Source organism: Bradyrhizobium sp. i1.15.2 (genome assembly GCF_040548425.1).
Taxonomy (GTDB): Bacteria; Pseudomonadota; Alphaproteobacteria; order Rhizobiales; family Xanthobacteraceae; genus Bradyrhizobium; species Bradyrhizobium canariense.
This window is the reverse complement of the sequence record NZ_JBEPRQ010000004.1, coordinates 1-55,771: the sequence shown is the minus strand read 5'-3', so window position 1 is coordinate 55,771 and position 55,771 is coordinate 1. Positions and strand designations below refer to the sequence as shown.

General features: G+C 64.6%; 53 protein-coding genes, 1 tRNA gene and 1 riboswitch (1 of these 55 cut by a window edge). Of the genes, 24 read left to right on the top strand and 30 right to left on the bottom strand.

Annotated elements, in window-relative coordinates:
- Window positions 1-308 carry the 5' end (the start) of an SDR family NAD(P)-dependent oxidoreductase gene (locus tag ABIB80_RS10090; RefSeq protein ID WP_219678590.1) on the bottom strand. It extends 445 nt beyond the left edge of the window, so 308 of the gene's 753 nt are visible here — the first part of the coding sequence; the start codon lies at window positions 306-308; its stop codon lies beyond the left edge, outside the window.
- A 97-nt stretch (window positions 309-405) separates the two neighbouring features.
- On the bottom strand, window positions 406-1,047 hold the full coding sequence (gene pdxH, locus ABIB80_RS10085) for a pyridoxamine 5'-phosphate oxidase (protein ID WP_007594697.1): 642 nt from the start codon (window positions 1,045-1,047) through the stop codon (window positions 406-408).
- A 113-nt stretch (window positions 1,048-1,160) separates the two neighbouring features.
- Here pdxH and ABIB80_RS10080 point away from each other — a divergent pair, with 113 nt between their 5' ends.
- Together ABIB80_RS10080 and ABIB80_RS10075 are read left to right on the top strand one after the other, a co-directional pair.
- Complete coding sequence (locus ABIB80_RS10080) at window positions 1,161-1,568, top strand: RT0821/Lpp0805 family surface protein (protein WP_007594695.1); 408 nt, start codon at window positions 1,161-1,163, stop codon at window positions 1,566-1,568.
- 110 nt (window positions 1,569-1,678) lie between these two features.
- The gene (locus ABIB80_RS10075; protein WP_219678588.1) at window positions 1,679-2,641 is read left to right on the top strand and encodes a DnaJ C-terminal domain-containing protein; all 963 of its coding nucleotides are present in this window, start codon (window positions 1,679-1,681) and stop codon (window positions 2,639-2,641) included.
- A gap of 329 nt (window positions 2,642-2,970) precedes the next feature.
- Here the strand turns inward: ABIB80_RS10075 and ABIB80_RS10070 are convergent, their stop codons facing one another.
- Window positions 2,971-3,741 carry an anti-sigma factor family protein gene (locus ABIB80_RS10070; RefSeq protein WP_007594681.1) on the bottom strand — a complete coding sequence of 257 codons (771 nt, stop codon included), beginning with the start codon at window positions 3,739-3,741 and terminating at the stop codon, window positions 2,971-2,973.
- 106 nt (window positions 3,742-3,847) lie between these two features.
- Entirely contained in the window at window positions 3,848-4,336 is a 489-nt protein-coding gene (locus tag ABIB80_RS10065; protein WP_007594679.1) for a sigma-70 family RNA polymerase sigma factor, read from the bottom strand.
- Between the two features lie 173 nt (window positions 4,337-4,509).
- On the opposite strand from ABIB80_RS10065, the gene fabI reads away from it, so the two are divergent.
- From fabI to ABIB80_RS10045, 4 genes are all read left to right on the top strand, one after another.
- Window positions 4,510-5,325, top strand: a complete 816-nt coding sequence (fabI, locus tag ABIB80_RS10060) for an enoyl-ACP reductase FabI (RefSeq protein WP_007594677.1) — start codon at window positions 4,510-4,512, stop codon at window positions 5,323-5,325.
- Window positions 5,326-5,339: 14 nt separating this feature from the next.
- Window positions 5,340-5,939, top strand: a complete 600-nt coding sequence (locus ABIB80_RS10055; protein ID WP_219678586.1) for a histidine phosphatase family protein — start codon at window positions 5,340-5,342, stop codon at window positions 5,937-5,939.
- An 88-nt stretch (window positions 5,940-6,027) separates the two neighbouring features.
- Window positions 6,028-7,116 carry a chorismate synthase gene (gene aroC / locus ABIB80_RS10050; RefSeq protein ID WP_219678584.1) on the top strand — a complete coding sequence of 363 codons (1,089 nt, stop codon included), beginning with the start codon at window positions 6,028-6,030 and terminating at the stop codon, window positions 7,114-7,116.
- An 80-nt stretch (window positions 7,117-7,196) separates the two neighbouring features.
- On the top strand, window positions 7,197-8,426 hold the full coding sequence (locus ABIB80_RS10045; RefSeq protein WP_354127316.1) for an adenylate/guanylate cyclase domain-containing protein: 1,230 nt from the start codon (window positions 7,197-7,199) through the stop codon (window positions 8,424-8,426).
- On the opposite strand, the gene clpS is transcribed toward ABIB80_RS10045, so the two are convergent.
- The 5 genes from clpS to ABIB80_RS10020 are packed head-to-tail and all read right to left on the bottom strand — an operon-like array spanning window position 8,390 to window position 11,135.
- Entirely contained in the window at window positions 8,390-8,695 is a 306-nt protein-coding gene (clpS, locus tag ABIB80_RS10040; RefSeq protein WP_354127315.1) for an ATP-dependent Clp protease adapter ClpS, read from the bottom strand. The two genes, ABIB80_RS10045 and clpS, sit on opposite strands and share 37 nt — an antisense overlap.
- A gap of 43 nt (window positions 8,696-8,738) precedes the next feature.
- Window positions 8,739-9,080: a DUF190 domain-containing protein gene (locus ABIB80_RS10035; protein WP_007594670.1), complete on the bottom strand. Its 342-nt coding sequence runs from the start codon at window positions 9,078-9,080 to the stop codon at window positions 8,739-8,741.
- Between the two features lie 2 nt (window positions 9,081-9,082).
- Window positions 9,083-9,511: a fluoride efflux transporter CrcB gene (crcB, locus tag ABIB80_RS10030; protein ID WP_007594668.1), complete on the bottom strand. Its 429-nt coding sequence runs from the start codon at window positions 9,509-9,511 to the stop codon at window positions 9,083-9,085.
- 6 nt (window positions 9,512-9,517) lie between these two features.
- Window positions 9,518-9,916 (bottom strand): fluoride efflux transporter CrcB, encoded by a 399-nt coding sequence (crcB, locus tag ABIB80_RS10025; protein WP_198288302.1) that lies wholly within the window; start codon window positions 9,914-9,916, stop codon window positions 9,518-9,520.
- A 7-nt stretch (window positions 9,917-9,923) separates the two neighbouring features.
- Entirely contained in the window at window positions 9,924-11,135 is a 1,212-nt protein-coding gene (locus ABIB80_RS10020) for an MFS transporter (RefSeq protein ID WP_354127314.1), read from the bottom strand.
- Window positions 11,136-11,271: 136 nt separating this feature from the next.
- A riboswitch (Fluoride riboswitch) is annotated at window positions 11,272-11,349 on the bottom strand.
- Window positions 11,350-11,635: 286 nt separating this feature from the next.
- Here ABIB80_RS10020 and ABIB80_RS10015 point away from each other — a divergent pair.
- Window positions 11,636-12,505 carry a DUF1194 domain-containing protein gene (locus ABIB80_RS10015; RefSeq protein ID WP_007594662.1) on the top strand — a complete coding sequence of 290 codons (870 nt, stop codon included), beginning with the start codon at window positions 11,636-11,638 and terminating at the stop codon, window positions 12,503-12,505.
- Between the two features lie 175 nt (window positions 12,506-12,680).
- Window positions 12,681-13,313, top strand: coding sequence for a hypothetical protein (locus tag ABIB80_RS10010; RefSeq protein ID WP_007594660.1), 633 nt, complete (start codon window positions 12,681-12,683; stop codon window positions 13,311-13,313).
- Between the two features lie 215 nt (window positions 13,314-13,528).
- Here the strand turns inward: ABIB80_RS10010 and ABIB80_RS10005 are convergent, their stop codons facing one another.
- Window positions 13,529-14,587, bottom strand: coding sequence for a class I SAM-dependent methyltransferase (locus tag ABIB80_RS10005; RefSeq protein WP_027516562.1), 1,059 nt, complete (start codon window positions 14,585-14,587; stop codon window positions 13,529-13,531).
- A gap of 168 nt (window positions 14,588-14,755) precedes the next feature.
- Here ABIB80_RS10005 and ABIB80_RS10000 point away from each other — a divergent pair, with 168 nt between their 5' ends.
- Window positions 14,756-15,358 carry a hypothetical protein gene (locus ABIB80_RS10000; RefSeq protein ID WP_354127313.1) on the top strand — a complete coding sequence of 201 codons (603 nt, stop codon included), beginning with the start codon at window positions 14,756-14,758 and terminating at the stop codon, window positions 15,356-15,358.
- On the opposite strand, the gene ABIB80_RS09995 is transcribed toward ABIB80_RS10000, so the two are convergent.
- The 8 genes from ABIB80_RS09995 to ABIB80_RS09960 form a co-directional block, all read right to left on the bottom strand.
- Window positions 15,359-16,606, bottom strand: coding sequence for a class I SAM-dependent RNA methyltransferase (locus ABIB80_RS09995; RefSeq protein ID WP_354127312.1), 1,248 nt, complete (start codon window positions 16,604-16,606; stop codon window positions 15,359-15,361).
- Window positions 16,599-17,333, bottom strand: a complete 735-nt coding sequence (locus tag ABIB80_RS09990; protein ID WP_007594653.1) for a TlyA family RNA methyltransferase — start codon at window positions 17,331-17,333, stop codon at window positions 16,599-16,601. The genes ABIB80_RS09995 and ABIB80_RS09990 overlap by 8 nt, the downstream gene beginning before the upstream one ends.
- 26 nt (window positions 17,334-17,359) lie before the next feature.
- The gene (locus tag ABIB80_RS09985) at window positions 17,360-17,914 is read right to left on the bottom strand and encodes a nucleoside 2-deoxyribosyltransferase (protein WP_007594651.1); all 555 of its coding nucleotides are present in this window, start codon (window positions 17,912-17,914) and stop codon (window positions 17,360-17,362) included.
- Between the two features lie 33 nt (window positions 17,915-17,947).
- Window positions 17,948-19,876, bottom strand: coding sequence for a 1-deoxy-D-xylulose-5-phosphate synthase (dxs, locus tag ABIB80_RS09980; protein WP_354127311.1), 1,929 nt, complete (start codon window positions 19,874-19,876; stop codon window positions 17,948-17,950).
- A 599-nt stretch (window positions 19,877-20,475) separates the two neighbouring features.
- Window positions 20,476-20,727 carry an exodeoxyribonuclease VII small subunit gene (locus tag ABIB80_RS09975; protein WP_007594646.1) on the bottom strand — a complete coding sequence of 84 codons (252 nt, stop codon included), beginning with the start codon at window positions 20,725-20,727 and terminating at the stop codon, window positions 20,476-20,478.
- 73 nt (window positions 20,728-20,800) lie between these two features.
- The gene (locus ABIB80_RS09970; RefSeq protein ID WP_354127310.1) at window positions 20,801-21,730 is read right to left on the bottom strand and encodes a histone deacetylase family protein; all 930 of its coding nucleotides are present in this window, start codon (window positions 21,728-21,730) and stop codon (window positions 20,801-20,803) included.
- A 133-nt stretch (window positions 21,731-21,863) separates the two neighbouring features.
- Window positions 21,864-23,522, bottom strand: a complete 1,659-nt coding sequence (locus tag ABIB80_RS09965; RefSeq protein ID WP_354127309.1) for a bifunctional metallophosphatase/5'-nucleotidase — start codon at window positions 23,520-23,522, stop codon at window positions 21,864-21,866.
- 79 nt (window positions 23,523-23,601) lie between these two features.
- On the bottom strand, window positions 23,602-24,363 hold the full coding sequence (locus tag ABIB80_RS09960; protein ID WP_354127308.1) for an enoyl-CoA hydratase-related protein: 762 nt from the start codon (window positions 24,361-24,363) through the stop codon (window positions 23,602-23,604).
- Between the two features lie 245 nt (window positions 24,364-24,608).
- Between ABIB80_RS09960 and ABIB80_RS09955 the strand changes: the two genes are divergently transcribed.
- The gene (locus ABIB80_RS09955; protein WP_354127307.1) at window positions 24,609-25,850 is read left to right on the top strand and encodes an MFS transporter; all 1,242 of its coding nucleotides are present in this window, start codon (window positions 24,609-24,611) and stop codon (window positions 25,848-25,850) included.
- 92 nt (window positions 25,851-25,942) lie between these two features.
- On the opposite strand, the gene ABIB80_RS09950 is transcribed toward ABIB80_RS09955, so the two are convergent.
- Window positions 25,943-27,721 (bottom strand): acyl-CoA dehydrogenase family protein, encoded by a 1,779-nt coding sequence (locus tag ABIB80_RS09950; protein WP_219678544.1) that lies wholly within the window; start codon window positions 27,719-27,721, stop codon window positions 25,943-25,945.
- A 255-nt stretch (window positions 27,722-27,976) separates the two neighbouring features.
- Here ABIB80_RS09950 and ABIB80_RS09945 point away from each other — a divergent pair.
- A tRNA-Gln gene (locus ABIB80_RS09945) sits at window positions 27,977-28,051 on the top strand.
- Window positions 28,052-28,069: 18 nt separating this feature from the next.
- Here the strand turns inward: ABIB80_RS09945 and ABIB80_RS09940 are convergent.
- The gene (locus tag ABIB80_RS09940) at window positions 28,070-29,332 is read right to left on the bottom strand and encodes an ROK family protein (RefSeq protein WP_354127306.1); all 1,263 of its coding nucleotides are present in this window, start codon (window positions 29,330-29,332) and stop codon (window positions 28,070-28,072) included.
- A 254-nt stretch (window positions 29,333-29,586) separates the two neighbouring features.
- Here ABIB80_RS09940 and ABIB80_RS09935 point away from each other — a divergent pair, with 254 nt between their 5' ends.
- The 4 genes from ABIB80_RS09935 to ABIB80_RS09920 all read left to right on the top strand — a co-directional run bounded on the left by ABIB80_RS09935 (window position 29,587) and on the right by ABIB80_RS09920 (window position 34,672).
- Window positions 29,587-30,552, top strand: a complete 966-nt coding sequence (locus ABIB80_RS09935; RefSeq protein WP_354127305.1) for a sugar-binding protein — start codon at window positions 29,587-29,589, stop codon at window positions 30,550-30,552.
- Window positions 30,553-30,603: 51 nt separating this feature from the next.
- On the top strand, window positions 30,604-32,130 hold the full coding sequence (locus ABIB80_RS09930; RefSeq protein ID WP_354127304.1) for a sugar ABC transporter ATP-binding protein: 1,527 nt from the start codon (window positions 30,604-30,606) through the stop codon (window positions 32,128-32,130).
- Window positions 32,127-33,188: an ABC transporter permease gene (locus ABIB80_RS09925; protein WP_007594180.1), complete on the top strand. Its 1,062-nt coding sequence runs from the start codon at window positions 32,127-32,129 to the stop codon at window positions 33,186-33,188. Before ABIB80_RS09930 ends, ABIB80_RS09925 begins: the two co-directional genes overlap by 4 nt.
- 137 nt (window positions 33,189-33,325) lie before the next feature.
- A complete protein-coding gene (locus ABIB80_RS09920) occupies window positions 33,326-34,672 on the top strand; it encodes a carbohydrate porin (RefSeq protein ID WP_219685144.1) in 1,347 nt (448 codons plus the stop codon).
- Between the two features lie 151 nt (window positions 34,673-34,823).
- Here the strand turns inward: ABIB80_RS09920 and ABIB80_RS09915 are convergent, their stop codons facing one another.
- A complete protein-coding gene (locus ABIB80_RS09915) occupies window positions 34,824-35,711 on the bottom strand; it encodes a VOC family protein (RefSeq protein ID WP_219685143.1) in 888 nt (295 codons plus the stop codon).
- Between the two features lie 164 nt (window positions 35,712-35,875).
- Here ABIB80_RS09915 and ABIB80_RS09910 point away from each other — a divergent pair, with 164 nt between their 5' ends.
- Complete coding sequence (locus tag ABIB80_RS09910; protein WP_354127303.1) at window positions 35,876-37,063, top strand: CaiB/BaiF CoA transferase family protein; 1,188 nt, start codon at window positions 35,876-35,878, stop codon at window positions 37,061-37,063.
- Here the strand turns inward: ABIB80_RS09910 and ABIB80_RS09905 are convergent.
- Window positions 37,060-37,845: a DUF72 domain-containing protein gene (locus ABIB80_RS09905; protein ID WP_354127302.1), complete on the bottom strand. Its 786-nt coding sequence runs from the start codon at window positions 37,843-37,845 to the stop codon at window positions 37,060-37,062. The two genes, ABIB80_RS09910 and ABIB80_RS09905, sit on opposite strands and share 4 nt — an antisense overlap.
- Window positions 37,846-37,939: 94 nt before the next feature.
- Between ABIB80_RS09905 and ABIB80_RS09900 the strand changes: the two genes are divergently transcribed.
- Complete coding sequence (locus tag ABIB80_RS09900; RefSeq protein WP_007607539.1) at window positions 37,940-38,155, top strand: hypothetical protein; 216 nt, start codon at window positions 37,940-37,942, stop codon at window positions 38,153-38,155.
- A 321-nt stretch (window positions 38,156-38,476) separates the two neighbouring features.
- A complete protein-coding gene (locus tag ABIB80_RS09895) occupies window positions 38,477-39,061 on the top strand; it encodes a DUF1349 domain-containing protein (RefSeq protein ID WP_354127445.1) in 585 nt (194 codons plus the stop codon).
- A 184-nt stretch (window positions 39,062-39,245) separates the two neighbouring features.
- Here ABIB80_RS09895 and ABIB80_RS09890 read toward each other — a convergent pair whose 3' ends face one another.
- The 6 genes from ABIB80_RS09890 to ABIB80_RS09865 all read right to left on the bottom strand — a co-directional run bounded on the left by ABIB80_RS09890 (window position 39,246) and on the right by ABIB80_RS09865 (window position 45,757).
- Complete coding sequence (locus ABIB80_RS09890) at window positions 39,246-40,394, bottom strand: amidohydrolase (RefSeq protein WP_354127301.1); 1,149 nt, start codon at window positions 40,392-40,394, stop codon at window positions 39,246-39,248.
- Between the two features lie 250 nt (window positions 40,395-40,644).
- A complete protein-coding gene (locus ABIB80_RS09885; RefSeq protein WP_354127300.1) occupies window positions 40,645-41,733 on the bottom strand; it encodes a mandelate racemase/muconate lactonizing enzyme family protein in 1,089 nt (362 codons plus the stop codon).
- A gap of 115 nt (window positions 41,734-41,848) precedes the next feature.
- On the bottom strand, window positions 41,849-43,042 hold the full coding sequence (locus ABIB80_RS09880) for a M20/M25/M40 family metallo-hydrolase (RefSeq protein WP_354127299.1): 1,194 nt from the start codon (window positions 43,040-43,042) through the stop codon (window positions 41,849-41,851).
- A gap of 137 nt (window positions 43,043-43,179) precedes the next feature.
- Window positions 43,180-43,578 carry a Rid family hydrolase gene (locus ABIB80_RS09875; protein WP_354127298.1) on the bottom strand — a complete coding sequence of 133 codons (399 nt, stop codon included), beginning with the start codon at window positions 43,576-43,578 and terminating at the stop codon, window positions 43,180-43,182.
- Between the two features lie 69 nt (window positions 43,579-43,647).
- A complete protein-coding gene (locus tag ABIB80_RS09870; protein WP_354127297.1) occupies window positions 43,648-44,475 on the bottom strand; it encodes a PhzF family phenazine biosynthesis protein in 828 nt (275 codons plus the stop codon).
- A 31-nt stretch (window positions 44,476-44,506) separates the two neighbouring features.
- The gene (locus ABIB80_RS09865) at window positions 44,507-45,757 is read right to left on the bottom strand and encodes an MFS transporter (RefSeq protein ID WP_007594157.1); all 1,251 of its coding nucleotides are present in this window, start codon (window positions 45,755-45,757) and stop codon (window positions 44,507-44,509) included.
- A 111-nt stretch (window positions 45,758-45,868) separates the two neighbouring features.
- On the opposite strand from ABIB80_RS09865, the gene xylB reads away from it, so the two are divergent.
- The 5 genes from xylB to ABIB80_RS09840 all read left to right on the top strand — a co-directional run bounded on the left by xylB (window position 45,869) and on the right by ABIB80_RS09840 (window position 51,812).
- Window positions 45,869-47,314 (top strand): xylulokinase, encoded by a 1,446-nt coding sequence (gene xylB, locus ABIB80_RS09860; RefSeq protein ID WP_354127444.1) that lies wholly within the window; start codon window positions 45,869-45,871, stop codon window positions 47,312-47,314.
- A 210-nt stretch (window positions 47,315-47,524) separates the two neighbouring features.
- Window positions 47,525-49,054: a sugar ABC transporter ATP-binding protein gene (locus tag ABIB80_RS09855; protein WP_354127296.1), complete on the top strand. Its 1,530-nt coding sequence runs from the start codon at window positions 47,525-47,527 to the stop codon at window positions 49,052-49,054.
- On the top strand, window positions 49,047-50,102 hold the full coding sequence (locus ABIB80_RS09850) for an ABC transporter permease subunit (protein WP_354127295.1): 1,056 nt from the start codon (window positions 49,047-49,049) through the stop codon (window positions 50,100-50,102). Before ABIB80_RS09855 ends, ABIB80_RS09850 begins: the two co-directional genes overlap by 8 nt.
- A 98-nt stretch (window positions 50,103-50,200) precedes the next feature.
- Entirely contained in the window at window positions 50,201-51,148 is a 948-nt protein-coding gene (locus ABIB80_RS09845; protein WP_354127294.1) for an ABC transporter substrate-binding protein, read from the top strand.
- Window positions 51,149-51,395: 247 nt separating this feature from the next.
- A complete protein-coding gene (locus ABIB80_RS09840) occupies window positions 51,396-51,812 on the top strand; it encodes a DUF7674 family protein (protein WP_354127293.1) in 417 nt (138 codons plus the stop codon).
- A 182-nt stretch (window positions 51,813-51,994) separates the two neighbouring features.
- Here the strand turns inward: ABIB80_RS09840 and ABIB80_RS09835 are convergent, their stop codons facing one another.
- On the bottom strand, window positions 51,995-53,272 hold the full coding sequence (locus tag ABIB80_RS09835; RefSeq protein ID WP_245286082.1) for a L,D-transpeptidase: 1,278 nt from the start codon (window positions 53,270-53,272) through the stop codon (window positions 51,995-51,997).
- Window positions 53,273-53,523: 251 nt separating this feature from the next.
- Between ABIB80_RS09835 and ABIB80_RS09830 the strand changes: the two genes are divergently transcribed.
- Window positions 53,524-54,663 carry a lysozyme family protein gene (locus tag ABIB80_RS09830; protein ID WP_354127292.1) on the top strand — a complete coding sequence of 380 codons (1,140 nt, stop codon included), beginning with the start codon at window positions 53,524-53,526 and terminating at the stop codon, window positions 54,661-54,663.
- A gap of 83 nt (window positions 54,664-54,746) precedes the next feature.
- Here the strand turns inward: ABIB80_RS09830 and ABIB80_RS09825 are convergent, their stop codons facing one another.
- Window positions 54,747-55,157: a hypothetical protein gene (locus ABIB80_RS09825; RefSeq protein WP_007594128.1), complete on the bottom strand. Its 411-nt coding sequence runs from the start codon at window positions 55,155-55,157 to the stop codon at window positions 54,747-54,749.
- Window positions 55,158-55,771: the final 614 nt, after the last annotated feature.

Sequence of the window (55,771 nt, the reverse complement as noted above, 5' to 3'; positions counted from 1 at the left end):
AGCCTGGAGCCGTCGGCGCCCTTCGGTGAGATCGCGGCATTGTTGACCAGCGCATGCAGCATCCCGCCTTCGAGACGGTCGCGGATGTCGGAGATTGCGCGGGTGGTATCGGCGGGCGTGGCGAGGTCGACCTGGATATGGTCCTCAGGGCCTGCATCCCACGGACAATCCTCCGGGAACGGATGTCGCGAGCAGGTGATCACGCGCCAGCCGGCCGAGGAGAAACGGATCACGGTGGCATGGCCGATGCCGCGGCTCGCCCCGGTCAGGAGCAGCGTGCGGCGCGGCGCGTTGGAAGGCTGCGGCATGAAGGTCTTTCAGGTTGGAGCATGATCCGGACCCGGAGGGCCGCGTTAGCGCAAAGCGTGCAGCGGTTTTCCGAAGGGATCATGCTCGAACAAAATACTAAGGATACATCCGCGTCTTGGACCATTTCTGGCCGGCCGCGTCACGGCGAAATTCGATGCGGTCGTGCAGGCGGAATGGGCGGTCATGCCAGAATTCGATACGCGACGGCGTGATGCGCCAGCCGCTCCAGCCCGGCGGCCGCGGCACCTCGCCGATCATGTGCTTGGCGGCGACCTTGGCGATCGCCTGCTCGAAGGCGAAGCGGCTCTCCAGCTCCTGCGACTGCTTGCTCGCCCAGGCACCGATCTGCGCCTGTTTCGGGCGGGTGGCGAAATAGGCGTCGGCTTCGGCCTCGGTCACCGGCGTCACGTTGCCGCGGATGCGGACCTGCCGGCGCAGCGACTTCCAGTGAAAAAGTAACGCCGCCTTAGGATTTGCGGCGAGTTCGCGGCCCTTCTGGCTGGCGATGTGGCTGTAGAAGACGAAACCATCGGTATCGAAGCCCTTCATCAGCACCATGCGCACATCCGGCAGGCCATCGGGATCGACGGTTGCGAGCGCCATGGCGTTCGGATCGTTCGGCTCGCTCTTGATGGCTTCGTTCATCCAGGCCTCGAACAGCGCAAACGGCTCGTCGGCGGCGGTGAAATCACCGGATGTTAAGGGTGTCTGGTGTTTCATCGAGGTCGTGTCGGTCATGTCTGGGGTCCGAGTTGCGTCCTGCGGTCCAAAACGCGCTGTTGTCTGCTACCGCCCTATATAGGGTATGGGGACGCGTTGGCCTATCGGCGATCCGGCCGTCCGGCTTCGTCATGACGATCATTCTGATCGGGCTCGGCACCGGCGGTTGCAGCTTCTCCCGCAACGACAAGAGCGCCTACGCCAAGGCCGAGGACAGCGACCTCACCGGCTCGATCGCAATGCCGGCCAGGGCGGCGGCACCGACCGAGACCGATCTCGCCTTCGCCCGCAACGCCGCCTCCGACGTCCTCAGCAAGAACGACAAGGATTCCAGCCAGCATTGGGAGAATCCGGAAACCGGGGCGCGCGGTTCGGTCACTCCGATCGCGCAATCCTATGCCGCCGAGGACGGCCGCAAGTGCCGCGACTTCCTGGCGAGCTACGTCAACGGCAGCACCGAAAGCTGGCTCCAGGGCGCGGGCTGCCAAAGCAGCCGTGGCAGTTGGGAGATTCATACGCTAAAGCCGTGGCGGAGCTAGGAATCGCTTCACCAGGCTAGTTGCAAAAATACCACTCGCCCCCCACATGAGGCTCAGTTGGGGGCGGGGAGCCCTTTGAACAATTCGATTTCTTGAAGGAGACGTGACGGATGCGCGACCCCTATGAGGTCTTGGGGGTGCCGCGGAGCGCCAACGCTGCCGCGATCAAGAGCGCCTATCGCAAGCTTGCTAAGAAGCACCATCCTGACAGCAACAAGAACGACCCGAAGGCGGCCGAGCGCTTCGCTGAGCTCAATTCGGCCAACGAGATCCTCGGCGACGAGGACAAGCGCAAGCAATTCGACCGCGGCGAGATCGACGCCGACGGCAAGCCGCGCTTCCAGGGCTTTCCCGGCGGCGGCGGGCCGCGCGGTCGCGCGGGTCCCGGCGGGTTCGAGAGCTATACGTTCCGCGGTGGCGGCGCGGGCCCTGGTCCGGGCGGCGGCGCGTTCGAGGACATCCTCAACAGCATGTTCGGCGGTGGGCCGCGTCCGCGCCCCGGGGCCGGCGGCGGTGCCCAGTTCGAATTCGACACCGGCGGGATCGGGCTCGATCTCGACGTCAATGTCGCTATGACCGTCTCGCTGGAGGAGGCGGTGAAGGGTGGCGAGAAGCGCGTCCGGCTGCCGAACGGCAAGGAACTCAACGTCAAGGTTCCGGCCGGCGTGACCGAGGGCCAGCAGATCCGGTTGCGGGGACAGGGCGAGAGCGCCCAGGGCCATCCGCCGGGTGATCTCCTGATCACGATCGGCATCGCGCCGCATCCGTTCTTCAAGATCGAGGGCGCCGATCTCCGGATCGACCTGCCGGTCACGCTTTATGAGGCGGTGCTTGGCGGCAAGGTCCGCGTGCCCACCCTCGGCAATGCCGTGGAGCTTTCGGTCCCGCAAAACACCTCTAGCGGCCGGACCTTCCGGCTTAAGGGCAAGGGACTGCCAAAAGCTGGCGGAACCGGGGATCTCTTCGTCACTGTCAGGATTATGCTACCGGACGGGAACGACGCCGAGCTTGAAGCATTGATGGAGAAGTGGCGGGACCAACGCCCCTACAATCCACGTAGCGGGCTTGGCTAAGCGTGATCCAGAAAGTGTGAAGGGGTTCTCCTAACGACTGAGAGCGTCGTCCATCGAGATGATGCTCATCATATGCCCGAGGCGTGGTAGCTCTTCTTGGCTCACGTGCTCGACGTGTCGGCTGTCCGGCGGGGCAGCCGATAAAAAGGTGCGGCCTCGAGAGGGGGACCAGCGCGGTACCAAAAACCCCAATCGAGGCCGCCCGCGTCGATCGGCGGATCGAACGCTGCTCATTTTCGCGTGATCATCCGGTGCGATAATGAGACGCGCCGATGTCTTCATTCCAAATTTTCAATGTCGGAATCGAGGCACCGCGCTTGCGTAGTTGTCTAGGTGCCGCTTTTCTCTGCTTGGTCGTAGACCGCCTGCGCCACTTTGGTCAGCCGATCCCGGTCGCCGCCACCGCTGACGACGTAGCCGACGCCGCGCTCCGACCAGAACAGCGCCCCGTCCTTGTCCGTTCGGGCGTAGCGCATCTGCGTTGCACCATTCTCGGTCTTGGCGGTGTAAATCGTGTACCGCTCGCCCGAGGCACCCTCATACATCAGGAACGACGCCGGCCCGTTCGGCCCCGGCAAAAGCCGGCCACCGACGAGCTTTAGTCCACTCGCCTCCAGGTTCGGTGCAAACACGGTCCAGCCGCAGCGCCGGGTCAGCCAGGCCTGGAGGTGGTCGCGCTCGTTGCCGCCGACCTCGACGGGATGGCGAACCTCGACGACATAGAGGCGGTGGGCGTCGAGTGCGTCAGTCGTAAAACTCTGGAAGGTCGAGGGCGCGTTGGCGGCGCCATGCGCCAGCCAGCCGGCGGTGCCGCCGGCGACGAAGGCCACCAGCACGGCCGCGGCGGCGCCATAGAGCCAGTGCCGCGGGCGGCGCTCCAGCCGTTCGAGCTCCAGCCGCGCCGGCACCGGCTCCTGGGCGACGGAATCGTAGCGGGCGTGCAGCATCTCGGCCATGGCGCGCCAGGACTGCACGCGCTCGCCATCCTCAGGCTGCGCGGCAAGCCAGGCTTCGACGTCGGCGCGGCGCTCGGCCGGCAACTCGCCGTCGACATAGGCGTGCAGTTCGTCCTCGGTCACTGGGATCTTGCGGTCGTTCATATCGATCGTCTCTGGCTCTGCGGCCCAAAATGTTCTTCGTGGTTCAACTGCGCCGCTTCCCATGCCATGCAGGAGAAACGACCGGCGCGATGCATCAATCCTGCCATCATTTCACCCGCCTGAGCGCCGGGCGCTCACCCTCCAGCGAGGCTTTAACGTGGGCGCGGGCGCGTGCCAGGCGCGACATCACGGTGCCGATCGGCACGCCCTGGATGTCGGCGACCTCGCGGTAGCTCATGCCCTCCAGCATCACCAGGAGCAGCACCGAGCGTTGCTCCTCGACGAGCGTCGCCAGCGCCCTCTCGATATCGCGCCCTTCGGCTTCGGTCCCGCTGGCGTCCGGGTTGTTCTCCGTCAGCTGCATGAATTGCGGGCGCCGTGCCAGCGAGCGCCGCCGGTTCTTGTTGAGGTTGGTCAGGATCGTATAGAGCCAGCTCCTGACGTCGCCCCCGAGGAACAGGCGCTCCGAACGCAGCGCCCGCACCAGCGTATCCTGCACCAGATCGTCGGCCGCATCCGCCTCGCGCGTGAGCGCGCGGGCGTAGCGGCGCAACGCCGGGATCATGGCTTCAACGCTCTGGCGAAACGCACTCATTGCGATCTTGACGTCCTGATGTCCGGCGCGAGCGCCACAACGATCATAACACCCGAGCGGAACGGCTATTCCGGCGCGTGAAACAGCGTTAACGCCGCGTATTAGGACTGTACCGCCACGGAGGGCTGGTGTACCTCCAAACCTTACCGGGAGCTCGACGGGACGTTAGCAAAATGGCGCAGAATTCAGGTCTGATGCAGGGCAAGCGGGGCGTGGTCCTCGGCGTTGCCAACAACCGCTCGATCGCCTGGGGCATTGCCAAGGCATGTCACGCGGCCGGCGCCGAGCTCGCCTTCACCTATCAGGGCGATGCGCTGAAGAAGCGCGTCGAGCCGCTTGCCGCCGAGATCGGCGGGCTCGTACTCGGCCATTGCGACGTCACCGATGCCGCGACCATCGATGCGGCGTTCGCGGTGCTGAAGGAGAAGTGGGGCAAGATCGACTTCCTGGTGCATGCGATCGCCTATGGCGAGCAGCTCGACGGCCGCTACGTCGACACCACGCAGGAGAATTTTTCGAAGTCCATGCTGATCTCCTGCTACTCGTTCACAGCCGTGGCGCAGCGCGCCGAGAAGCTGATGACCGACGGCGGCTCGCTGATCACGCTCAGCTATTACGGCGCCGAGAAGTGGATGCCGCATTACAACGTCATGGGCGTCGCGAAAGCGGCGCTCGAAGCAAGCGTGCGTTATCTCGCCGCCGATCTCGGCGAGAAGAACATCCGCGTCAACGCGATCTCCGCGGGGCCGATCAAGACGCTCGCGGCGTCCGGCATCGGCGATTTCCGCTATATCCTGAAGTGGAACGAGGCCAACGCGCCGCTGCGGCGCAACGTCTCCACGGAAGACGTCGGCGGCAGCGCGCTGTATTTCCTCTCGGACCTCTCGCGCGGCGTCACCGGGGAGGTGCACCACGTCGATTCCGGCTATCACGTGCTCGGCATGAAGCGCCCGGACGCGCCGGACATTTCGTTCGGCGGGAAGGACTAACTTTTTACCCAGCAATGCCCGTGCCCACGATCTATTACCTTCGCCACGGCGAGACCGAGTGGAATGCCCTCGGGAGGCTTCAGGGTATCAAGGACATTCCGCTGAACACGCGCGGTCGCGGTCAGGCCGTGCAGGCCGGCGGCATTCTCGCCGACCTGTTCAGGCGCGAGGGCCGCGACAAGGCTGCATTACCCTACGTGTCGAGTCCGCTTGGCCGCGCGCGACAGACCATGGAACTGGCGCGGAGCAAGCTCGAACTGCCGATTGCGGACTATACGCTCGACGATCGCTTGCGCGAGATCGGCTACGGCACCTGGGAGGGACTGACGCTGGCCGAGAGCGAGGCCTCCGATCCCGAAATATATGCCCGGCGCCTCGCCGACAAATGGACGGTGGGCCCCGCGGGCGGGGAGACCTACGCCGATGTGCAGGTCCGCGTGCGCGCCTGGTACGAGCAGCTCCGGACCGACACCGTCGCGGTCGCCCATGGTGGGACCTGCCGGGCCCTGATGGTTTCACTCGGCCTGGAGACGCCGGCGAGAGCCGCCGAACTCTACATCGAGCAGGGCGCCGTCTACGTGTTCCGGGACGGGCGGCTGGAGAAGTTTAGTTAAGCCGGTTCGCCGTCTCCGTGGGGGCTGCGGGTTTGACCACCGGCGCCCCGCGCGTTACCACACGCGGGAACCGAGCCAGCGAGCAGCGATGTCCTTCAACACCTTCGGCCACATGTTCCGCGTCACGACCTTCGGCGAGAGCCATGGGGTGGCGATCGGCTGCGTGGTCGACGGCTGCCCGCCCATGATCCCGCTCGTCGAGGCCGATATCCAGGGCGATCTCGACCGGCGGCGGCCAGGCCAGTCGCGCTTCACGACCCAGCGCCAGGAGCCGGATCAGGTCAAGATCCTCTCCGGCGTGATGGCGCATCCGGAGACCGGCGTGCAGGTGACGACGGGCACGCCGATCGGGCTCCTGATCGAGAACACCGACCAGCGCTCCAAGGACTATTCCGAGATCAAAGACAAGTTTCGCCCCGGTCATGCCGACTTCACCTATGAAGCAAAGTACGGCCTGCGCGATTATCGCGGCGGCGGCCGCTCCTCGGCGCGCGAGACGGCGACGCGCGTTGCCGCCGGCGCGATCGCGCGAAAGGTGTTGCCCGATGTGAAGGTGCGCGGCGCGTTGGTGCAGATGGGGCCGCACAAGATCGACCGCGCGAAGTGGGACTGGGACGAGATCGCGAAGAATCCGTTCTTCTGTCCGGACAAGGACAAGGCCGCATTCTTCGAGACCTATCTCGACGGCATCCGCAAGAGCGGCTCCTCGATCGGCGCGGTGATCGAGGTCGTCGCCGAAGGTGTGCCGGCTGGCCTTGGCGCGCCGATCTACGCCAAGCTCGATTCCGATCTGGCGGGCGCGATGATGACCATCAACGCGGTGAAGGGCGTCGAGATCGGCGCCGGCTTTGGCGCGGCGGAATTGACCGGCGAAGAGAACGCCGACGAGATGCGCACGGGCAATGACGGCACGCGTTTTCTCTCCAACCACGCCGGCGGCGTGCTGGGCGGCATCTCCACAGGGCAGCCGGTGGTGGTGCGTTTCGCGGTCAAACCGACCTCGTCGATCCTGCAGCCGCGTCTCACCGTCGATCGCAACGGCGCCGACACCGAGATCATGACCAAGGGCCGCCACGATCCCTGCGTCGGCATCCGCGCCGTACCCGTCGGCGAAGCCATGATGGCCTGTGTTTTGGCGGATCATTTCCTGCGCGACCGCGGCCAGGTCGGGCGCTAGCGTTCTGCGAGGCGCTTGTATCGCGCCACTGGCCCACCGCGCAGCTTGACGATCCCACAACTTCGTCCGCAAATGCGCGCATGGAAAGTTCCGAGCTCCAACGCATCACCAGCTGGCTGATCGACGGCGCCTGGTCGTCGAAGACCCCGGCCGAGATGACGGCGGAAGCCTGCGAACGGATGGTCGCAGCCGGTCTGCCGCTATGGCGGTTCGGCATCTTCATCCGCACGCTGCATCCCGAAATTTTCGGTCGCAACTTCATCTGGCGGGAGGGCGAGGAGGTCGAGATCGGCACGGTCGATTTCGAGATCCTGGAGACGCCGGAATTCGCCAGAAGTCCGCTGCGGGTCGTGTTCGAGCAGGGACTTGAGGTGCGCGGACGCATGGACGATCCCGGCAGCAAGCATTTCCCTTTTTTCGACGATATGCGTGCCGAAGGCGTAACCGACTACGTCGCGACGCCAATGCAGTTTCTCGACGGCTCGGTCCACGCGACGAGCTGGACCACGCGCCATCCAGGCGGATTCACCGATGAACACATCGCGGCGATTCACAGCATCATCAAACCGCTCGCGCGCATCACTGAGATCATCAGCCTGCGCCGCACCGCCGAGATGCTGCTCGACACCTATGTCGGCAATCGTGCCGGAGCGCGCATCCTTGGCGGTCAGATCCGCCGCGGCCACAACGACACCATGCAGGCTGCGATCTGGCTCTCCGATCTGCGCGGCTTCACCGCACTGTCGGACCGGCTGCCGGCCGAGACCGTGGTCGAGATCCTCAACCATTATTTCGACTGCCAGGTCGCCGCGATCCGCGGCCATGGCGGCGAGGTGCTGAAATTCATGGGCGACGGCCTGCTCGCGGTATTCCCCATCGACGAATATGTCGGCGATGCCGCGCATGTCTGCACGCGGGTGCTGGAGGCGGCGCGCGAATCCCGCGCCAGCGTCGAGGCGCTCGCGTACCCTGTCGGCGATGTCGTCGAGCGCTTCCGCTTCGGCGTTGCGCTCCACGTCGGCAACATCCTCTACGGCAATATCGGTGGCGGCAATCGCCTCGACTTCACCTGCATCGGTCCCGCCGTGAACCTTGCCGCCAGGCTCGAGAAGATCACCGGTCGCCTGGGGCGGACCGTCGTGGCCTCGGAAATGTTCGCCAATGTCTGCCGCCGCGACTGGCACGAACTCGGCGAATTCCCGATCGCGGGCTTTTCAAAGGCGCAGCGCGTGTATGGGCTGACGGATGAAGCACCGGCGCTGGTCGCTGAGCGCTACTCCTCCGGCTCCGTCGTGAACAGCAGCGGATAGCCCTTGGTGCGGCCGGCATCCGTTGCGCGGGTAGCCTTGGTCTCGGCGACGTCCTTGGTGAAAACCGCGACCACGCAGGCGCCGAGCTTGTGGGCGGTGATCATCACCTTGTAGGCCTGATCCTCGGTCATCCGGAACTCGGCCTTGAGGATCATCGTGACGAATTCGCGGGGCGTAAAGTCGTCGTTGATCAGGATGACCTTATGCAGCTTCGGCCGCTCGACCTTGGTCTTCGTCCTGGTTTTCGGTTTGACAACGGTATCGTTCATTCCGCCTCCCGGATATGGCGGGCTCGGGTTCCTGCCGGCGCGCTCAGCGCGCGGCCTTCTCACCATATTGCAGGACCTGCACCTTCTCCAAGGTGATCAGGCCGCTCGACATCATGCCATCCAGGATGGGCAGGAATGCATTGATGTTGTCCTCGCTGTCGACGATCTCGATCAGCAGCGGCAGGTCTTCCGAGAGCCGCAGAATCTTCGAAGTATGGAGCCGGCTCGACTTGCCGAAGCCCATGGGGCCGCGCAGCACGGTGGCGCCGGCCAGATGCCGCTCGCGCGCCGTCATCACGATCGCTTCATAGAGCGGCTTGCCGTCGAAATGGTCGTTCTCGCCAATGAAGATCCGGAGCGAAACTGCCTGATTGGGGATCTGCATGATTAGCTCCTTCGCAAGCGGTTGGTGCCGCTGGCTATCATATGGCCTGCCCATACCGACACCAGCCAGCAAATGACGGATGCCGCGATATAGGCGAGCGCCGTATATTTCATGCCGCCGTGGAGCAGGCGGAAAGTCTCCAGGCTGAAGGTCGAAAAGGTCGTGTAGCCGCCGCAGAACCCGGTCATGACGAACTGCCGGTGCTCGGGCCGGGCCAGCAGGCGGCCGTCGGGCCCGGTCAGCGTCGCGTAGAAGCCGATCATCAGTGAGCCCGTGGCGTTGATGAACAGCGTCGCGACCGGGAAGCCGGGCCCGGTGTCGAGCGCAAGCCCGACCAGATAGCGCGTCAGCCCGCCGACCATGCTGCCGGCGGCAATCCAGGCATAGAGCGTCGCGGTGCGCCAGCGATCGGCAAAGGAGGGGGACTTCATCTGCCTCTAGCCTGCCAGAGTGTCCGTGAGGAGGAAGCCGCAACTGACGGCCGCGAGGCAGAGCACGACCGAGACCGCGACATTCCCGAGCGCGTGCATCGCCTCGCCGTTGCGCGCCAGCGTCAGCGTTTGCAGACTGAACGAGGACACCGTGGTGTAGCAGCCAAGAAAGCCGGTGACCGCGAACAGCCATGGATCGGGCGCGGCGAAGGCCGAGCCGGGATGGGTCGCCAATGCGCCAAAAATGCCGATCAGAAAGGCGCCAGTGACGTTGATGGTCACGGTGCCCCACGGAAACGTCTCGCCCAGCCGCCGGGCGATCGCGCCGGAGATGAAATAGCGCGCGCAGCCGCCGAGCATGCTGCCGATCATGATCGCAAGCACTCCGCTCAGCACGGCGAACAGCCCCCCGTCATCGTTTCTCCTCCGTTGCCAGCCCGCCGCCGACGGCGAATAGTCCCACGAGCGCGACCAGCGCGAAGCCGAGCCCCGCCAGGAACGTGCCGGCCGGACCATAGGCATCCCACAAGGCGCCGGCGATCACGCTTGCGGCCAGCAAGGCAAGGCCGGTGAACAGGTTGAAATAGCCGAACGCGGTGCCGCGCAGGCTCGGTGGCGCCGCGTCGGCGACGAGGGCCGAGAGCAGGCCTTGCGTCAACCCCATATGCAGTCCCCACAGCACGACGCCGAGGGCGAGGCCCCCAAGGTTTGGCAGCAGCGCGAGCGCAAGATCGGCGCCGGCGAGGAAGACGAGGCCGAGCGCGAGCAGGCCGGTGCGGTTGATCCGGTCCGAGAGCACGCCGGCCGGATAGGCCGACAACGCATAGACGATGTTCATCAGCACCAGCACGGCCGGCACCCACATCGCATTGAGCCCGATGTTCTGCGCGCGCAGGATCAGGAAGGCCTCGCTGAAGCGCGCCAGCGTGAACACGACGCCAACCGCGACCACGCGCCAGTATACGGACCCGAGCTGGCGCACCGCGGCGGTATTCAGTGGATTCCTTGAGGGCTCCCGGCCAGGGTCCGGCTCCGGCTCGCTCACCGCGAACGCGATCAGTCCGAACGACAGGAAGCCCGGCAGCACGGCCACCCAGAACACCATCGTAAAATTGTCCGCCGTCCACCACATCAGGCCGATCGCCATGAGCGGCCCGACGAAGGCACCGATAGTGTCGAGCGACTGCCGCAGGCCGAAGCTCGCGCCACGCAGGCCGATGGGTGCGATATCGGCGATCAGCGCATCGCGCGGCGCGCCGCGAATGCCCTTGCCGACGCGGTCGATGAAGCGCGCGGCAACCAGCCATCCGACGCTGGGGGCAAGCGGGAATAGCGGTTTTGTCAGCGCGGCGAGTCCGTAGCCCAGCGCGGCGAGCAATTTGCGCCGGCCTAGCCAGTCGGACAACGCGCCGGAGAAGATCTTCGTGATCGAGGCGGTCGCCTCGGCAATGCCCTCGATGAAGCCGACGGTGAGCGTGGAGGCGCCGAGCACGGTGACGAGATAGACCGGCAGCAGCGCGTGGATCATCTCGGAAGAGACGTCCATCAGCATCGAGACGAAACCGAGCACCCAGATTCCCCTGGGCAGCCCCGCACGTGCAGCATTCGGTGTTGTCGTCGTCACGTCCAGGACTTCTCCTCGGCCTCTGCTTGACCTCTGCTTGACCTCTCCTTGGCCTTCGCGTCCAGGCAACAAAAAACCCGCCAGCGGCGGGTTTGTCCATGCTCCCACCGAAGGCAAAGGCTTAGAAATTGCCCCTCCTCAAGCAGGAGTCATCAGCCCATTACGGTCACAGGCCGCCGGGCGGTTGTCGGGGGACTCCATCCCCATCTGTGTCGCCAGCCTAGCATGGAAATGGCGCCGGACAAATGGGCGAGGGTGCTCTGTCTAGTGGCCCGTTCTTCCGGGGCGCATGGCGCATGACGGCATACCCGTGCCAGCGATCGCGCAGTCAGCGGCGCGAGCGCGGCAACATGGCGGCAGCTTTGCGTAATGCTTCGCAATTCCCGACCCGCAGATCCCAACGCGCAAATCCCTAACTGGAATGTGAAGCGCAAGCGATCTTCGGACTTTGCGGCAAGGCGATTGCATGTCACCATCGCGTCATACGACGGGAGGCTGCGATGCGCTTGCTGTTCTCGATCGGGGCTGTGCTGGTGACCGGCATGTTTGCCGGAGGGGACGTCGCGGGCATCGCGGCACCAGGACCCAAATTTGAGTCGCCTAAAATTCAGCCGCAACGGCAAGCAGCCGACAGGGACGCGCAGACGGTCGATGTCGAGCTGATCCTCGCTGTCGACGTCTCCTACTCCATGGACATGGACGAGCTCGCGATCCAGCGCGAAGGCTATGCGCAGGCGATCCAGTCGAAGGAATTCCTGCAGGCGCTGAAGCTGGGCCCGAACGGCCGGATCGCGGTGACCTATTTCGAGTGGGCCGCCTCGACCGACCAGAAGATCATCATTCCCTGGCGCCTGATCGACGGACCGGAGACCGCCGATGCCGTCGCCGCCGAAATCCTGAAGACGCCGATCCGGCGCGCCTCGCGCACTTCGATCTCCGGCGCGATCAGTTTCGCGATGCCGCTGTTCGACGAGGATCCCTATCGGGGCTTGCGCCGTGTGATCGATATTTCCGGCGACGGTCCCAACAACAATGGCACTCCGGTCACGATTGCGCGGGACGCGGCGATCGAGAAGGGCATCGTGATCAACGGCCTCCCGATCATGGTCAAGGAGCCGTCCTATTCGACCATGGATATCGACAATCTCGACTTCTACTATGAAGATTGTGTCATCGGCGGCCCCGGTTCCTTTGTCATCACGATCAAGGATCGCGAGAAGTTCAAGGAAGCCATCCGCACCAAGCTCTTGATGGAGGTTGCAGGCCGTATGCCGGAGCGCCCGGTGATGCGCGTTGCGGAGAAGGACAGGGAGCCGCGTGTGAACTGCATGATCGGCGAGAAGATCTGGTCAGACCGCTGGGGTCGCTGAGCGCGGCCCCCGGACGAGACCTTTTGCCCTATTTGCCCGCGATGGAATTTTAACCATGCGTTAACTGTTGCGTGGCCCTAATCGGCTGCTTCCAATTGTTTCCGGATACTGTTCTGACGTTCCTGTCGGGGCGCGAACCAAGCGGGCCTGTCAGACAAATCCGCCGAGCAATCCAATGGCCATCGTCTCATCGAGCACCAGCCAGATTTCGCCCGCCAACGAGCGGGTGTATCACCAGAGCGCCCTGCTCGGTGACTGGAAGGGCAATTGGGCGGGCAACAACCAGCCCGTCGGCTTCAAGGTCGTGAACATCCGCGGTGCCCGGGCGCAGGTCGAGTACACCCATAACGGGCACACCGAGCGCGGCTTTGGCGAGGTCGCCGGTTCGCTTCTCACCTTCGGTAACATCACGGTCGGCACCAAAGACGGCAAGAGTTTGGTGCTGTTATCCTCCGCGGGCGCTGGCAAGCAGACCGCGACGCTGGACAAGCAGGCGCCGCCGGCCTCGGACAGCCGTCTGATGGGAAGCTGGGGTGGCTATTCAAGTGACAATGGCAAGAGCGCGAGCTTCAGGGTGCTCGGCGTCAACGGCAACGAAGCGCAGGTCAGCGTCACCACCGATGGCGTCACCCGTCAGGGCACCGGCACCGTCTACAAGAACGTCATCATGTTCGGGCAGGCGCAGATTGCGACCGACGACGGGCAGAATGGCAAGATCATCTACCAGGTCGGCAACAAGTCATTCATGGTGCCCGTGACGAAATATCCGCCGGCGGATACGTCGTCCACGGTGGACAGGACGGCATAGCCGATCACGGCTGCTGCTCGCTGGACCGCGTCAGCGCCTTCAAGTGCCGGTCGATCTGACGCAAGACGTCGCACGCGGGCGCCAAAGCGCCATTACCGATCATTTGCGGCGGCCAGCTTACGTTGCCGCGCGAGCGAGGCAAGGATGTCGGCGCCAGGCGTGGCTGCAGCATCGGCATGGCCATATACCGCAGCCACGCGCCGGAATGGGGAAGATCAGATCCGCGCCTCCAGAATCAGATTGAAGGGCGTTTCAGCTGCGCGGCGGAAGCGCGTCAGTCCGCCCTCTCGCGCGACCTTGCGCAGCCTTGCCTCGCCGGCTTGCGCGCCCAGTGCGAGGCCCACCTCCTGGTCGAGCGAGGCCGGCGTGCAGATCATGGTCGACGCCGCATAATAGACCCGCCCGACCGGGTTGAGATTGTCCTCGAGGCGGTCGCCTGCGAACGGCTCGACCAGCATGCAGGTGCCGTCCTTTGCCATGGTCTCGCGCACGTGGCCGATGGCGCCGACGGGATCGCCCATGTCATGCAGGCAATCGAAGAAGCAGACGAGATCATAGCCCTCGGCCGGATAGGTCTTGGCGGAATGAACAGCGAAGCTGACCCGGTCGCCCAATCTGGCTTCGGTGGCCGCCTTTCGCGCGGCCTCGATCGAACCCTCGTGATAGTCGAAGCCGTAGAAGCGGGAGTTCGGGAAGGCTTCCGCCATCAGCCGTGTCGAGACGCCGTGCCCGCAGCCGACATCGGCGACCTTGGCGCCGCGCTTGAGCTTGTCCACGACGCCGTCGAGCGCGGGCAGCCATTCCTGCACCAGATGATGCATGTACCCGGTCCGGAAGAAGCGTGCGGTGCCGCAGAACAGGCACTCGCTGCGCCGGTTCCAACCGACGCCCTTGCCGGATTTGAACGCGTCCGAGACCTTCGGCTCGTCGAGAAACGCCGAGGCAATGACATTGCCGAACGCGCCGAGGAACACCGGACTGTCCTCATCGGCAAGCGCCATCGCCTGCTCCGGCAGCATCGAGAATTTTGCCGAAGCGGAATCGTATTCGATGTAGCCGGATGCCGCCTGGCTCGCGAGCCATTCGCGGACGTAGCGCTCCGCCGTCCCGGTGGCGCTTGCGAGCTCGGACGAGTTCATCGGTCCCTTGGCGGCAAGGGTACGGTAGAGACCGAGCTTGTCCCCGAGCAGGACCAGCGACGCATTCATCGCTGCCCCGAATTCGGTGACCATCTTGCCCATAAAGGCATTCAACCTGTCGGAATTGACCTCCATGACAGCCTCCGTGCTGACGCGCCCCCTTAGGTGGGTCAATCCGGCATGCGGGAAGTTCAAACTGGCAGGAAAACGTGATCCCGGAACTCAAGGGAAGACTGGTGTCGCTATGCTGGCATTCATGCTGTCTGGTGGGTATAATTCGCAAGCTTTTCGACGGTTATTTGGATGTCCAGGCTTACACGCTCTTGCGGTCTCGCGGTTTTTCTTGCCCTGCTCTGCCTCGGCGAAGCGCCGGCTCATGCGCAAGGCGCACCCCTGCAATATTGGATCCCCGGCGGACCTTTCGGCTTCGGCGGCGTTGCCGGCCAGAGCGCCGACAGCTACGGCAATTTCCCGAGCTTCAATGGCGCCGACGCAAGCGGCCGCAGCAATTTTGCGAACGGCTTCTTTGTCGGCAGCCAGCATGGCAATCTCAATTGGAGCGGCCTCAGCCCGGCCGGACTGAGCGGCAATTTCAGCGCGCTCTCCTACGACAGCACGCAATTCGGCTACAACACCAAGACCGCGGGCGGCATGCCCGTCACGTTCTTTGCCGGTTTCGACACCCTGAAATACGGCAACGGCATCGGCAGCTCGCTTGCGCCGCTCACCTCCAGCGCCTCGCCCGGCTACAGCGCATTTGCGGGTGTCGAGTTCAAGCCGACCTCCAACCTCAGCCTGTCGTTCGGCGCCGGCTTCACCCAGCAGGACTCGGGCCGCATGGATAGCGATCTCAGATCGAACATGCTGCCCGGCGAGTCGCCGGCGTTGAGTGGCCTTCGGCGCTAACTAGCGCGTGAACTTCGCAACCAGCTCGACATGCGGCGTGTGGCGGAACTGATCCACCGGCACGACTACGTCAATCTTGTAGCCGCCATCGATCAGCAGCCGCGCATCGCGAGCAAAGGTCGCGACATTGCAGGAGACCGCGACCACCACCGGCACCTTGCTCGCGGCGAGCTTCAAGGCCTGCGCCTGTGCGCCCTGGCGCGGCGGGTCGAACACGACAGCGTCAAAATCGCGCAGCTCCGGCGCCACCAGGGGACGGCGGAACAGGTCGCGCGGCTCGGCCTTGATCGGCTTGAGGCCCGGTGTGCGCGCGGCTTTTTCGAGCGCTGCAATGGCGCCGGCGTCATTGTCATGGGCGGTGACGCGGGCCTTTTCGGCGAGCCGCAACGCAAACGGCCCGACACCGCAGAAGAGGTCGAGAACGTTCTTGGCCTTGCCGATGCGCTCCGCGACCAGCGACGCAAGCGTCGCTTCGCCGGCGACGGTGGCCTGCAGGAACGAGCCCGGCGGTAGCGTCACTTCGGCGCGGCCCATCTGCAGGGTCGGTGGCAGGCGTTGCAGCACCAGTTCGCCGTGCCGTGTCAGCCGTGCCAGGCGATGCTGCTCGGCGACGCGCGACAGCGCCGTCACGAGCGGCGTTGGCAGCGGGCCGGAGCCGCGCACGTCCACGTCGAGACCGTTGGCGGTCGCGGTCACCTGGATGTCCAGCGGCTTCGTCACCAGCATTTTGGACGTCAGCAGTTCGGCGAGCGCCCAACCGGCATCGAGCGCGCCCTCGAGCCCGGGATCGAGGATCGGGCAGCGATCGATCGGGATGACATCGTGCGAGCTCGCAGCCGAGAAGCCGACCTTGAGGATGTCATGGGTGCCGAACCGGCCGTGCAGCGTCATGCGCCTGCGTCCCGCACCATGGGCATCGACCAGCGGCGCCACCTCGCAGTCGATGCCGGCCTGGGCCAGGGTCTCGACCACGATGCCGCGCTTCCAGGCGTGATACGGTTCAGCCGCCCAGTGCTGGATCGCGCAGCCGCCACACACCCCGAAATGCGGACAGAACGGCGCGACGCGCTCGGGGCTGGCGACATCCACCGCCAGCAGCTTGCGGCGATCAGGATGGTTGCCGACGACGTGATCGACCTCGACGGTCTCGCCGCCGAGCGTATAGGGCACATAGATGGCTTCACTAGCGTCGAGCGAGACGCCGTCGCCGCGATGGCCGACGTGATCGATCGTCACGCGCTCAACCACGGCGCGCGCCCAGGAAGAATTCGATGTTGCCGTCGCCGCCGGTGATCGCCGACGGGAACACCTCGATATCGGTGCAGCCGAGCGAGGCCGCAAAGGCGGCGATGTCGTCGCAGATCTCGCGGTGCACGGCGGCGTCGCGGACGATGCCCTTCTTGTTGTGCTTCCGGTCCGCCTCGAATTGCGGCTTGATCAGTGCCAGCAGGCTCATCGGCGCGGCCGCCAGCGACAGCGCCACGGGCAGCACCGTCTTGAGCGAGATGAAGCTGACGTCGATCACGACGACATCGGGCCGCGCCGGCAAACGCTTGCCGTCATAGGCGCGGATGTCGGTCTCTTCCATCGACACGATCTTGGAGTGACCGCGCAGCGAGGGATGCAACTGGCTGGTGCCGACATCGACGGCAAAGACGAGACTCGCGCCGTTCGCCAGCAGCACCTCGGTAAATCCGCCGGTGGACGCGCCGACGTCGAGGCAGACATGGTCCTCGATCTCGATTGGGTAGCGCTCCAGCGCGCCGGCGAGCTTGACGCCGCCGCGGGAGACGTAGGGGTACGCGGGCTCGGCCTGGATCACGGCGTCCTCGGCGATGGTCTCCGACGGCTTTGCGACCTGCTTGTCGTCGGCGGTGACGAGGCCGGCCTCGATCGCCGCGCGCGCCCGCGCCCGGCTCTCGAACAGGCCGCGCTCGACCAGCAGAACATCCGCGCGCTTGCGGGCAGGGGACATCATCTCTCCGAAGACGCCAGAGGCGCTTATGTAGCGATCAATCGCGCGGCCGCCATCCGGACGCAAGCCTCGAACGCGGCCAGATCGTGCCAGACGTCGATCGGCATCTGCGCCGGCGTCACCAGCGGGCAGCCATGCAGTTCCAGCGCGTGGATCATCATGAGATTGTCGACGAGGCCAAAATCCTCGACCGTCAGCCCCTGCGCGTCGACCAGCCGCCCGTCCTCGGACGTCACGTCCATGAAGCGGCTGAGGCGGTCGGCATAGGCGGCGCCGTCGTTGGAATAAGCGAGGCAAAACTTGCGGCGGCCGGCCATGTAGCCGAGCTCGTAGATGGTGCCGGGATCGGCGCTGGCGCCGCGGAACGGCGTGAGGTTGGCGATGATCGCATCGGCCGCGTCCATCATCGCCTCGTTGCCGCAAAAGATCCGCCGCGAGGCGTCGGGAGCGGCGAGGTCGATGTCGTTGTCGAGGGGATAGAGGCCGGTAAGGCCGTGCGCGGCACAGATCGCGACCTTCTCCCGGCCGATCTCGACCGCATCTGGCAGGAACACGTCGGGGCCTGCCAGATAGATTTTCATCAGAGCTGCTTCGCGGAAGGTCGAAGCTCGCTGTTAGGCGAGCTTGACCGTCTCGGCCTTGACGTCCTTGCCGAGCGCCTCGAACACCTTGGCGACGATGCCCTTGGCGTCGAGACCGGCACGACCGTACATCGCCGCCGGGGTGTCGTGGTCCTGGAACACGTCGGGCAGCACCATGGTGCGGAACCGCACCAGGCCGCTGTCGAGCGCGCCCTGGTCGGTCAGGTATTGCGCGACATGCGAGCCGAAACCGCCGACCGAGCCTTCCTCGATCGTGATCAGGATCTCGTGGTCGCGCGCGAGCTTGAGCACCAGCTCGGTGTCCAGCGGCTTCATGAAGCGCGCATCCGCGATCGTGGTCGAAAGGCCGTGGGCCGCGAGCTCGTCGGCGGCCTTCTCGCATTCGGCAAGGCGCGTGCCGAAGGAGAGCAGGGCGATCTTGCTGCCCTCGCGGACGATGCGGCCCTTGCCGATCTCGAGCGGAACGCCGATTTCGGGCATCTCGATGCCGCGGCCTTCGCCGCGCGGATAGCGCAGGGAACTCGGACGATCGTTGATCGCGACCTGGGTTGCGACCATGTGCACCAGCTCGGCTTCGTCGGCCGCCGCCATGATCACCATGTTCGGCAGACAGCCGAGATAGGCGTTGTCGAACGAGCCGGCATGGGTGGCGCCGTCGGCGCCGACGAGGCCGGCGCGGTCGATGGCGAAGCGCACGGGCAGGCTCTGGATCGCGACGTCATGCACGATCTGGTCGTAGCCACGCTGCAGGAAGGTCGAGTAGATCGCGCAGAACGGCTTGTAGCCTTCGGTGGCGAGACCGGCGGCGAACGTCACCGCGTGTTGCTCGGCAATGCCGACGTCGAAGGTGCGGTCCGGGAACGCTTTGTTGAAGATGTCGACGCCGGTGCCGGACGGCATCGCCGCGGTGATGGCGACGATCTTGTCGTCCTTCTCCGCTTCCTTGACGAGGCTCTGGCCGAACACGTTCTGATAGGCCGGCGCGTTCGGCTTGGACTTGGCCTGGGTGCCGGTCGCGACGTCGAACTTGACCACCGCGTGGTACTTGTCGGCGGAGGCTTCCGCCGGGCCGTAGCCCTTGCCCTTCTGCGTCACGACGTGGAGCAGGATCGGGCCGGTCTCCATGTCGCGCACGTTCTTGAGCACGGGCAGGAGATGGTCGAGGTTGTGGCCGTCGATCGGGCCGACGTAATAGAAGCCGAGCTCCTCGAACAGCGTGCCGCCGTCCATCATGAAGCCGCGGGAATATTCCTCGACGCGATTGGCGCGGTTGGCGAGGATCTTGGGCAGGCGCTGGTTGATCTGCTTGGCCACATCGCGCAGCGTGCGATAGGTCTTGCCGGAGTAGAGCCGCGACAGATAGGCGCTCATCGCGCCGACCGGCGGTGCGATCGACATGTCGTTGTCGTTGAGGATGACGATCAGGCGCGAGTTCATCGCCCCCGCATTGTTCATGGCCTCGTAGGCCATGCCCGCCGACATCGCGCCGTCACCGATGACGGCGATAACGTTGTTCTTGCCACCGGAGAGGTCGCGCGCGACGGCCATGCCGAGGCCGGCGGAGATCGAGGTCGAGGAATGCGCGGCGCCGAACGGATCGTAATCGCTCTCGCTGCGCTTGGTGAAGCCGGACAGGCCGCCGCCGGTGCGCAGGGTACGGATGCGATCGCGCCGGCCGGTGAGGATCTTGTGCGGATAGGCCTGGTGGCCGACGTCCCAGATCAGACGGTCGCGCGGGGTGTCGAAGACGTAATGAATCGCAGTGGTGAGCTCGACCACGCCGAGGCCTGCGCCGAAGTGACCGCCGGTCACCGAGACGGCATCGATGGTCTCCTGACGCAGCTCGTCGGCGACCTGGCGAACCTGCTCGACCTTGAGCCTGCGCAGGTCGTCCGGCGTCCGGATGGTGTCGAGAAGCGGCGTTTTACTATATGCGTTCACGGCGATTTCCAATTTGTCAGCGCCGGAAGATTGTTCCGGTGCGCGATGGGTTTGCTCAATATCGGCGCAGCGCGAGTCCTTAAACCGTCGGAGCCACCTGCATGGGGCAAAGCCCCGTCTTCAAGCTTAGGTGAGCTTAAGTGCTCTCCGGTTCAGTCTCTGTGATCCCTGTCACTTAGATCGGCTTCGTCCATCCCAGCCAATTCATCAGCAGTTTGAAGCGCTTGTCGTCGGTAATCAGTGCCTACGCAAGGCTTACAAAAAGCCACACTCCGCGCAGCTTTACACCAAAGCTTGGGCCAAAGCCAACCCGCTGGGCCGATTACGGGCATGCACCTGCAACCCCCGGGCCAGAGTGGTTAATCCCAGCGCCAGCGGAAGGGTTCCAAGCTTGCCCGGTTCCTCGGCAAGGTTTTTGGCGTGCGGAAGCTATTTTTAGACGGATTTGGGAGGGCGAGGGGCCCTCTGCGGGAGGTTCCGTGATCTCCAGAGTGCCGGTTCGCTTGAATCAAGCAGCAGCAGCAACGCCGACGGCGGCGTGCGATCATGAAAAATTGCCGGTGCCCGCTGCGTGAGATAGGCGGCTTTGAAGGCGGCCCTTACTGGACGTCGAGCGGCGCGGTGCCGGTGGCCTGGCCGCTGGCATCGGTGGTGATCTTGTCGACGCGCGCCTCGGCCTGGCGCAGCAACTCCTCGCAGCGGCGCTTCAGGGCCTCGCCGCGCTCGTAGATCGTCACGGATTCCTCGAGCGGCACCTTGCCGTCCTCGAGCCGCTTCACGATGGTTTCGAGCTCCTCGATGGCGCGTTCGAAGGTCAGCCTGGAGATGTCGATTTGGGTATTTTCGGCCATATAAGTTTCCGATTGCCCGATTCGCTTCATGTCGGAGAAAGCAAAGTTTTGCGGGCGCAATGTGGCGGGTGTGTCAGGCGCCCATCAGGGCGCCGACATGCGCCGTAACAGATTCTTTCAGTCCTTGCAGGTCGTAGCCGCCCTCGAGCACAGAAACAACGCGCCCCCCGGCGGTCTTGTCGGCGAGGTCCATCAGCTTGCGCGTCACCCAGGCATAATCCTCCGCGCGCAAATTCAGCGACGCCAGCGGATCGCGATAATGCGCGTCGAAGCCGGCAGAGATGACGAGCAGCTCCGGGCTGAATTTTTCGAGCTGCGGCAGGATCAAACTTTCGAACGCGATGCGGAATTCCGGCCCGCCGTCCTCGGAGGCGAGCGGCGCGTTGACGATGGTGTCATGGTCGCCGCGCTCGCTCTTGGCACCGGTGCCCGGAAACAGCGGCATCTGGTGCGTCGAGCAGTACATCACGGTCGGGTCCGACCAGAAGATGTCCTGCGTGCCGTTGCCGTGATGCACGTCGAAATCGACGATGGCCGCGCGCTTGATGCCGTATTTGCGCTGCGCGTGGCGCGCGGCGATGGCGACGTTGTCGAAGAAGCAGAAGCCCATCGGCTTGCCGATCTCGGCGTGGTGGCCGGGCGGGCGCACCGCGACGAAGGCGTTGCGATGCTCGCCATTCATCACCGCTTCGGTCGCCGCGACCGCGCCACCGACGCCGCGCATCACCGCTTCCCACGTGCCCGGCGACATCGAGGTGTCGCCATCGATATAGACCTGTCCGCTGGTCGGCGCGATGTGGCGCAGCTCCGTGACGTAGTGCTCGTTGTGGCAGAGCGTGACGAGATCGAGATCGCCCTCCGGCGCCTGGTCGCGCACCAGGAACTGGAAGCGCTCATGCGACAGCGCCTCCTCCACCGCGCGCAGGCGGTCCGGCCTTTCAGGGTGTCCCGGCGGCGTGACGTGGTCGAGGCAGGCCTTGTGGGAGAGGAGAAGCGTACTCATCAGTCGGCCTCATGGGATGCGGGCTCTCGACGTCGCTTGGCGCATCCGGCGCCAAAACGCAAATGCAAAACCCAATCTATGCGTTCCCCCGGGAATGGCAAAGGGTGTCCCGAACCGGCCCGTTTGATCCGGATCAATTCACGCGCAGGATGCGGCTCAGCGGCAGCGGCCCGATCGGTCCGTGCGCCCTGAAGAACGCGAACAGCGCGTCGGCGTCGTAGCCGCCATATTGCGGCCCCGTGCCTTGTTTGGCGACCGTAAAGCCGTCGCCGCCAACTGCGAGGTAATCGTTGAGGGTGACGCGGTAGCCGCTTCCGGCTTCGATCAGCCTGCCATTGAGCGTCATCTTCTCGTTGATCACGCGCTCGCCGAATGGCTTCGCCGCATCCCAGGCGTAACTGAACCCGTTCGAGACCTGGAGAATCCGCGGCCGCTTCGGATCGAGCCATTGCTGCTCCAGCATGTCCTTGAGCTGGCTGCCCGTGAGCGTCATGGTGACGAGCCGGTTGCGGAACGGCTGGCTGGCGAAAACGTCGCCGAAGGTGATCGCGCCGTTCTCCTTCGGGACGATGTCGGTGCGGATACCGCCGGGATTGGTGAGCGCGATGACGGCGCTGCCGTCCTTGGCGTCCCTGGTCGCGGCGAGCTGCGCGTCCGCAATGACGTCGCCGAGCGGGCTTTCGCCGGCGTCGTTCGGCACGCGTGACAGCGTCTGCGTCACCGATCCAGCCGGGCGATTGGCGATCGGCGCCGAAAGCCTGTCGTAGGCGTCGATCAGTGCGGTCTGCTCGGGATCCTTAGGCAGCGAGGCATTGGCGACGAGGACGTTCTCGGCTCTGGCGCTGACGATGTCGCGCGTCGCCGGATCGAGCTTGAGGTCGATCGCGGTGACCAGCGTCCCGTATTTGTCCCCGCTGGTGACGAGCCGCCCGTCAATATCGCAGACATAAGCACGATGAGTGTGGCCGCTGACGACGACGTCGACGGCGCGATCGAATTTTTTCACGATGTCGACGATCGGCCCCGTGATGGCAGGGCATTCGTTGTAGTCGCCAGCCGGCTCGCCGCCCTGGTGGATCAGCACCACGATCGCCTCGACCCCACGCGCCTTCAGCTGCGGCACCAGCGCGTTCACCGTCTCGGCTTCGTCGCGGAATTCAAGACCCGTGATGCCCGATGGCGAGACGATGCCCGCGGTGTCCTTCAAGGTCAGCCCGATGAAGGCTATGGGGATGCCTTCGAACTCCCTGATCTCGTAAGGCGGCAGCACGCTCCTGCCGGTCGCGGTCTCGATGGTGGACGCCGCGAGATAGCGGAATTTGGCGCCCGTGAAGGGGTGCGGCCCCTGGCAGCCGTCGACGGGATGACAGCCCCCGTTCTGCATCCGCAACAGCTCGGTCTTGCCCTCGTCGAATTCGTGATTGCCGACCGAGGTGATCGCGAGCCCCATCATCGAGAGCGACTCGATCGAAGGCTCGTCGTGGAACATCGCCGACAGGAACGGGCTTGCGCCGATCAGGTCGCCGGCGGCGACGAAGATCGTGTTCTTGTGTCCCTCGCGCAGCTGCTTCACCAGCGTCGCCATGTATTCGGCACCGCCGGCCGCCACCATCACCTTCCTGGACTTGTCCTCGGGATCACTGATCCGGATGCCGCCCGGCGGCGGGCGCAGATTGCCGTGGAAATCGTTGATCGCGAGGATGCGCAGCTCGACGGGTGCGGCGGTTTGGGCGGACGCGGGCAGGGCGGCGAGCGCGAGCGCGAAGACGGTCAGGCGGAGAACATGTTGCATGAAACCAGACTAGTCGGTCCGCACGAAGATTTCACGAAAGTTCTCGCCGTCATTCCGCGGCGCTGCGCCGGACGACAGCCTACTTTTTCTTCTTTCTGCTCGCGAACGCGTTGAACGCGGCGGTGGCTTCTTCCGACTTCAGCCGCTCGCCGAACAAATGGGCCTCCTGGTCGATACGGCGGGTGAGCTCCTCGGATGCGACGCGGAGCAGTTTGCGCGAGGTCGCGACCGCTTCGGCGGGCAGCCGGCAGATATCGCGCGCCACCTTGCGCGCCTCGACCTCGGTATGTCCCGGCGAGACCACGGTGTTGACGAAGCCGGCGGCATGCGCTTCCGCGGCCGTAAAAGTCCGCCCCATCACCAGCATGGCGAAGGCGCGCTGGTAGCCCATCGTGTTCGGCATCAAGAGGCTGGACGCGCCGACCGGCACGAGCCCGAGATGGATGTAGGGCGCGGAGAAGGTTGCCGCGTTCGAGGCCAGCACATAGTCGCAATGGAACAGCATCACGGTGCCCATGCCGATCGATGCACCGTCCACGGCCGCGATCACCGGCTTGGCGTTGAGGGCGAGCGAATAGAGAAACTTGGCGCCGTCGGACAGCGTCTCGGGGCGCGACGTGTCGGCGTGCATGAAATCGTCGATATCATCGCCGGCGGTGAACACGCCGGAGCCTCCGGTGATGATCATGCAGCGGATGTCGGGATTGTTCTGCGCGGTGTCGATCGCGCGGCTCATCTCCCGATACATGTCCTGCGTGATCGCGTTCTTCTTGCTCGGGCGACGCAGGGTGATCACGCGTGTTTCGCGCTCTTCGGTGACGACGATATTGCCATTCGGCATGAGAGGCCCCTGCGGTCGCCGCGACACTGACATTGGCTAGACTCGCGAAACGTCAGCCTACATCATCTTGCAGGCGTGCCAATGCGCTCGCGCGACCTTTTGAAGACCGAATTCGCCCGAGACGGGCGCATCACGCTCCCGCCGTGCGACGCGTTGCAATAATCAGCTGCCATTTTCGATTGAAAAACCCCTGGTTGTGGTGCACGATCGCCTCGCGCCGTTCCCTTTGGCCGATTGCCTGATTGATGATTGCCGCCACTCGTGTTGACGAATCCTCGCTGCACTATCGCGGCTGGCGCGTCGTGCTGGCCTGCTTCCTGATGGCTTTCTTCATGTTCGGCTTCGGCCTCTACGGCCAGGGCGTCTATCTCGCCGAGCTTCAGCGCGCCCATGGCTGGCCGGGCACTCTGGTCTCCGCGGCCAGCACCTTCTCCTTTCTCCTGACTGCCGTCCTCGTCATCTTCACCGACGATCTGCTCGCCCGCATCGGGCTGCGGTCGCTGATCCTGTGCGGCCTGTCGGCGCTCGGCGCTTCGACGGTGCTGCTGGCGCTGCTGCAGACGCCCTGGCAGCTCTATCTCGCCTATGCGCTGATGTCGTTCGGCTGGACCGGCATGGGCACGGTGGTGATCGCGACCGTGCTGAACTCCTGGTTCGAACGGCGCCGCGGGCTCGCGCTCAGCCTCGCCTACAACGGCGCGACCTGCGGCGGCATCGTCCTCGTGCCGCTGCTGCTGTCGCTGAGCGCCAGCATCGGCTTCCGTTCCGCGATGCTGGCCGCCACGCTCGCGATGGTGGTGCTGGTGCTGCCGGTGGTGGTCATCTTCACCGGCTGGCGGACCGAAATGCCGCCGACGTCGGGTGGGGATTCATCCGCTGGCGGCACTGCCTTGCCTGCGGTTCACTCGCGCAAGACGCTGCTCGCCAACGCGGCGTTCTGGACCATGGTGCTGCCGATCGCGGTCGCGCTGCTGGCGCAGATGGGATTCATCATCCACCAGGTGACGTTTCTCGAACCGCTGATCGGCCGCGCCAGTGCGGGCCTTGCGGTCACCATCATGGCGGCGATGGCAGTGGTCGGGCGCCTGTCGCTCGGCCTGTTCGTCGACCGGCTCGATCCGCGACTCGCCTGCGCGGCATCGATGACGAGCCAGGCGGCGGCTCTGTTCGTGCTTCTGCAAAGCACGAATCCGACCGTGCTGCTCGTGTGCTGCGCCGTCTACGGCTTCTCGATCGGCAACATGATCACGTTCCCGCCTTTGATCATCCAGCGCGAGATCGGCGCCGGCGCTTTTGCCGCCGCGATGGGATTGGGCACGTCGATCAGCGGCATCGTCAGCGCCTTCGGCCCCGGCATCGTCGGCCTCGTGCGCAGCGTAACCGGCGATTACACGACGGCATTTGCGATGTGCGTGGTGCTCGACCTTTTGGCGGCGGGCGTGGTGCTGTGGCGGCCGGGGCGACGTACGAAGCTCGCGGCTTCGTAGCCCGGATGGAGCGCAGCGCAATCCGGGATTCGTGCCACAAGCAATGACAGCGCCGGATTACGCTGCGCTTCATCCAGACTACGCCGTCCCAGCTACCCCAACAATACCACATCCGCCGCCGCGACCGACTCCGCGCTCTCCGTCACAGTTCGCTCGAGCGCGCCGGCCTGCACGGTGATGTTCTCGGCGAAGAAGCGCGCCAGCGAGACGTAGCGCGCGGCGTCCGTGATGCCATGGGATTTCGCGGCGAGCGCTTCGGATGCCAGCATGCAGCCGCCAAGCGTGGCGCCGAACTGTTGCAGATACGGCGTCGCGCCGGCCAGCGCCTCGTTCGGCGCGGACGCAACCCGCTCCAGCAGCCATTTGCTTGTGCGCGTCAGCGCCTCCAGTGCCTCGCGCAACTTCACGCCCGTGGTGCCGAAGGCGGGATCGTTGGAAGCTTCGACCTGCTTCACGATGGCCGAGAGTTCGTCGAGCAGCGCCCACACCGCTGCGCCGCCGTTGGCCGCGAGCTTTCGCGTGACGAGGTCGATGGCTTGGATGCCGTTGGTGCCCTCGTAGATCGCGGTGATGCGGGCATCGCGATAGTGTTGTGCCGCGCCGGTCTCCTCGATGAAGCCCATGCCGCCATGCACCTGCACGCCGAGATAGGCGACCTCGTTGCCGACATCGGTGGAATAGCCCTTGGCCATCGGCGTCAGCAGCGCCGCGCGCGCGGCAGCGTCCGCGCGGACCTTCGGATCGCTGGCGCGTGTCGAGACGTCGATCGCCACGGCGGTCGCATAGCAGATGGTGCGCGCCGCCGCGGTCTGCGCCCGCATCCGCATCAGCATGCGCTTGACGTCGGGATGCACGAAGATCGCATCGGAGCCGTCACCCTTCTTGCCGAGGGCGCGGCCCTGCTTGCGCTCTTGTGCGTACGACAATGCCTGCTGATAGGCGCGGTCGGCAACACCGACGCCCTCGAGGCCGACGCCGAGGCGGGCCTGGTTCATCATCGTGAACATGCAGCGCATGCCCTGGTTCTCTTCGCCAACCAGGAAGCCGATGGCGCCACCATGATCGCCCATTGTCATGGTGCAAGTGGGCGAGGCATGCATGCCGAGCTTGTGCTCGACGCCGCTTGCGAAAATGTCGTTGCGCGCACCCAGCGAGCCGTCTTCGTTGACCATGAATTTCGGCACAAGGAACAGCGATATCCCCTTGGTGCCGGCCGGCGCGTCCGGCAGGCGCGCCAGCACGAAATGCACGATGTTGTCGGTCATGTCGTGCTCGCCATAGGTGATGAAGATCTTCGTCCCCTTGATGCGATAGGTGCCGTCGGCCTGCTTCTCGGCGCGGGTGCGCAGCGCGCCGACGTCGGAGCCGGCCTGCGGCTCGGTCAGCTGCATCGTGCCGGTCCATTCGCCGGAGACGAGCTTCTCGAGATAGATTTTCTTCAACTCGTCGCTGCCATGCGCGTCCAGCGCCTCCATCGCCGACGCCGTCAGCAGCGGGCAGAGGCCGAAGGCGACGTTGGCGGCGCTCCAGATCTCGGTGCAGGCGGCGTTGATCGCGAGCGGCAGGCCCTGGCCGCCAAAATCCTCGGGGCCGGAGACCGCGTTCCAGCCGCCCTCGGTCCAGCGCTTGTAGGCATCCGGCCAGCCCGGCGCGGTCGTGACCTTGCCGTCGCTGAGCTTGATGCCGTGCTCGTCGCCGACCTTGTTGAGCGGCGCCAGCACATCGGTTGCGAACTTGCCGGCTTCCTCCAGCACGGCGCTCACGATATCGCCGTCGAAATCGCCGTAATGGCCGGCCTCCATGGCAGCCTTCAGGCCGGCGCCGTGGTTGAGCGACAGCAGCATGTCAGAGATCGGCGCGCGGTAGGTCATGGCTCACTCCCGGGGAGACAGTTCTTGCCGCCGTATTCCCATGAAACGGGGGAGGTCTCAACTGTCAGGAGGGGTGGCGGAGCGGCCGTCGAGAGCGGGGTGGCGTAGCGCCCCTATCAGGCATGGCGCGGCGCCGCCGGCGCCTGTGGTATTTTGCCCCTCCGGGCGGTTGAAATGCCGCGCCTCTCCCTATAGACCGGCACCACTCGAGGGAATCCGCGGGCGCTCGTGTCGCCGCCGTTCCCACGGGCCTGATGGGGCGTAGCCAAGTGGTAAGGCAGCGGATTTTGATTCCGCCATTCGGAGGTTCGATCCCTCCCGCCCCAGCCAGCGCTTAGCTCGCGGCGCTTACTCGGTCGCTTCCATGTGGTTTTGGTCCACGACCCGCAGCGTCCGCCGCACCATGCCCTCGACAATGACCGTCGATTCGCTTGGACGCAGATGGATCGCCGTGGACCTGAGCAGCCATGGCAACACCGACTGCTCGAGCCGCTCTTCATAGGCGTGGCGCATCATGTCGAATGCCATCAGGCCTGGACCCGCCAGGATGACATGGTGTGGGCGCAGCACCGATATCGTTGCGGCGACCGCCTCGGCGAGGGCGCGACCTGCCTGCAGGAACAGCTGCTCGAGACGTGGATCGCCGCCCAGCGCACGCTCGCGCAACAGAGCCATCTGTCCTTCGGACGGCTGCTGCGAGTCCGCCGGCGGCAGATCGAGAAAGGTGCGGGCGTCGCGGTAGAGCGCATAATCGGCAAGATAAGCCTCGATGCAGCCGCGCTGGCCGCAGCGGCATTGCGGGCCGTCCGGCGCCAGCTTGACATGGCCGATCTCGCTGCCGGCGCCCCAGCGTGCTTCACCATCGGCAACGACGCCCATCCCGATGCCGTGACCGACCATGATCGTGGCCGAGAGGCCTTGCGCCAATGCCGGTTCGGCGGACGTGAGGGCGAGCGCGACCGCGACAGCGTCGTTCGCCATCACGACCTCGACCCCGAACGCCTGACGTATCGGCGTCGCCAGATCGACTTCGGTGATCGACAGCGCGGGACTCCACAGCGTCGTGCCGGTGTCGACGTTCACGATGCCTTGCAGCGCAATCCCGATTCCCAATAGCCGATGGCGCGGCGTCGCCGTCGCATCGAGCAGCGCATTGATCTGCGCGATCACGAGATCGCGCAGCGCGCCTGCATCGAGCGCGCGCGTCGACAGTGCAAGTCGCGACTGCGCCACGCCGGAGCCCCGGTAATCCGCGATCAGCGTCTCGATCAGGTTCATACGCACGGAGATCGCGACGATGCGCCCGAACTCCGGGTTCAAGGTCAGCAGCACGGCCGGCCGGCCGCGGCGGCGGCCATTCGGCCCGTCCGCATCCTCTTCGTCGGGATCGTCGGACCATGCGGTTGCCGCTGTCTCGGTCTCGCACAGCATCTCTTCCGCGATCAGCCGCGACGTCAGGCCTGAAACGGCCGGGAAGCTCAATCCCGTGTTCCGGGCGAGCTCCACACGCGGCAACGGCCCTTGGCGTCGCAAGACTTCGACCAGGCGGCCACGGTTCGAGCCGCGGGCCACGGTTGAAACGCGTCTCGGCGGCTCAGTCTGGTCAACCATGTTGCCCCTTTAATTCTACTGGTGAATTTAATATGCGCGCGGTGCAGTACTGTGGCGTAAAAAGCACATTCGGAAAACGTCTTTGGGCGCCATGTTTACTAATATCGTACCTTATGTACTATTTACGCTTGAATAAGGCGCTCGTACATCCTGATCTTGACACTTTACGCTGCGTCATTTCTTCGCGGCGTAAATAAAATAAGGGCGCAAAAGCGCTGTGAAGCCCCGGAGTGGGTGAACAAAGGGAGATACACATGAACGGATCAATCAAGAAATTGATAGTGCCGCTGCTCGCGACCGCCGCCGCGCTCGCGATGGCCACGGGGATGGCGCAGGCTCAGCAGAAAAAGACCATTGCGCTGGTCACCAATGCCGCGGCCGATTTCTGGACCATCGCGGGCCGTGGGCTCGAGAAGGCTCAGAAGGAGCACCCGGAATACGACATCCAGTTGATCGTCACCAACGAGGCCACCGCGGCCGGCCAGCGGCGCGAGCTGGACGACCTGCTGGTGCGCGGCGTCGCCGGCATTTCCATCTCGGTGGATGATGCGCCGCACGCAACCGAAGAGCTCAACAAGGTTGCGGCCAAGACCGTGCTGATCACGACGGACAGCGACGCGCCGCAGAGCAATCGCCTTGCCTATATCGGCACCGACAACGTCGCGGCCGGACACCAAGCAGGCGAGGAGATCAAGAAGGCGCTGCCGAACGGCGGCAAGATCGCGCTGTTCGTCGGCACGATGGATGCGGACAATGCCCGCGAGCGGGTGCAGGGTATCAAGGACGCGATCGCCGGCACCAAGGTCGAGCTGGTCGACGTGTTCACCGACCAGGTGGACTTCGCCAAGGCCAAGGCGAACATGGAGAACGTGCTCGTCAAATATCCCGACATCGCGCTGTTGTCCGGGCTTTGGAGCTACGAGACACCGCTGATCTATGACGCCGTCAAGGCGGCGGGCAAGGCCGGCAAGGTGAAGATCGTCGGCTTCGACGAGGACCAGCGCACACTGCGGGGCGTTTCCGACGGCACGATCGAATCGACGGTGGTGCAGCAGCCCTACGAGTTCGGCTATCTCTCCGCCACCAACATCATCAAGACGCTGAACGGCGACAAGTCCTGGATCCCGGCGGGCGGCAAGCTGATCGTGCCGACCAAGGTAATCAGCAAGGCCAACGTCGCGGCGTTCACCGCAGACATGAAGAACCTCCTCAAGAAGTGAGTATCAGGCGCCCGGCGGCACGTCCGCCGGGCGTCGTGCGGGAGGAAATGAATGGCGGAAATCCTGTTCGAACTCGCCGGGATCAGCAAATCCTATCCCGGTGTCATGGCCCTCGATGACGTCAGCCTGCGGGTGTACCGCGGCGAGGTGTTGGGCCTGATCGGCGAGAACGGCGCCGGCAAGTCGACGCTGATGCGCGTGCTCGGCGGCGTGATCGCGCCGAGCGAGGGTGTGATCCGCATCGGCGGTAACGACTACGCGCGGATAACGGTGAACGAGGCGACGCAGGCCGGCATCGCCTTCGTGCATCAGGAATTGAACCTGTTCGAGAATCTCGACGTCGCCGCGAACGTCTTCATCGGGCGCGAGAAGCTGATGGGCGGGCCGCTGAAGCTGGTGGACAGCGCGCAGATGCGCGCCCGCGTGACGCCGCTGCTGGAGCGGCTGGGTGCGGATTTCGCGCCGGATACGCTGGTCGAAGACCTGTCCATCGCCGAGCGTCAGATGGTGGAGATCGCCAAGGCGCTCTCGATCGACGCCCGCGTGATCATCATGGACGAGCCGACCTCCAGCCTGACGATTTCGGAGACGGAACGGCTGCTCGAGGTGATTGCCGACCTGAAGGCACACGGCATCTCGGTGATCTATATCTCCCACCGGCTCGGCGAGATCATGACCTGCGCCGACCGCGTCGTGGTGCTGCGCGACGGCCGCACGGTGGGAGAGCTGGCGCGGAACGAGCTAAGCCATGCCGCGATGATCCGGTTGATGATCGGCCGCGACCTGAAAGCGCTGCATACTCCGCCGAAATACCCGCCGCAGCCGGGCGGCTGCGACATCGTCGGCGTCGTGACATCGGCTTTTCCCGACCGGCAGGTTGATCTTTCCGTGCGGCATGGCGAGATCCTGGGCCTGGCGGGGCTGGTAGGCGCCGGCCGCACCTCTCTTGCCCGCGCGGCCTTCGGGGTTGACCCGCTGCTGGGCGGCGAGATCAGGATCGACAACGCGCCGATCGCAATCGCATCGCCGCGCGACGCGATCAGCCAAGGCATCTATCTGGTGCCGGAGGATCGCAAGAAATCCGGGCTCGTGCTGGAGCTGCCGATTCGCGAGAACATGACGCTGGCGAGCCTGTTGGATCATGCGCGGATGTGGCTGGTCAGCGGCGCGGCCGAACGCAAGGTCGCGAAAGAGCAGGTCAGGCGCCTCTCCATCAAGGCGCCGAGCATCGACATGGAGGTGGTGACGCTCTCCGGCGGCAACCAGCAGAAGGTCGTGCTCGGCAAATGGCTGTCCATGCAGCCGCGCGTGATGTTCTTCGACGAGCCCACCCGCGGCATCGATGTCGGTGCCAAGAGCGAGATCTACGCGCTGATGCGCGACCTCGCCAACCATGGCGTCGCGATCGTGATGATCTCGTCGGACATGGAGGAAGTCATCGGCGTCTCCGACCGGGTGGCGGTGATGCATGAAGGCAGCGTCAGCGGCGTGCTCGAGCGGGAGCAGTTCAGCGAATACAACGTATTGCGACTGGCCATGGGCCAGGCGCTGGAAACCGCGGAAGCGGCCGCGCCATGATCAGGAAAGAGCTCGGTCTGGGATTGCTGCTGGTGGTGATCGCCGCCATCACGGGTGCGATCAATCCCGCCTTCCTGTCGCTGGTGAACCTCTTGAACATGGCCAATCTGATCGGCCTGTTCGGTGTGTTCGCGCTCGGCGAGGGGCTCGTGATCATCACCGGCGGCATCGACCTGTCGCTCGGCTCGATGTTTGCGCTGCTCGGCGTCGTGTTCGTCGACCTTCTGACGACCTACGACGTGCCGTGGCCTCTGGCGCTGGCGGCCGTGCTGCTGGGCGGGCTGGTGCTTGGCGGCATCCAGGGGTTCCTGATCACCCGGCTGAAGATGCAGCCCTTCATCGTGACGCTGTGTGGGTTGCTGATCTATCGCGGCGCCGCCCGCTACTACACGAGCGATTCGACCCGCGGCTTCGGTTATGGCGACGAGGCGGCGACACTGAGCAACATCGCCTCGGGCAATGTGGCGGGAATCCCGAACACCTTCATCCTGCTGATCGTCCTTGCGCTGATCCTCGCTGTGCTGCTGCACCGCTCGGTCTACGGGCGCTGGCTTTATGCCGTCGGCAAGAACGAGGAGGCGGCGCGCTTCTCGGGCATCAGCACAAACGTCGTGATCGCAACCGCCTATATCATCAGCGGCGGGCTCGCCGGAGTTTCAACAGTCTTGTTCGTGTTCTACACGAACTCGGTCTCGCCGAGCTCGTTCGGAAATTTCTACGAGCTCTACGCGATCGCGGCCGCCGTCCTGGGCGGGTGCAGCCTGCGCGGCGGCGAGGGGTCTATTCTCGGTATCGTGCTGGGCACGGCGCTGCTGCAGGTGTTGCAGAACCTCGTGAACATCCTGGGCATTCCCAACTCGCTGAACTTCGCGGTGATGGGCACGGTCATTCTGATCGGCGTGTTGGCGGATCAGCAATTGCAGGCACGACGGCGCCGCAAGCTGGCGCTGGCCGGCCTCGCCCGTGCGGCGCCGAAATCGACATTGGCCGAGCAAGTCCAAGGCGCGTCACCGCGCCCCGCGGATGCATTGCCGGCGAGAACGGGTGATCGGGCATGACAGATCCACGCTCCAGTTGACACAAGGCCGCCTGGTCGGCGGCCGCTGGGGGAGGGAGCGCGTTCCAGGCTCGAGGGCTTTGGGCAGGGGCGTGAGGCGAAACAAGCAAAGCCTGAGACGGCGGGAGGACGAGACAAATGTTGCGCAGGTTTATAAACACCGCAGGGGTGTGCGGTGTGGGGATTGCTTTCTCATCGCTGTTTTGCGGTGGAGTATATGCGGCCGATTTTTCGACGAAAGCTGCACCTGTTCCTTATGCGGCTGACGATTTCTGGACGAGACCGTATCTGTTCGGCGATCTCGGCAGGACCAGGCTGAAGGAGCAGGGCATCGATATCGGCCTGACGCTCGGTAACGAATCCGTCGGCAATCTCTCCGGTGGAAGCAGGAACACCGCAGCCAACGCCGGTCAGTTGTGGTTTGGCGCGAAGCTGGACATGGGGAAACTCGCCGGCATCCCCGGCGGCACCGTCGGTCTCACGCTGGTCGACCGCTTCGGCAAGAATCTGAATACCGAAGCGGACATTCCCGCCCTGCAGCTGACGAACGAAGTGTTCGGCCGCGGCAATATTCTGCGCCTGACGCAGCTCTACTACTCGCAGAAGCTTTTCGATGACCGCCTTGAACTCAAAGGCGGCCGTCTTCCGGTCGGCTCGGACTTCTTCTTCGGCCTGTGCGAGTTCATCAACCTGACCTTCTGCGGCGGCCAGCCCGGCAACATCCAGGGCGGCTACATCTACAATTGGCCGGTGAGCCAATGGGCCGGGGTCGTCCACTACAAGATCGCGCCGGAATTCACAGTGTCGGTCGGTGTCTACGACGCCAATCCGGGTTACCTGACGACGTCGGACCCAGGCGTCTACTTCTTGCCCGGCATTCCCGCCTCGAATCGCGCCAGTGGCGTGATGGTGCCGGTGGAATTGGTTTGGACGCCGAAGGGGCCCTTGACCGGGACCTGGAGACTTGGCGGCTGGTACGACAGCGCCTCGTCTATTGATGGCGGCCTTCCGGGTGTCATCAGCACCATCCCGGGCGTCGGTGGCGTGCCGGATCAAAATATCAGCGATCAACGCGGCCGCTTCGGCGTCTACGAGTCGATCCTGCAACGATTGACTGTTGACGGTCCCGGTGCGGTAGGCTGGTACACATTCCTCAACACGACCGTCGCCGATCACCGGACGTCGTACCAGGATTACCAGATCGCCCTGGGCTTCCGGCATACCGGAACGTTCTCCTGGCGTCCCCAGGACGAAGTCGGCTTCGCGGTGGGCACGACCCACGTGAACACGGCGGCCCTCAGTCCCAACGCCGGCGGCAACGAAGTGCCGCTCGAAGTCTGGTACGGATGGCAGGCGACCGGCTGGCTGAACCTCAAGTTCGACGCCCAGTATGTCATCAATCCCGGCGGGCGCGGCTATAACGGGGTGGGCGTGAAGACCGACAATGCCGTGGTTCTTGGCATGCGCACCGAGGTCCACTTCTGACGGGACGCTCACCCGTCTGATGCGAAAGGTGGGGCATGCCCGTCCCACCGGAGCGCACGCAACATGTGGCGGCTCCGCTCAGCGGAGCCGCCCGGCCGCGACTTCGGTCATTCCGACGTTGCTGCGGCTAGGCGCGGGACTTGGTTATCACCTATCCCTCGTATTGATCCGGCCCCATCGCCCAAAGCGATTGATCGTGGCCGGATGCGTAATTGCGATTGTTCAGCGCCGGATTGCGATTGACCATCGGCCGCATGAACATCGGGTGGGTGGCGCTGCGAACCTCGTGCTCGACCGTGAACAGCGGCTTGCCGCTGTCGAGATCGACGATGTCGCAGAAGCGGTACTGGTACTGATTGTCCTCGCGCGAGATCAAATCGCGCGCCAGCAGCTTGCGATACGGGCCGGAGAAATCGGTGATGTACATCTGCACGTGGTGGCCGTCATAGTCGCCTTGCGGCTGATCGGTCTCGCGGAACAACAGATGCTGGTCGCGGCCGGTCTTCACGGCGGCAACCGTGCCGTCGCCGTTCCGCAACTCGGATGGCATGCCCATGATCTCGGGGTAGAAGGCACAAATGCGCGCGGCAGATCCCACCGGCACGTCGAACTCGACATAGGGAATGCCGAGCGCGACGCGACCGAAGCGCGCGGCGTCGGGCTCGTAACAGCGTAGCCGGTTGCCCCACGGACAAATCGCTTCGACATGGTCGTTACGCTCGGCGAAGGCGAACGCCGTGCCCTCGAGCTTCTTCGCGACTGACGCCAATCGCGCCAGCAGCGCCTCGCGGCCTGCGATGACCAACCCGACATGACCGCGCAGCACTTGCGGCCGGCCGCTCGGCAAATGAAACTGGCTCCGTCCAGCGTTGATCCACATGTTGGTGTCGGACACCATCAGAAAGGGATCGCGGGTGAGCCCGAGGCCTGCGACATAGAACAGTGTGGCGAGGCGCTGGTCCGGGACCTGGATGTTGACGTGCTCGAAATGGATCGCGTTGCCGAGATCTTCTTTGGATCGATCGAATTGTTGCGGCATGGACGGGGCTCTGATTGGGGAGGGAGGTCCATACTAGAGCACAATTTCCGCCAGTCGAAATGATTCGCCGATCACATCTCGAGGGTGGGGCATGGCGTCCGTTGCCACCTTGCCGCAAATGCCAATCCCTGTAAGCTGACGAACAGCACAAAGGAAAGAGATCGATGGGAGGGGTTCTGGACGGCGTCCGGGTTCTCGATTTCGGGCGCTATATCGCGGGGCCCTATTGCGCGACCTTGCTGGCCGAATTCGGCGCCGAGGTCATTCGCGTGGAAAAGCGCGACGGCAGCGAGGATCGCTTCGTGGCGCCGGTCGGCGAAAATGGCGAAGGCGCGCTGTTCCTTCAGGTCAACCGCAACAAGAAGTGCCTCACGCTCGATCCGATGAAGCAGGAAGGGCAGGAGGTGATGCGCCGGCTGGTTGCGACCGCGGACGTGGTCGTCGCCAACTTGCCGCCGCAGACATTGCGCGCGATGAAGCTCGACTACGATTCGCTCAAGGCGATCAAGCCGGACATCATCCTGACGACGGCCACCGCGTTCGGCGGGCCGGGGCCATGGTCCGACCGCGTCGGCTTCGACGGTGTCGGCCAGGTCATGTCGGGATCGGTGTACATGACGGGCGCCGGCGATCCGCCCTACCGGGCTGCGGTCAACTGGGTCGATTTCGGGACCGCGCTGCATTGCGCGTTCGGCACGCTCGCCGCGCTGATCGAGCGCGGCAAATCCGGGCGCGGGCAGATCGTCGAGGGCGCATTGCTCGCCACCGCCTTGTCCTTCACCAATGCCACGCTGATCGAGCAGGCCGTCATCAACGTCAATCGGGTGCCGACAGGCAATCTCGGCCAGACCGCGGCGCCCGCCGACATCTATCGCACGAGGGACGGCTGGGTGCTGTGCCAGGTCACGGGGCATCCGCTGTTCAAGCGCTGGGCGAAACTGATGGGTGAGGAGGAGGTCTGGCTGAACGATCCGCGCTTTACCGACGACATCAGCCGCGGCAACAACGGCCCTGTCATCAGCGAGCGGATGGCGCGCTGGTGCGCCGAGCGCACCACGCAGGAGGCCGTCGACACCTTGGGCAAGGCCATGATTCCGACCGGCCCCGTGCTGAGCCCGCAGCAGGCGCTGGATCATCCGCACATCCGCTCCGCCGGATTCATGCAGGACGTCGACTATCCCGGCTTGCCGAAGCCCGCACCGGTGGCGCGCGCCGCCGTCCGCCTGTCGGAAACGCCCGGTGAAATCGCGACGCGCCCGCCCACGCTCGGCGAGCATACCGACCTTATCCTGAGCGAGCTCGGCTACGACAAGGCCGCGATCGCGGCGCTCCGGCAGGGCGGCATCGTCTAGCGGTGAACAACGGCGCCTGCACGGCGGCTTGCCGTCGTGATCGCCGCGCTTTGCCGCACGTTGAGCAATTGCTTCAACGCCTGTGCATCGGCCGGCGCCGCGCTCTTCTGGTCATTGTCGAAATAGACGTAGACGTCGCAGCCCTGCCGCTTCCAGGACGTGATGCGCCGCGCCCATTGCGCCAGCGTGGGTTTCGTATAGTGCCCGTGATAGCGCCCGCTTGGTCCGTGTCCGCGCACATAGACGAAATCCGCGGTGCGCTTCCACGGCGCCGGCGCGTCGTGATGGTCGGACAGGCACAGCGAAATGTTCTCGTCGGCCAGCATCCGCAAGATGCGCGGTTGATACCAGCTCGGATGACGGAATTCGAAACTGTAACGCCGCTTCCGCGACAGCAGCTTGAAGAAGCTGGCGAGGCGGTCCGCGTCGGCCTCGAATTGCGGCGGCAGCTGGAACAGGATCGGGCCGGCCTTGCCGCCGAGCCGTGAGATGCGATCCTCGAGCAGCTCGAGGCTGTTCACCGAGCGATCCGAGAGGCGCTTCCAATGCGTGATGAATTTCGAGGCCTTCCAGGCAAAGACGAAATCGCGGCCGGTCTGCGCCCGCCAACCCTCGACGGCCTCCGGCGTCGGGGTGCGGTAGAACACGCCATTCAGCTCGGTGGTGTCGAACTGTCCGGCGTAATAGCTCAGCTGCTGCTTCAGCGTCACGCCCTCCGGAAAGAACGGACCTCGCCAGGAGGCGTAATGCCAGCCGGAAGTTCCGATCAGAACGCGCGCCATGTTTGACGTGTCCATCCGTTGCGATTTGCCGGATGGGAACGTCCGTGCGGCCGATACGTTGCTCGTGAGATTGATCAACGCAGGACCGGAACCGATGTACGCGCTGTTCGAAGGCAACAAGCAGATCGGCGATCCCTTTCCCTCCGAGAAGGAGGTGTGGGAAGCCGCCTTGATCGAGGGGCTGGTGACCGACGTGCCGGTCGCGGACGAGGAGGGCGGCCGCCTTCTGCCCGCCGGCTATCACGTCGCGCAGGTCGAGGAGACGTTCGAGCCGAAGCCCGGCTGGAAGCTACCGCGCGAGATCTCGTGAGCGGGCGGGTGTTCGCAGGGCGGTGAGCTTACTACGCGCAGCCAGGCTTAGCCGGATGAATGCGCAAGACCCGGTGAGTTCGTTATCGCTTGAAGCACGGCAAGACGGTCGGGCCTCAAGATGATCAGCCGCGGCGGCTGATCGCCGACTTTCGAAATTGGTCCATCGACGAAGTAAGTGGCGCACCTCGTTGAGGCCCGTTCAGCGAGGCATGACGGATTTGGATTTGCTCAGGTTCAGTTCTTCGATGCCGCTATCGCGATGTCGGGCCGAAACCCGAAAGCTCGTCGAGACCATCACATGGTTTGCATCGAGGTTGAAATGATACTTGGCAGATCTGACGGCATTTGGGTGAATGAGCCGAAACAATGGACCGAGGAGGGCAACAGCCTTGAAGTGGTCACTGACAATGCCACCGACTTCTGGCGCGAGACTCATTACGGCTTTATCCGCGACAACGGACATTTTCTCGGGTTTCTGGCCGGGGATGCCTTCACGGCCGAGTTGCGGGTGCGAGGTAATTTCCAAGCGCTCTACGATCAAGCCGGCATCATGGTGCGCGTAGACGCTAATCGCTGGCTTAAGGCCGGAATCGAATTTGCGGACGGACGGGCCATGCTTTCGAGCGTATTGACGGATGGGCGGTCGGACTGGGCAACAGCACCCTATGAGCACGACGCACGTGACTTCCGATTGCGGGTAACCGTTGCTCATGGCGTTCTTCGTGTGCAAGCTTCGAACGATGGCAAGGTTTGGCCTCTCATGAGGCTTGCGCCGTTTGCCAAGAAACCTTCCTATCTTGTTGGACCGATGGCTTGCACGCCGGAGCGGGCCGGGCTGGAAGTGGCTTTTTCGGAGTTTCGGATGACGGCGCCGCTCGGCAAGGACCTTCACGATCTAGAATGAGGCTGCTGGCGCGGCCGGAGGCAGCGCTGAAGTCTGAAGTCGCCCATCGCCGTCGGTTGGCGCATTGCAGCGGCAGGTGTGGAGTCGGGGTAGGGCAGAAGCCGTTGCCCGGTGCAGACCGCCGCCTTTGACCCGTCGGAAGCATGGCGGGCATCAAGTGCAGTGTCATTCATGGATACACACTCTAGTTCGAGGCCAGCGCCGCCTTGGCGACTTCCACCATCCAGCTCGATGCCACCGGCAAAATCGCGTCGTTGAAATCATAGCGCGGGCCGTGCAGCTCGGCGCCGTCGCGCAATTCGCCGTTGCCGATCCAGACGAAAGCGCCGGGGCGCCGCGAGAGATAGTGGGCGAAATCCTCACCGGCCATGCTGGGCGCGAGGTCGCGCCGGAGCTCGGCCCGCACCTTGTCCGCGGCGAGGCGCGCGAGATCCGCCTCGGCCGGCGTGTTGATCACGACGCCGACGCCCATGACGATCTCGGGCGTGACCTTGACGCCGAAGCTCGTGGCAATCCCGGCGCAGATCTGTTCGATCCGCGCCACGACGGCGTCCTTCACCGCATCGCGATGGTAGCGCAGCGTGCCGCCGATCGAGACGCGTCCGGCGATCTGGTTGCGTGCCGTGCCGCCTTCGAGCGTACAGAGCGAGAGCACGGCGGTGTCGAGCGGATCGACGCTGCGCGAGACGATCGATTGCAGCGCCACGATCAAATGGCCGGCCGCCATCACCGGATCGCGCGTCAAATGCGGCATGCCGGCGTGTCCCGCATGGCCATCGATGGTGATGGTGATGCGCCCGCCGGAGGCCATGACGACGCCGTCATGGACCGCGATGGTGCCGGCGGCAAGCCCCGGCCAGTTGTGAAAACCGAACACCCGCTCCATTGGAAAGCGCTCGAACAGCCCGGCCGCGGCCATCGCACGCGAGCCGCCATAACCTTCCTCGGCCGGCTGGAAGATGAAATCAACCGTCCCGCTCCAGCTGGTGTCGGCGGCGAGCAGCGCGGCGGCGCCGAGCAGCGAAGCGGTATGTCCGTCATGGCCGCAGGCATGCATCACACCGGGATTTTGCGAAGCGTAAGCTAGCCCCGTATCTTCGGTGATCGGCAGCGCATCCATGTCGGCGCGCAGGCCGACGCGGCCCTGTGCAGCCCCTCGCGTGAGGGTCGCGACGATGCCGTGACCGCCAACGCCTGACACAAAGGGAATGCCAAGTTCGGTGAGCTTGTCTTGCACGAAAGCGGCGGTGGCTTTCTCCTGGAGGGACAGTTCGGGATGCGCATGCAAATGCCGGCGCCACGCCGTCAGTTTCTGGTGCAGCTCGGGGGTCAAGGCGGGAATCTCTCGGCTTGTGTGTCGGCATCGACACCATAGCCGAATAACCGCAGCTTGCATCAAGCGTCAGCGAATGCCTCGCGTGCAGCAACGCGCTGGTGATTGCCGGGGCAGACCGACTGCGCTCCACTTCACCTCTCCCGCTTGCGGGAGAGGGCTCGATCGTCATTGGGGATCTCACTGCGGAGACACCCCCTCCCCAACCCTCTCCCGCAAGCGGGAGAGGGGGCGCGGTCGTGGCTCCGCGCTACGCCGACAGCTTCGCCAGCCCGTTCCAATCGAAGCTGATGCCGTGGCCGATCCGGTCCGGCGCGAGCGCAAGCCCGTCCTCAAGCACCAGCGGATGCTCGATATATTTGTCGAGCCCAAAACCGTGCGCCTCCAGATACGACCGGTTCGGGCAGGCTGCGAGCAGGTGCACGGTGATGTCGTGCGCGCCGTGGCTGGTGACGGGCAGGTTGAACGCTTCCGCCAGCCGCGCGATCTTCATGAAGGCGGAGACGCCACCGCAATTGGTGACGTCAGGCTCGGGATAGGACACCGCGCCTGCGACGATGTAGTTCTTGAACTCCCACAGCGAACGCAAATTCTCGCCCGCCGCGATCGGCACGCCGCCGGCCTGCATGATGCGGGCGTGGCCCGCGACGTCGTCGGGAATGATCGGCTCCTCGAGCCAGGTGAGGTCGTAGGGTTGGAACGCGCGGGCGGCGCGGATCGCTTCCTCGACCGTCCATTTCATGTTGGCATCCACCATCAGCGGAAAGCCGTCGCCGAGATGCTGCCGCATCGCCGCGACCCGGGCGACATCTGATTTGAGATCGGGGCGGCCGGCCTTCATCTTGATGGCGCGAAAGCCCTTGGCGAGATTGCCGTCGGTCTGCTTGAGCAGAGCCTCGACCGAGAGATCGAGGTCGATGCCGCCGGCATAGCAGGGCACGCGCGCATCGAAGCCGCCGAGCAATCGATACAGCGGCAATTTCGCGCGCCGCGCCTTCAAATCCCACAGCGCGATGTCGAGCGCCGAGAGTGCCAGCACCGCCGGCCCGCCGCGCCCGCCATAATGCAGCGCCCACCAGACCTGATGCCAGATCGCTTCGGTATCATCGGCTTCGCGGCCCTCGACCAGCGGCGGGATTTCGCGCTTGAGGATGTCGGCGACGGCGCCGCCATTGCGCCCGACCGTGTAGGTGTAGCCGACGCCCTCGGCGCCATCGGCATCGCGGATGCGGCAGGTGATCAGCTCGAACGCGGCGATGTCGCCATGGGTCGAGTCGGAGAGCATGACGGGGAGGGGGATCCGGTAGAATCCGGTCTCGATGGTCGAAATGCGCGGCATGCAGCCTCCCTTATTTTTTTCTTGTAGGATGGGTAGAGCGCAGCGAAACCCATCATCGTCATCTTCGCAAGTAGCGATGGGTTTCGCTGCGCTCTACCCATCCTACGAAGTTAGCTCACCGCATCGTTGCGAGCTGCACGGCCAGCGCGCAGGCGCGATCGTATTCGTCGAGATTGATCCACTCGTCGATGGTGTGCGCCTCGTTCTGGCCGGCGCCGAAGGTCACGGTCGGAACGCCGTGGCGGACCATCCAGTTGGCATCGAGGCCGCCATTGGCGGTGCGCACGTTCGGGGTGCCGCCGATGGCGGACACGGCCTCGACCGCGCGTTTGACGACGGGAAGGTTGTCCTTCATGCGGAACGGGAAATAATCGGTCTCGGCCTTGAACTTGACCTTGCCGGACTTGCCTTGCGCATTGGTGACTCTCTTGGCGGCCTTCTCGAACGCGGCTTTGTAGGCTTTCGTGATCTCCTTGAAGAACTTTCCGTCGTGGCTGCGGCTTTCGCCGCGCACATGCACGTAGTCGGTGACGACATTGGTGGCGTCGCCCGCAGGCCGCCCCTCGCCGCCGGTGACGGGGCCGACATTGCTGGTGCCTTGCTGCTTGCGCTTGACCACCTTGCCGAACCAGCCGCCGGCCTTCACGTCGGCCAGCGCGAGGGCCATGATCATGGTCGATGAAATGCCGCGCTCCGGCGCGACGCCGGCATGCGAGGCGCGGCCGAAGATTTCGACGGTCCAGCGGTCGGCGCCGACTGCGCCGATGACGACGTTGGAGGCCGAGCCGCCGTCATAGTTGAACGCCATCACCGGCGAGCCGAGTTCGTCGAGCTTGACGTGGCGCGCGCCGTAGAGCCCGCTCTCCTCGCGCACGCAGAACAGCAACGTGATCGGCGGATGATCGAGCTGCTGCTTCTCGAGCTCGGCGGCCAGCGTCACCAGCACGCCGCAGCCGCAGCGATTGTCGCCGCCGAGCGCGGTCTTGGCATCGTTGACGATCTTGCGACCCGACTTCTTCGGCTTGGCGCCGGCGCACAGCGGTACGGTGTCCATGTGGGTCATGAACATGATGCGCGGCTGGTTGTGCAGCGCGCCGCGGCCGGGCAGGTCGACGACGAGGTTGCCGGTCTCGGTCGGCACCGGAATGCGCGTATTGGCGTCATCGAGCCGGATCGCCTTCGCCGGTACGCCGCTTTCCTTCAGCGCAGCCGTGAGCTCACGCCCGATCGCCGCCTCCTGTCCGGTGACGCCCTCGACGGCGAGAAAGCGCATGAGGCGGTCGGTGGCGGCTTTGGTGTCGACAGGCATGAGATGTCCCTTTGATGCACGGTGCCTGCCAGCATCCCCTGCGGCAACTTGTTTCGCAAGGCGGCCTCAACGCATGAACTGTGGCGCCGCGTTGCTGTGCGCGCATGGTCCCAGAACCAACCGCTATTCCCGTCCGATCAGTCGTGCACGATGGCCGTCGCCTCTATTTCGACACGAGCCCGGGCGGGGGTTAAAGCGGCTACCTGAACGAGCGTGCTTGCCGGACGCGTCGCCCCGAATGTTTCGCGATGGGCGCGGGCGACTTGGTGTGTGTCCGCCATATCGAGAACGTAGACGACTGTTCTCACCACGTGCCGCAGCTCCGCTCCAGCATCTGCAAGCGCCTCGGCGACTATCGCGATTGCGCCCAGCATCTGTATGTACGCATCCCCTTCGAGTGCTGGAGGACGAGCCGTCGTTCCGGAGACGAAGACATGGTCCCCGACACGGACGGCACGCGCATAGCCGTAGCTGTCCTCAAAAGGATAGCCGGACATGACGCTTTTCCTGATCAAAACGATTTCCCACGTCTGCATCTACGACATCAGCACGCCTTCCGCACCGGATGTCTGCGAATTGACATCCTCCTGCCGGGACTTCGCCGGCTACATCTGCCGGGCCGCCCCGGAGACCCGGATGCTCGAGCCGGGTTCGGCGCTGATCTCGGCACGCAGCCGCGACGGCACGCCCATGTCCTCGCCCTGACCGATATCAATCGTGCCGCCATGAGGCCAGCCAAGGTCCCGCAGATATCCGGCGAGGGCCGCGGCCGCGGCGCCTGTCGCGGCATCCTCGTAGACCCCGCCGGCTGCGAATGGATTGCGGGCGTGGAACAGCGTGTCGGTCTCGGCATGGACGAGGCTGATGGTGACGAGGCCGGCTGCAGTCATCAACTGCCGCCCTTGCTCCAAGTCATAATGCATCGCGGCCAGCTTCTGCCGGCTCGCCAGGGCCAGGACGAGATGCCGGGCGCCGGCCTCGGCGATCGCGGGAGGCAGGCGCGGGTCGAGATCGGCAACGCTGTACGAAAACAGGCCGAGCGCGGCCGCGACCAGTGCGTCGGGCGCCTGCGCGCTGCGCGTGCGCGGCGATTGCAGCGCCGCCATCAGTGCGGACTGCTTCCGCCAGCCTGTCACCGTGATCGCTGTGTCGTTGAGCTGGAGCGCGAGGGTGCCTTCGCCATGGGCAAGGGCGAGCGCGGCCCCGAGCGCGATCGTTGCATGGCCGCAGAACGGCACCTCGATCTCGGGGGCGAAGTAGCGTACCCGCCAGCCATCCTGGTTTGGCGCGGCGAAGACCGTCTCCGAATACCCGACCTCCGCCGCGATCGCCAGCATCCGGTCGGCCGGAGGCAGCGCGTCGCAGAGTACGACCCCGGCAGGGTTGCCCCCGTTCTCTCCTTGCGAAAAAGCGGCGATCCGCTGCACGTCCATTCGTCCCTCCAGAAGACCAGGAACTCCGAGCCTACCGGTTTTGGACGGTCCGCGTATAGGCCAGAAAGATGAGCGTACCGAACAGAAGCATGGCTGCCATGAACAACAGCACCGCCGGCAGTCCCGCGAACGCGGCCACCGCGCCGGTGATCGACTGCATCAGCGCCGCGCCGAGGAAGAAGGCGAGATTGATCGCCGCGAGCGCCTTGCCTGCCACTTGCGCATCGACGAGCTGCCGCGACATGCCGAACAGCAGCGGCTGTGCCGAGGTCGCCAAGCCAATGAGCACGAACAGTACGAGGTCGTATTGCGGCGGCATCACGGGAAGGCTGAGCAGCTTCGAGACGGCATAATGCGGCGCCCCTAGTGCCATCAGCGCCAGCAGCAATGCGCCGGCCAGGTGTGTTCCCGCCACCAGCGCGCGGCGGCGTCCGAGCCTGCGGTCGATCATGCCGACGAGAAGCGGACCTGCAATCATCGCCAGCGTGAACGCGCCGAGCTGGTTGCCGGCCTCGACCCGCGACAATCCCTTGACCTGCATCAGCCACGGCCCGCCCCACAGGCCGCGCAGCACCAGCGAGGTCGCAAGCGACACCAGCGCCAGCGCGATCAGGCCGCGCAAGGGCCGCGACAATCCGAGCCTGAGCACCTCGATCATCTGCGACAGCGGCGAGGATTCGTCCTTGTGCTCGGCCGGCTGGTTCGGCACCAGCAGGAACACCGCGAGCGCCACGGCGACGCCGCCGAGCGCCGAGATCCAGAACCCGGCGCGCCAGCCGTAGGTGTCGACCACGAAGGCGAGCGGGCTCGACGACAACAGCATGCCGATATTGCCGATCGAGAGGATCGCGCCCGACCACAGCCCGAAGCGCGCAGCCGACAATTGCTTGGCCGCCAATGTCATCGGGCACATCAGCATGCCGGAGGTGGCAACGCCCAGCAGCACCTGACCGACCGCGAAGCTTTCGGGGCCCGTCGCGAACCCCGACGCGATAGCGCCGACCACGGTTCCCGCGAGCAGGCTCAGCGACACCGGCCGCACGCCAAAGCGGTCCATCGCCGCACCGACCGGGATCTGCGCGGCCGCAAAGGCGAACGGGTAGACCGAGGTGAGGCTCGCCAGCGCCTGCGGTTCGATGCCGAAATCCGCCGCCATCAAATCGAGGCTGACCGCCGGAATGGTGCGCAGTAAGGTCGAGAGCATGTGCCCGCAGGCCAGCGCAAGCAGCGCAAAGATCAGCGCGCGGGTGGCTCCCGCGTCGTTGGTGGCGGCGGTGGTCATGGGCGTTGCGTCCCGAGAAGGTTTCGGGTGGGGTTACATGATTGACGGGTGCGTGCCAACATCGGGAACGCCATGGCCGCAATGTCATGGATGCACAAGGCAAGTGACATCATGTATCTCGGCATCGACCTCGGCACCTCTGCCGTCAAAACCGTTCTGGTCGACGACGCGCAGCGCGTGGTGGCGAGCCGCAGCCGGTCGCTGACGGTCTCTTCGCCGCGTTCCGGCCATTGCGAGCAGGACCCGGCGCAGTGGATCGAGGCCACATTTGCGACGCTGGACGCGCTGAAGGCAGATCACGCGCGCGAACTGGCCGCGGTCGAGGGCATCGGCCTGTCCGGCCAGATGCACGGCGCGACGCTGCTCGACGCCAGCCACACGCCGTTGCGGCCCTGCATTCTCTGGAATGACGGACGGTCGTTTGCGGAATGCGCTGAGCTGGAGCGGCGCTGGCCCGCCTTGCGAATGACGACAGGCAACAAGGCGATGCCGGGATTCACGGCGCCAAAATTGCTGTGGGTCGCGAGGCACGAACCGGAGATCTTCGCGGCGACAACACTCGTGCTGCAACCCAAGGCCTATCTGCGCCTGGTACTGACGGGCGAGGCGATCGAGGATGTCTCGGACGCCTCGGGTTCGCTGTGGCTCGATGTTGTCAGCCGCGATTGGTCGGATGAGGGGCTCGCCACGACCGCGCTGTCGCGCCGGCAGATGCCGCGTCTGGTCGAGGGCTGCGCGCCGGCGGCACGGCTGCAGAGCGAGTTGGCGCAGCGCTGGGGTATGACCGGGCGGCCGATGGTCGCCGGCGGGGCCGGCGACAATCCGGCGGGAGCCGTCGGCATCGGCGCCATCAATCCCGGCGCAGCCTTCATTTCGCTCGGAACCTCCGGCGCATTGCTGGTGCCCACCGAGACGATCGCGGCCAATCCGGAGCGGGTCGTGCACACGTTCTGTCACGCCGTCCCCGACAGGTGGATACAAGCCGGCGCGATCCTCTCGGCGGCCTCGTGCCTGGCCTGGATCGCGCGGCTGTTGGGGACTTCCGAGGCCGACCTGCTGGCGCCGCTCGGGTGCCGCCCGCGGGCGCCGTCGCAGGTCAGCTTCCTGCCGTACCTCTCCGGCGAACGCACCCCGCACGATGATCCGGATGTGCGCGGCATGCTCGACGGGCTCAGTCACGCCACCGATCGTGATGCGATCGTGCAAGCCGTGCTCGAAGGCGTCGCCTTCGCGCTGGCGGATTGCCGGGACGTCCTTGCCGAGACCGGATTGGCGATCGCGGAGGCGGATGTCATCGGCGGCGGCTCGCGGTCGCGGTTCTGGCTTTCGGTGCTGGCCAATGTCCTGAACATCCCCATGCATCGCTTTGCCGACGGCGAGACCGGCGCGGCGTTTGGTGCGGCCCGGCTCGGCCGCCTCGCCGTCACCGGGGAGGCGATTGATGCCGTCTGCACTGCACCACGGCGCGTCGAGACCTTCGAGCCTGAGCCCGCGCTTGCGCAGGCCTATGCCGAGCGGCTTCCGCAATGGCGCCGCCTGTACCGGCCGCGGCGCTGATCGCGATACGCGATGATGTGGCGAAGAAAAGGCATCACGCGCGGGATCGGTTCCGTCTGCAAAAGATAAAAGCAGCGCCGGACCGTTCGTCGGCATGCGTGAGGTATTGCCCTGCGCCACAACCTTTTGTTTAATGCTTGCACCCGCGCCAGGGACCAACGAGACGCGGGTGAGATTGCGATGCCGCCGTCGGCGCATCGGGGAGGTGTGATGAGCGAGCCCATCCTCGAGATGCGCCGGGTCTCTAAATCGTTCTTCAGCATCAAGGCGCTGCGCGACGTCGACCTCACCGTCTACGCGGGCGAGATCCACGCTTTGATGGGCGAGAACGGCGCCGGCAAATCCACCCTGATGAAGATCCTGTCGGGCGCCTACCGGCCGGACCCGGGCAGCGAAATCCGCATCGACGGCCAGCCCGTGCAGATCAGCGGTCCGCTCGGCGGCCGCGCGGCCGGCATCGCGATCATCTATCAGGAACTCTCGCTCGCCCCCAATCTGAGCGTCGCGGAGAACATCTATCTCGGTCGCGAGGTCTCCCGCGGCGGCTTGCTGGCGCGCGAGGCGATGCAGGCCGGCGTCGGTCCGATCCTGGCGCGGCTCGGCGCGGATTTCACGCCGCAGACGCAGGTCGCCAATCTCTCGATGGGCCAGCGCCAACTGGTCGAGATCGCGCGCGCGCTGCACGCCCGCTCCAGGATCCTGATCATGGACGAGCCGACCACCGCGCTGTCAGCCGGTGAGAGCGAAAGGTTGTTCGCGCTGATCCGCCAGCTGCGTGCCGAAGGGCTCGCCATCATCTACATCTCGCATCGCATGGATGAGGTCTATGCGCTCGGCGACCGCGTCACGGTGCTGCGTGACGGCACGCTGGTCGGTTCGCTCGACAAGGGCGACATCCGCGCCGACACCATCGTCCGGATGATGGTGGGTCGCGACGTCTCCTCCTTCTACAAGAAGGAGCATGATCCCAGGAATGATGCGCGGTCGGGAGCTCCCGTGCTCGCGGCCGTCGACATCGCCGACGGCAGGCGCGTCAAGGGATGTTCGCTGACGGTGCATGCGGGCGAGGTCGTCGGCCTTGCCGGCCTGGTCGGCGCCGGCCGCACCGAGCTTGCGCACCTCATCATCGGCGCCGCGCCGATGATCTCCGGTCATGTCGAGATCGAGGGGCGCACGGTCTCGATCCGCACGCCCGGTGAGGCGCTGGATGCCGGCATTGCCTATCTCACCGAGGACAGGAAGGCGCTCGGCCTGTTCCTCGACATGTCCTGCCTCGACAACATCAATCTCGCGGTGCTCGGCCGGGATGCGAAATTCGGCGGCATCCTCGACCGCGACAAGGCCCGCGACCGCGCCAAACGCGCGTTTGCGGGGCTCGGCATCCGTGCTGCGAATGTCGCTGTTCCCGCCGGCGGGCTCTCCGGCGGCAACCAGCAGAAAGTGCTGCTGTCGCGGCTGCTCGCGATCGGCCCGAAAATCCTGATCCTCGACGAGCCGACGCGCGGCGTCGACGTCGGCGCCAAGTCCGAGATCTATTCGATCATCGACAATCTCGCGAAGTCGGGCACCGCGGTTCTCGTCATCTCGTCCGACCTGCCCGAGATCATCGGCATCTGCGACCGCGTCATCGTGATGCGCGCGGGACGTATCGCCGGGCAGATCCGGCGCAACGCGACATCGCCGCTCAGCCAGGAGGACATCATGGCCCTCGCCACCGGAACGGAGCAGCTCGATGCCTGAGAACGGCGCTTCCTCCAGCACCGCCCCCGCCAAAGCCGTCCCCGTCGCGCCCGGTCTTGCCGCCGCGCAGGAGACGAAGCGGCAGCGGACGCGGATGATCATTCGCGCGGTCGGCATGCTGCCGGTGCTGCTGCTGCTGTGCATCGGTTTTCACGTGCTGTCGGACGGCCGCTTCTTCACCGGCCAGAACATCGGCATCGTGGTGCAGCAGTCCGCGGTCAATACCGTACTGGCCGCAGGCATGACCTTCGTCATCCTCACTGGCGGCATCGACCTGTCGGTCGGCTCCATCCTGGCGGCGTCGGCGATGGCCGGGCTGATCATCTCCAAATTCCCCGATCTCGGGGTGCTGTGGTTGCCGGCCGCGGTGCTCACCGGCGCCGTCTTCGGCATTCTCAATGGCGGCTTGATTGCGCTGTTGCGCCTGCCGCCCTTCATCGTCACGCTGGGGTCGTTGACCGCCGTGCGCGGCGCGGCGCGGCTGCTCGGCGCCGACACCACGGTGTTCAATCCGTCGATCCCCTATGCTTTCATCGGCAACGGCGCCTTGACCCTCATTCCCGGCGTATTGTCGATTCCCTGGCTCTGGGTGATCGCGTTGCTGGTCATCCTGGTGTCGTGGCTGGTGCTCAAGCGCACCGTGCTCGGCGTCCACATCTACGCGGTCGGCGGCAACGAGAGCGCCGCGCGGCTCGCCGGCATCAAGGTCTGGGCCGTGCTGATCTTCGTCTATGGCGTGTCCGGCCTGCTCGCGGGGCTCGGCGGCGCGATGCAGGCGGCGCGCCTTTACGCCGCCAATGGCCTGCAGCTCGGCCAGTCCTACGAGCTCGACGCCATCACCGCCGTGATCCTGGGCGGCACCTCCTTCGTCGGCGGCATCGGCTCGATCTGGGGAACGCTGGTCGGCGCGCTGATCATTGCTGTGTTGTCGAACGGCCTGATCCTGATCGGCGTATCCGACGTCTGGCAATATGTGATCAAGGGCCTGGTGATCATCGGCGCGGTCGCGCTGGACCGCTATCGGCTGCAGGGCTCGGCCCGCACGTGAGCGCGGAAAAAATGCCGTGGGCGCTGCAGCGTCATGTTCATTTCGTCACGGCAACTGGTCGCCGTGCCGGAGCTTCAAACAGACCAGGGAGGAAGCCAATGTTGAAGTCGATCTCGTTTGCCGGCGCCGCGATGGCGCTCGTCCTGAGTTCCGCGCCGTCCGGCGCCAAGGAGCTCAAGTCGATCGGCGTTTCCTTGGGCTCGCTCGGCAATCCGTTCTTCGTCGCATTGTCGAAGGGCGCCGAATTCGAGGCCAAGAAGACCAACCCCAACGTGAAGATCACCACCGTCGGCTTCGAATATGACCTCGGCAAGCAGGTCACCCAGATCGACAATTTCATCGCCGCCGGCGTCGACCTGATCCTGCTCAACCCCGGCGATCCCAAGGCGGTCGGCCCGGCGATCAAGAAGGCGCAGGCCGCCGGCATCGTCGTCGTTGCCGTCGACACCGCGGCCGAAGGCGCCGACGCCACGGTGACCACCAACAACGTCCAGGCCGGCGAGATCTCCTGCCAGTACATCGTCGACAAGCTGGGAGGCAAAGGCGACGTCATCATCGAGAACGGCCCGCAGGTCTCCGCGGTGATCGACCGCGTCGTCGGCTGCAAGAACGTGTTCGGCAAGAACCCCGGCATCAAAGTCCTGTCCAACGACCAGGACGGCAAGGGCTCGCGCGAAGGCGGCCTCACGGTGGCGCAGGGCTATCTGACCCGCTTCCCCAAGATCGACGCCATCTTCGCCATCAACGATCCGCAGGCGATCGGCACCGACCTTGCCGCGCGCCAGCAGCAGCGCACCGGCATCATCATCACCGCGGTCGACGGCGCACCCGATATCGAAGCAGCCCTCAAGGATCCGCAGGCGGCGCAGATCCAGGCCTCCGCCTCGCAGGACCCGTTCTTCATGGCCCGCCGCGCCGTGCAGGTCGGCGTCAACATCCTCAACGGCCAGAAGCCGGCGTCCACGGTCGAGCTGCTGCCGTCGAAACTGGTGACGCGCGACAATGTCGGCGAGTACAAGGGCTGGACCTCGGACCGGACGCAGTAGCGGGCGCGAGACGGCCGGCGCCGGATGTGGCGCTGGCCGGCTTGCGTGGCGTGGTGCTAGCTCGGCATGCAGCGTTTGACCGGGGCTGGGTCGACCGCGCTCTCGTTAGGCTCATGATCTTGAGGTCGCAGGTTCAAATCCTGTCCCTAATCATACCCGCAGACTCAACCACCCGACGTCCGCTTTTCGACACGAAGCAGGCCCCTGGCTTTCAATGCACCAGTTCAGCTTGTGACCCGTTGCCGGCATGATCCGTGTCCGACATATTGATCGCATGCCTAGGGATGAGAGCTATCTTGAAAGAATTTCTGATCTTGCACCTCAATTGAGAGAGGTGCTCGCTAAACTGAAGGCCGAGTGGTCGCCTGAAGTGGTGCCCGTAACCCTCGTGGGTACCGGATTGGCGGAGGCTTTTGTCGAGCATTTCAATCGACTGCCAAAAAGCGCAGTACGATCCATCTTTGAACTCTGCGAACAAGCACTCGAAGACGGCTCTGCTCAAGAACGTGCCGCCTTATCAACCGGCTTTCTTGAATCACTACAGCATGCAGATGGCAGAAAGGCGTTCGATTTCAGGTCGGTGGTAGGCCTCCTGGGACCGAAGTCCAGAGAGCATTGCTCAGCAATGGATAGGTTCTGGAAAGCCACGACGAGCGGCTTGTAGAGGTCCGCTTATGGCCCATAGCTGACCTGTCCCGCGCAGCCGGTCCATGACCGCTTGTGACCCTTAGCCGACCTCGCGCCGCTTTGGCTCAGGTGCGGACATCAAGTTGCACCAGAATTGCGATCGGACAATTCCACCGGCTTGCGCAGCGACATCGTGTGTTGGTGGGGTGCGCCGCCGCGTCAATGCGTTACCACGATGAAATCCGTGTCTTTTCCCGTCTCCTGGCTAATTCCGTTGTCGGAAACAATCAACGAAGAGGCCGGCGTCAGGAGTTCAGAGATCTTCTCAACCGTATCCTGGGGCATTTCGATGCGGTTGAGCGCCGCGTTGGCTTTGTCGGGTAACGGTTCCGGCGCGGTTTGCTTCGCGGGCGCTTCTCGCCGTTTCGTGGCAGCTTCGGACATACGGGGCAATTCCTCTGGAATCGACACGACGCTCCAGCGAATAGCCGTTCCCTCGTTCTGGAATTCCATTGCGGTAAACACGTGCGTTCCCAGCGGCTCCTCCGGATTTTCGATCTTGACCGGGACATCAAACAACGGCGTGAAGCCCTGACGCACGAACAGCTTGCTCAACTTACGACTGACGAAGATGGAGATCGGGACGATCTTTTTAGGCACGCTTGCAGCGGGAGCCGAGCCCGGCTCCTGGAGACTGGCGGCTTCTGGAGTCTCGGCGCTTGACACCAGTGATCCCTGCGTTGCCGCGGCTGCACCGATGCTCTTGGTTGCGACGGTGGCACTCTGGAATTCGGACGAACCGGACGCGGCTTTCGGTTGAAAAAGATGCGGATTGGTTATCTCGACCGGCTGGACATCACCATGCGCAATGATCACGCGCGTGCCGCGCTTCGTGAGATGCCAGAGTCGAACGGCAAAATCATTTTTCAAACGGATGCAGCCGTGTGACGCTGGATGCCCGGGCACGACACCGGCGTGCAACGCTATCCCTGACCAGGTGATGCGTTGCATGTAGGGCATGGGGGCGGCGCTATAAATATTTGAACGGTGCCATCGTTCTTTGCTGATGACGCTGAACACGCCGAGGGGAGTCGGATGCCCCTCCATTCCCGTGGACACCGAAGAGCGTGCAATCAGGGCCCCGTTGTCAAAAAGCGAGACCCGTTGGTCTGCGAGCGAGATGATGATCTGGAGCGGGCCCTTCGGAAGGGGCTCGGGCCGAACGCTCTTGGCCGTTTCAGAGTTTGTCTGCCGGTGGTGGTGCTTGTCTTTGTACGGAGCGTATGGGCTTCGCCAGAACGTGTGTTGGGGTCCAAACAGAAATTGAGCGTGTGCGATCCCCGCAGGGAGCATGAAAATGGCGAGTACAGCGGTTGTTATCGCGCGCTGCATTGCTGGTAATTCCTTAACGAGCATCGCCCGGTCCCGTAGGCGCGATTCCATCGTTTCGAGACGATGCGCGAAGCCGAAGCCTGATGCGTCATCCTGACAGCGCACCAAGCCTCTCCTCCAAATCTGGTCGCAGTGGGTCGAAAATTGGACCGTACTCACAATTACCGTGGGAGTTGCCGCTGAGACGGGCGCGATTGCTTGTGATCGACGCGTTGCAATCGGGCAACACGTTTCGGAAAAATTGACGAGCGGCCGTTTGCGCCATTGCGCGACCCACATTGAACCCAAGAATGAGCCTCTTCGCATGCTTGGCTTTTCTACACGGCTCCGGTGGAGCCTATGGGGGCGACGGCATCATGAACCCGCGGCGATTTGCGATAGTGGCGCCGACGTTTTGCGGAACGGTCGTTCTCGCGGGGTGGATCGCTGGCTGGCTGGCTGGCTTGGGTCCGGCCGGCACCGAGAACGCCCGCGCAGTGACCATCCAGGGCCGCGCAGCATCTCTCGCCGCCACCGCGATGCTCGCGGATGAACCGCAGGCAATCGCAATGGGCAACACCGGACCCGCGAACGCCGCTGTTGCTAGCGCCGAAGTGGCGACGGCCGCTGAGCCCGCGGCGGGGACGGCCACCGACACCACGGCGGCCTCGGATAAATCGGAATCGATCGTCGTGGCCGCGTTGCCCGATTCGTCGCAAACGCTGTCGGCCGATTTACCGCCTGCGCAGGACTCGGTGGACTTGGGCCACCACGATGTCGCCCAGCTGGCGCCGACCACGTGCGGTGCATCCGGCGGTGCCTCCAGCACGGGGCCGCAGGATTTCCGGTATCTCATTTGTTATGTCTGGTCCGAACTGCCGCCTGCCGAGAAGCCGGCGGCGATCGTCTTGCGTTCGTTCAAGGACATCCCGGTCGGAACGCCGGTGGAAGAGATCAAGCGCGCGTCCGACGCTTTCGGTCTGGATTTCACTTTCATGAAGGCCGTGGCCAAGGTCGAGTCCGGTTTCGATCCCAAGCAGCGCACCGGGTCATATATCGGGCTGTTCCAGCTGAGCAAATACGAGTTCAGAAAATTCGGCTCCGGAGACATTCTTAGTCCCCGCGATAATGCCGTTGCGGCAGCCTACAAGGTCATCACGGAAGGCATTCTATTCCAGTGGGTGACGCACAGGAAGCCGGACTTGAACGATCTTTACCTGATCCATCAGCAGGGCTGGGAAGGCGCCGCGGAGCACCTCAGCCAACCCAATCGCATCGCCTGGAAATCGATGTGCGCCACTGGCGAAGGCAGGGAGAAGGGCGAAAAATGGTGCAGGCGCGCGATCTGGGGCAATACGCTTCCGGCCGTCAAAGAGGCGTGGAAATCCGTGGAGAAGCTGACGTCGGAGGCGTTCGTCGGAATGTGGCGCGAGCGGGTTGCTCATTTCCAATCGAAATACATGGGCACCGCGACCGCCGACGCCGAGCGGGCGCAGGCACCAGTGAACTCCCGTTGAGTGGTTAGCAGGAGTTGCCGCACCCGCGGGCGAGCGGGCCTTCCGTCGCTGGTCGCGCGGATGCGCTTTATATTGTTGCCTGATCAGTCATTCGCGCCGACATCGGTAAAAAGGAACCCCGCCGGCGTCTTGGTAAAGACGAAGATGACCTCGCCGCAGAAGACGAAGTAAGTGTCATTGTTCTCTTGATCGCGGTCGTAGACGGCCTTGCCGCGCTGGATACACGCGCGGTTTTTCGCCGTGAACGAGGTCGGATAGGTCTTGGCGCGAAATTGCGCGGCGTCACGAATTGCGCTGTCGTTCATGAACGGCAATCGTGTCATACCGGCGACGGCGGCGGAATCGTTTGTCCTCAGCGCCGCGCGAAACCTCTCGATGAAGGCATCGAATTCCTTCTGCAAGGCAGGAGAAGCGACGGCTTTCTTCGCTTGTACAACGGCTGGAGCAAGGTTCACGAAAGCGGTTGCGAGCATAATTCTCAGCAAAAATCCCAAGGGTCGGCTCCGTCCATCGACTAATCAAGGCCCTCCGACCGATCCAAATCCATGGTGTTCTGTTGCGTCAAGGGCTTTCTGGCGCGCCAGCGCAGCGTTAGCCCGCGCCCAGGCGTGGACCAACAGCATTTGCTTGGCGCCCACTGCTGCTTTTCAACCCTTAGCCGATCTCGAGGCTGGCGCCGAGCTTGTCCGCTCGTGACGGCGTAGCCGAGCAAAGCCCTCAGGGACTCTAAGAAAATGACCCACGGTGCAAGTCTGCAGGGCATCTGTTGCGGGTCTCTGCAAGCGTCCTCGTCAACAACAATTGCGATCTACGCTGGCTTGAGAATCTATTCGGCAACTCGCGACAGCTCCCCAAGTAGCTTCAACGCATCATCCAGCACCTCGTGAAGCTGCCTTCGTTCAGCGGCCGCATCACGCGTGAATGCGCCGTGCGTTTGCGCATTCTGATTTCCTTTCGGCGCGCTTGATCTCCGTGCGCCGCCATGCATGCGGCAGCGAGACTTGCCGTGCACGTGTTTAGACCGGAGACATAGCTGACGCTTGTTCGGACACATCACTGACAGGTTGGCCATTGGTCAAGTCGATTGATGCGACCTGCCAACTGGCGA

Excerpts from the sequence above, each read along its gene's own strand:
- ABIB80_RS09830 (WP_354127292.1), top strand. The coding sequence starts at position 53,524 with ATGAACCCGCGGCGATTTGCGATAGTGGCGCCGACGTTTTGCGGAACG.
- ABIB80_RS09905 (WP_354127302.1), bottom strand. The coding sequence starts at position 37,845 with ATGGCGCGCGTTCTGATCGGAACTTCCGGCTGGCATTACGCCTCCTGG.
- xylB (WP_354127444.1), top strand. The coding sequence starts at position 45,869 with ATGTATCTCGGCATCGACCTCGGCACCTCTGCCGTCAAAACCGTTCTG.
- ABIB80_RS09900 (WP_007607539.1), top strand. The coding sequence starts at position 37,940 with ATGTACGCGCTGTTCGAAGGCAACAAGCAGATCGGCGATCCCTTTCCC.
- ABIB80_RS09910 (WP_354127303.1), top strand. The coding sequence starts at position 35,876 with ATGGGAGGGGTTCTGGACGGCGTCCGGGTTCTCGATTTCGGGCGCTAT.
- ABIB80_RS09840 (WP_354127293.1), top strand. The coding sequence starts at position 51,396 with ATGATCCGTGTCCGACATATTGATCGCATGCCTAGGGATGAGAGCTAT.
- ABIB80_RS10000 (WP_354127313.1), top strand. The coding sequence starts at position 14,756 with ATGTCCAGGCTTACACGCTCTTGCGGTCTCGCGGTTTTTCTTGCCCTG.
- ABIB80_RS09990 (WP_007594653.1), bottom strand. The coding sequence starts at position 17,333 with ATGTCCCCTGCCCGCAAGCGCGCGGATGTTCTGCTGGTCGAGCGCGGC.
- ABIB80_RS09940 (WP_354127306.1), bottom strand. The coding sequence starts at position 29,332 with ATGGTTGACCAGACTGAGCCGCCGAGACGCGTTTCAACCGTGGCCCGC.
- ABIB80_RS10045 (WP_354127316.1), top strand. The coding sequence starts at position 7,197 with ATGGAAAGTTCCGAGCTCCAACGCATCACCAGCTGGCTGATCGACGGC.
- pdxH (WP_007594697.1), bottom strand. The coding sequence starts at position 1,047 with ATGACCGACACGACCTCGATGAAACACCAGACACCCTTAACATCCGGT.
- ABIB80_RS10035 (WP_007594670.1), bottom strand. The coding sequence starts at position 9,080 with ATGCAGATCCCCAATCAGGCAGTTTCGCTCCGGATCTTCATTGGCGAG.
- ABIB80_RS09985 (WP_007594651.1), bottom strand. The coding sequence starts at position 17,914 with ATGAAAATCTATCTGGCAGGCCCCGACGTGTTCCTGCCAGATGCGGTC.
- crcB (WP_007594668.1), bottom strand. The coding sequence starts at position 9,511 with ATGAAGTCCCCCTCCTTTGCCGATCGCTGGCGCACCGCGACGCTCTAT.
- ABIB80_RS10055 (WP_219678586.1), top strand. The coding sequence starts at position 5,340 with ATGCCCGTGCCCACGATCTATTACCTTCGCCACGGCGAGACCGAGTGG.
- ABIB80_RS09935 (WP_354127305.1), top strand. The coding sequence starts at position 29,587 with ATGAACGGATCAATCAAGAAATTGATAGTGCCGCTGCTCGCGACCGCC.
- fabI (WP_007594677.1), top strand. The coding sequence starts at position 4,510 with ATGGCGCAGAATTCAGGTCTGATGCAGGGCAAGCGGGGCGTGGTCCTC.
- ABIB80_RS09870 (WP_354127297.1), bottom strand. The coding sequence starts at position 44,475 with ATGGACGTGCAGCGGATCGCCGCTTTTTCGCAAGGAGAGAACGGGGGC.
- ABIB80_RS09850 (WP_354127295.1), top strand. The coding sequence starts at position 49,047 with ATGCCTGAGAACGGCGCTTCCTCCAGCACCGCCCCCGCCAAAGCCGTC.
- ABIB80_RS09855 (WP_354127296.1), top strand. The coding sequence starts at position 47,525 with ATGAGCGAGCCCATCCTCGAGATGCGCCGGGTCTCTAAATCGTTCTTC.
- ABIB80_RS09925 (WP_007594180.1), top strand. The coding sequence starts at position 32,127 with ATGATCAGGAAAGAGCTCGGTCTGGGATTGCTGCTGGTGGTGATCGCC.
- ABIB80_RS10005 (WP_027516562.1), bottom strand. The coding sequence starts at position 14,587 with ATGGAGGTCAATTCCGACAGGTTGAATGCCTTTATGGGCAAGATGGTC.
- ABIB80_RS10080 (WP_007594695.1), top strand. The coding sequence starts at position 1,161 with ATGACGATCATTCTGATCGGGCTCGGCACCGGCGGTTGCAGCTTCTCC.
- ABIB80_RS10065 (WP_007594679.1), bottom strand. The coding sequence starts at position 4,336 with ATGAGTGCGTTTCGCCAGAGCGTTGAAGCCATGATCCCGGCGTTGCGC.
- ABIB80_RS09845 (WP_354127294.1), top strand. The coding sequence starts at position 50,201 with ATGTTGAAGTCGATCTCGTTTGCCGGCGCCGCGATGGCGCTCGTCCTG.
- ABIB80_RS09950 (WP_219678544.1), bottom strand. The coding sequence starts at position 27,721 with ATGACCTACCGCGCGCCGATCTCTGACATGCTGCTGTCGCTCAACCAC.
- ABIB80_RS09920 (WP_219685144.1), top strand. The coding sequence starts at position 33,326 with ATGTTGCGCAGGTTTATAAACACCGCAGGGGTGTGCGGTGTGGGGATT.
- aroC (WP_219678584.1), top strand. The coding sequence starts at position 6,028 with ATGTCCTTCAACACCTTCGGCCACATGTTCCGCGTCACGACCTTCGGC.
- ABIB80_RS09915 (WP_219685143.1), bottom strand. The coding sequence starts at position 35,711 with ATGCCGCAACAATTCGATCGATCCAAAGAAGATCTCGGCAACGCGATC.
- ABIB80_RS10070 (WP_007594681.1), bottom strand. The coding sequence starts at position 3,741 with ATGAACGACCGCAAGATCCCAGTGACCGAGGACGAACTGCACGCCTAT.
- ABIB80_RS09975 (WP_007594646.1), bottom strand. The coding sequence starts at position 20,727 with ATGGCCGAAAATACCCAAATCGACATCTCCAGGCTGACCTTCGAACGC.
- ABIB80_RS10015 (WP_007594662.1), top strand. The coding sequence starts at position 11,636 with ATGCGCTTGCTGTTCTCGATCGGGGCTGTGCTGGTGACCGGCATGTTT.
- ABIB80_RS09865 (WP_007594157.1), bottom strand. The coding sequence starts at position 45,757 with ATGACCACCGCCGCCACCAACGACGCGGGAGCCACCCGCGCGCTGATC.
- ABIB80_RS09970 (WP_354127310.1), bottom strand. The coding sequence starts at position 21,730 with ATGAGTACGCTTCTCCTCTCCCACAAGGCCTGCCTCGACCACGTCACG.
- ABIB80_RS09880 (WP_354127299.1), bottom strand. The coding sequence starts at position 43,042 with ATGCCTGTCGACACCAAAGCCGCCACCGACCGCCTCATGCGCTTTCTC.
- ABIB80_RS09930 (WP_354127304.1), top strand. The coding sequence starts at position 30,604 with ATGGCGGAAATCCTGTTCGAACTCGCCGGGATCAGCAAATCCTATCCC.
- ABIB80_RS09965 (WP_354127309.1), bottom strand. The coding sequence starts at position 23,522 with ATGCAACATGTTCTCCGCCTGACCGTCTTCGCGCTCGCGCTCGCCGCC.
- clpS (WP_354127315.1), bottom strand. The coding sequence starts at position 8,695 with ATGAACGATACCGTTGTCAAACCGAAAACCAGGACGAAGACCAAGGTC.
- ABIB80_RS10075 (WP_219678588.1), top strand. The coding sequence starts at position 1,679 with ATGCGCGACCCCTATGAGGTCTTGGGGGTGCCGCGGAGCGCCAACGCT.
- ABIB80_RS09960 (WP_354127308.1), bottom strand. The coding sequence starts at position 24,363 with ATGCCGAATGGCAATATCGTCGTCACCGAAGAGCGCGAAACACGCGTG.
- ABIB80_RS09885 (WP_354127300.1), bottom strand. The coding sequence starts at position 41,733 with ATGCCGCGCATTTCGACCATCGAGACCGGATTCTACCGGATCCCCCTC.
- ABIB80_RS09955 (WP_354127307.1), top strand. The coding sequence starts at position 24,609 with ATGATTGCCGCCACTCGTGTTGACGAATCCTCGCTGCACTATCGCGGC.
- ABIB80_RS10010 (WP_007594660.1), top strand. The coding sequence starts at position 12,681 with ATGGCCATCGTCTCATCGAGCACCAGCCAGATTTCGCCCGCCAACGAG.
- ABIB80_RS09895 (WP_354127445.1), top strand. The coding sequence starts at position 38,477 with ATGATACTTGGCAGATCTGACGGCATTTGGGTGAATGAGCCGAAACAA.
- ABIB80_RS09875 (WP_354127298.1), bottom strand. The coding sequence starts at position 43,578 with ATGCAGACGTGGGAAATCGTTTTGATCAGGAAAAGCGTCATGTCCGGC.